This window comes from Brevibacillus parabrevis, from assembly GCF_022701015.1.
Lineage (GTDB): Bacteria > Bacillota > Bacilli > Brevibacillales > Brevibacillaceae > Brevibacillus > Brevibacillus parabrevis.
This window is the reverse complement of record NZ_CP064090.1, coordinates 115343-173013: the sequence shown is the minus strand read 5'-3', so window position 1 is coordinate 173013 and position 57671 is coordinate 115343. Positions and strand designations below refer to the sequence as shown.

At 50.5% G+C, this 57671-nt stretch carries 31 protein-coding genes and 4 CRISPR repeat arrays (2 of these 35 running past the window's edge); of the genes, 26 read left to right on the top strand and 5 right to left on the bottom strand.

The genetic code is table 11. The features are described from left to right. Positions 1-572: a CRISPR direct-repeat array (repeat unit 37 nt); it reaches 283 nt to the left of the window's first position. Positions 573-1291: 719 nt separating this feature from the next. Further along, a CRISPR array of direct repeats spans positions 1292-2286; the repeat unit is 37 nt; unit sequence GTTACATTACAGACCCGAAAAGCAAGGGGACTGAAAC. A gap of 468 nt (positions 2287-2754) precedes the next feature. From cas1 to IRJ17_RS00605, 11 genes are all read left to right on the top strand, one after another. Next, a complete protein-coding gene (cas1, locus tag IRJ17_RS00655) occupies positions 2755-3765 on the top strand; it encodes a CRISPR-associated endonuclease Cas1 (protein ID WP_208715229.1) in 1011 nt (336 codons plus the stop codon). A gap of 2 nt (positions 3766-3767) precedes the next feature. Continuing rightward, positions 3768-4022, top strand: coding sequence for a CRISPR-associated endonuclease Cas2 (gene cas2, locus IRJ17_RS00650; RefSeq protein ID WP_122965509.1), 255 nt, complete (start codon positions 3768-3770; stop codon positions 4020-4022). Continuing rightward, positions 4000-4626, top strand: a complete 627-nt coding sequence (cas4, locus tag IRJ17_RS00645) for a CRISPR-associated protein Cas4 (RefSeq protein ID WP_242772731.1) — start codon at positions 4000-4002, stop codon at positions 4624-4626. The genes cas2 and cas4 overlap by 23 nt, the downstream gene beginning before the upstream one ends. After that, positions 4613-7369 carry a PD-(D/E)XK nuclease family protein gene (locus IRJ17_RS00640; RefSeq protein ID WP_242772729.1) on the top strand — a complete coding sequence of 919 codons (2757 nt, stop codon included), beginning with the start codon at positions 4613-4615 and terminating at the stop codon, positions 7367-7369. Before cas4 ends, IRJ17_RS00640 begins: the two co-directional genes overlap by 14 nt. After that, positions 7357-10641, top strand: a complete 3285-nt coding sequence (locus IRJ17_RS00635; RefSeq protein WP_242772728.1) for a UvrD-helicase domain-containing protein — start codon at positions 7357-7359, stop codon at positions 10639-10641. Before IRJ17_RS00640 ends, IRJ17_RS00635 begins: the two co-directional genes overlap by 13 nt. A gap of 100 nt (positions 10642-10741) precedes the next feature. Then, positions 10742-11716 (top strand): CRISPR system precrRNA processing endoribonuclease RAMP protein Cas6, encoded by a 975-nt coding sequence (gene cas6, locus IRJ17_RS00630; protein WP_242772726.1) that lies wholly within the window; start codon positions 10742-10744, stop codon positions 11714-11716. A 284-nt stretch (positions 11717-12000) separates the two neighbouring features. After that, positions 12001-14433, top strand: coding sequence for a CRISPR-associated helicase Cas3' (gene cas3, locus IRJ17_RS00625; RefSeq protein WP_242772724.1), 2433 nt, complete (start codon positions 12001-12003; stop codon positions 14431-14433). After that, on the top strand, positions 14417-16159 hold the full coding sequence (locus IRJ17_RS00620) for a hypothetical protein (protein ID WP_242772722.1): 1743 nt from the start codon (positions 14417-14419) through the stop codon (positions 16157-16159). Before cas3 ends, IRJ17_RS00620 begins: the two co-directional genes overlap by 17 nt. Beyond that, on the top strand, positions 16156-17100 hold the full coding sequence (locus tag IRJ17_RS00615; RefSeq protein ID WP_122965502.1) for a DevR family CRISPR-associated autoregulator: 945 nt from the start codon (positions 16156-16158) through the stop codon (positions 17098-17100). Before IRJ17_RS00620 ends, IRJ17_RS00615 begins: the two co-directional genes overlap by 4 nt. A 184-nt stretch (positions 17101-17284) precedes the next feature. Beyond that, positions 17285-17794 carry a type I-A CRISPR-associated protein Cas5 gene (locus IRJ17_RS00610; protein WP_141254171.1) on the top strand — a complete coding sequence of 170 codons (510 nt, stop codon included), beginning with the start codon at positions 17285-17287 and terminating at the stop codon, positions 17792-17794. Between the two features lie 345 nt (positions 17795-18139). Continuing rightward, a CRISPR array of direct repeats spans positions 18140-18839; the repeat unit is 37 nt. An 871-nt stretch (positions 18840-19710) separates the two neighbouring features. Continuing rightward, a CRISPR array of direct repeats spans positions 19711-20558; the repeat unit is 37 nt; unit sequence GTTACATCGAAGACCCGAAAAGTTAGGGGACTGAAAC. Positions 20559-21117: 559 nt separating this feature from the next. Continuing rightward, the gene (locus IRJ17_RS00605; protein ID WP_242772720.1) at positions 21118-25590 is read left to right on the top strand and encodes an anthrax toxin-like adenylyl cyclase domain-containing protein; all 4473 of its coding nucleotides are present in this window, start codon (positions 21118-21120) and stop codon (positions 25588-25590) included. 85 nt (positions 25591-25675) lie between these two features. Here the strand turns inward: IRJ17_RS00605 and IRJ17_RS00600 are convergent, their stop codons facing one another. The 4 genes from IRJ17_RS00600 to IRJ17_RS00585 are packed head-to-tail and all read right to left on the bottom strand — an operon-like array spanning position 25676 to position 27787. Further along, a complete protein-coding gene (locus IRJ17_RS00600) occupies positions 25676-26212 on the bottom strand; it encodes a phage tail protein (protein WP_122965903.1) in 537 nt (178 codons plus the stop codon). A 15-nt stretch (positions 26213-26227) separates the two neighbouring features. Next, positions 26228-26725, bottom strand: a complete 498-nt coding sequence (locus tag IRJ17_RS00595; protein WP_122965904.1) for a phage tail protein — start codon at positions 26723-26725, stop codon at positions 26228-26230. A gap of 42 nt (positions 26726-26767) precedes the next feature. Further along, the gene (locus tag IRJ17_RS00590) at positions 26768-27274 is read right to left on the bottom strand and encodes a phage tail protein (RefSeq protein WP_122965905.1); all 507 of its coding nucleotides are present in this window, start codon (positions 27272-27274) and stop codon (positions 26768-26770) included. A gap of 24 nt (positions 27275-27298) precedes the next feature. Next, entirely contained in the window at positions 27299-27787 is a 489-nt protein-coding gene (locus tag IRJ17_RS00585; RefSeq protein ID WP_122965906.1) for a GNAT family N-acetyltransferase, read from the bottom strand. Between the two features lie 1267 nt (positions 27788-29054). On the opposite strand from IRJ17_RS00585, the gene IRJ17_RS00580 reads away from it, so the two are divergent. After that, a complete protein-coding gene (locus tag IRJ17_RS00580) occupies positions 29055-35465 on the top strand; it encodes a chitobiase/beta-hexosaminidase C-terminal domain-containing protein (RefSeq protein WP_242772718.1) in 6411 nt (2136 codons plus the stop codon). Positions 35466-35772: 307 nt separating this feature from the next. Continuing rightward, positions 35773-36645: a class I SAM-dependent methyltransferase gene (locus IRJ17_RS00575; protein WP_242772716.1), complete on the top strand. Its 873-nt coding sequence runs from the start codon at positions 35773-35775 to the stop codon at positions 36643-36645. A gap of 88 nt (positions 36646-36733) precedes the next feature. On the opposite strand, the gene IRJ17_RS00570 is transcribed toward IRJ17_RS00575, so the two are convergent. Beyond that, positions 36734-37249 (bottom strand): DoxX family membrane protein, encoded by a 516-nt coding sequence (locus IRJ17_RS00570; protein ID WP_229049817.1) that lies wholly within the window; start codon positions 37247-37249, stop codon positions 36734-36736. A 323-nt stretch (positions 37250-37572) separates the two neighbouring features. On the opposite strand from IRJ17_RS00570, the gene IRJ17_RS00565 reads away from it, so the two are divergent. The 13 genes from IRJ17_RS00565 to IRJ17_RS00505 all read left to right on the top strand — a co-directional run. Next, entirely contained in the window at positions 37573-42942 is a 5370-nt protein-coding gene (locus IRJ17_RS00565; protein WP_242772713.1) for an Ig-like domain-containing protein, read from the top strand. A gap of 353 nt (positions 42943-43295) precedes the next feature. Further along, on the top strand, positions 43296-44234 hold the full coding sequence (gene nikB / locus IRJ17_RS00560) for a nickel ABC transporter permease (protein WP_122966356.1): 939 nt from the start codon (positions 43296-43298) through the stop codon (positions 44232-44234). A gap of 1 nt (position 44235) precedes the next feature. After that, entirely contained in the window at positions 44236-45123 is an 888-nt protein-coding gene (locus IRJ17_RS00555) for an ABC transporter permease (protein ID WP_173598718.1), read from the top strand. Between the two features lie 52 nt (positions 45124-45175). Further along, positions 45176-46165, top strand: coding sequence for an ABC transporter ATP-binding protein (locus tag IRJ17_RS00550; RefSeq protein ID WP_173598717.1), 990 nt, complete (start codon positions 45176-45178; stop codon positions 46163-46165). Continuing rightward, positions 46162-47130, top strand: a complete 969-nt coding sequence (locus tag IRJ17_RS00545) for an ABC transporter ATP-binding protein (RefSeq protein WP_173598716.1) — start codon at positions 46162-46164, stop codon at positions 47128-47130. The genes IRJ17_RS00550 and IRJ17_RS00545 overlap by 4 nt, the downstream gene beginning before the upstream one ends. A gap of 52 nt (positions 47131-47182) precedes the next feature. After that, entirely contained in the window at positions 47183-48289 is a 1107-nt protein-coding gene (locus tag IRJ17_RS00540; protein ID WP_173598715.1) for an aminopeptidase, read from the top strand. A gap of 45 nt (positions 48290-48334) precedes the next feature. After that, the gene (locus IRJ17_RS00535; RefSeq protein WP_173598714.1) at positions 48335-49336 is read left to right on the top strand and encodes a dipeptidase; all 1002 of its coding nucleotides are present in this window, start codon (positions 48335-48337) and stop codon (positions 49334-49336) included. 21 nt (positions 49337-49357) lie between these two features. Beyond that, on the top strand, positions 49358-50677 hold the full coding sequence (locus IRJ17_RS00530) for a helix-turn-helix domain-containing protein (RefSeq protein ID WP_173598713.1): 1320 nt from the start codon (positions 49358-49360) through the stop codon (positions 50675-50677). A 167-nt stretch (positions 50678-50844) separates the two neighbouring features. Then, on the top strand, positions 50845-52488 hold the full coding sequence (locus IRJ17_RS00525; RefSeq protein WP_173598712.1) for an ABC transporter substrate-binding protein: 1644 nt from the start codon (positions 50845-50847) through the stop codon (positions 52486-52488). Positions 52489-52514: 26 nt separating this feature from the next. Further along, positions 52515-54155 (top strand): ABC transporter substrate-binding protein, encoded by a 1641-nt coding sequence (locus tag IRJ17_RS00520; RefSeq protein ID WP_229049819.1) that lies wholly within the window; start codon positions 52515-52517, stop codon positions 54153-54155. 24 nt (positions 54156-54179) lie between these two features. After that, entirely contained in the window at positions 54180-55595 is a 1416-nt protein-coding gene (locus IRJ17_RS00515; RefSeq protein WP_122966373.1) for a serine hydrolase, read from the top strand. A 3-nt stretch (positions 55596-55598) separates the two neighbouring features. Continuing rightward, the gene (locus IRJ17_RS00510; RefSeq protein ID WP_242772710.1) at positions 55599-57062 is read left to right on the top strand and encodes a serine hydrolase domain-containing protein; all 1464 of its coding nucleotides are present in this window, start codon (positions 55599-55601) and stop codon (positions 57060-57062) included. Positions 57063-57069: 7 nt separating this feature from the next. Further along, on the top strand, positions 57070-57671 hold the 5' portion of the coding sequence (locus IRJ17_RS00505; RefSeq protein ID WP_242772707.1) for a mandelate racemase/muconate lactonizing enzyme family protein. The gene runs 508 nt beyond the window's last position; 602 of the gene's 1110 nt are visible here — the first part of the coding sequence; it begins with the start codon at positions 57070-57072; the stop codon falls past the right edge of the window.

Genomic DNA, 57671 nt, shown 5'->3' with positions numbered 1-57671 from the left:
GTTCCGATTGCTGCAAGTTACATTGAAGACCCGAGAAGTTAGGGGACTGAAACTTCGTTATATCAATGGCACATGCGCCCATTAGCTTGCGTTACATTGAAGACCCGAGAAGTTAGGGGACTGAAACAAAGGTATACTGGTGGTTCACGACTGTATAACAGCGTTACATTGAAGACCCGAGAAGTTAGGGGACTGAAACTAGAGCCACTGGTGTGGGCAAAGACGAAAGTGAAGGCTGTTACATTGAAGACCCGAGAAGTTAGGGGACTGAAACGCTGGGTCGACAGATGTATATTTCAGTGTAGTTTTGAAAGTTACATTGAAGACCCGAGAAGTTAGGGGACTGAAACTTGGGTACTTGGATTATCGTGGAAATGTCACGAATAGTTACATTGAAGACCCGAGAAGTTAGGGGACTGAAACATAGGATTCTTACCGAATGCGAGATACTCGTCCCGATGTTACATTGAAGACCCGAGAAGTTAGGGGACTGAAACTTTGGAAGGGTGCGCCCGTAATGCTCCTGGTTGATGGAGTTACATTGAAGACCCGAGAAGCTAGGGGACTGAAACAGCGCGATCATCAAACCCGCTACGATGACGGTTTCAAGTTAGATCCAAGCTCCGAAGAACAGGAGATAGATGGATTGCAAAGAAGGGAATATCAAATCAGTTCGAGGGGAAACAGGTATCCATTACAATGAGCTGACTTCATGGAACGAAAGATACTGAGCATCTCTAGAATTTTAAATTTTTTGATCTTTCATCAGATAAACAAAATAACGAATTGCTTCTAAACGGCGTGGAATTTCGGTTTTGGATACAAGCTTCACGTTGTACTTGTCCGAAGGTTTTGTGAGCTGATTTTTTATGTATAAATCATTTCGAAAATTGGAAAGAGGGTAATCCCGCACATCGTGGAGAAGCAATATTAGGGAAATGCGAATGTATCTTGTATCTAAAGGTAATATAGAGAAACTGTAACTGGCTTTGCTCCAGAGTTACTTTACAAACTAAACTATCGTTTACTACTGGACAGACGACAATTCGACTTAGCGAACCTCATAAACCTATAGCTGAAAGTAGAGCAATGTTTTATTATAGACAGGAGAGAGAATGGTTATCCTCTGGCGGGAGAAAATAGACGATATGGGGTACTCAAATATAGACTTTCGAGGATAGGCTGGATTTTTTAACAGGAAATCAATCCTCGAAAAAAGAACGATCTCTTGTTAGTGTTGAGATTAAGACAACCCTTGGTAGAAGTGGATTCGTTTGCGTTAACCGAGGTCGGTTACATTACAGACCCGAAAAGCAAGGGGACTGAAACTGCCGTGGCTGCTCACGTTACCGCATACGCTCGCATGTTACATTACAGACCCGAAAAGCAAGGGGACTGAAACTCCGTTTAATTAGATCTTGAACTCGTCGAGAATATCGTTACATTACAGACCCGAAAAGCAAGGGGACTGAAACTTGTGGATTTTCCAATGCTGTATTCCTGCATCTCTTTCGTTACATTACAGACCCGAAAAGCAAGGGGACTGAAACAAATAAGATAGACCCCAACTTCGTTTCATCATCAGCGTTACATTACAGACCCGAAAAGCAAGGGGACTGAAACGAAAGGATTGTTCATGCTCGACCTGACCGCGTTCCAAGGAGTTACATTACAGACCCGAAAAGCAAGGGGACTGAAACTTTCTCATGGTCACGAGGCCGCCACCGTCCCAACCTGTTACATTACAGACCCGAAAAGCAAGGGGACTGAAACTGGCGAGTGCCTCCGCCCAACCTTCTCGCGAGTCCGGGTTACATTACAGACCCGAAAAGCAAGGGGACTGAAACATGATGAGTAAAGTCTCAGACTGGATTGCTGGAATTGTTACATTACAGACCCGAAAAGCAAGGGGACTGAAACTGGGATGCGGATACGCGGTTTACAGCACGCGGAAGCGTTACATTACAGACCCGAAAAGCAAGGGGACTGAAACGTGAACAAATCGACGCCGCCCGTCTACTCGCGATCAAGTTACATTACAGACCCGAAAAGCAAGGGGACTGAAACAGTACGGATGCAGGCATTCGTCTCCCGCAGCACGGCGTTACATTACAGACCCGAAAAGCAAGGGGACTGAAACATGTAGTAGCATAGGCTTGTACGCTTCACCGGGACGGTTACATTACAGACCCGAAAAGCAAGGGGACTGAAACCGTGTTCCTCGATCCGCCGCAGCAGTGGGCAGTATCGTTACATTACAGACCCAAAAAACAAGAAAACTAAAACCGATAGACTGATAAGCGTAGAAGCAGCCGAGTGCCAAGTGCCGAGGAGACTGAAGCACTGCTCGATCATATGTCCAACCAGTTCTTTTTTCCGATTGCATGAAAAACCCGAAACCCTAGAGACCCCGACTCGAAGTCGAGCGTTTGCCTCAAGTACATTTAGTTTTTGCCCGACCTTTACGCTGATCAACGAGGGAATTGTATGAATTGCACGACAATAAACGGTGGAACCACTCCCTTATCTTTTGATCGCGCCTTTCCCAATACCTGAGCAATCTGTATAAACCGATATGCATGAATCGCTTCTCAAAAAATCAGCATCTCATAACTATCAGCACTCTCCCAACATTAACCTCTCTGCCTTTACTCATGCAGAGAGTTTTTTGTTTTTCTCAAATACCGTTTACTCCATCAATTTTCGGACGAGACTGAATCTATCCTACTAAATGCTAAATGGGAGTGGATGTTTGTGCAGGTAGTAATTGATGAGTACGGATACGCCTTGCGTAAGACCAGTGAACGGCTAGTGATTCGGGACAGGGAAAAGAAAGTTGTGCAGGAGATTCCCTTTTTTCAAGTGGATGATGTTGTGATTTCTTCCAAAGGCGTTTCGATTTCGTCGGATGTGGTTGAGAAGTGCATTGAAAACGGTATACATATACATTTTTTGTCCAACAGAGGGGAACCTTTTGCCAAAGTAGTCTCTCCTTTCTTGCAAGCGACGGTGGCTACAAGAAGGGCACAAATACAGGCGTACAATGATGAGCGTGGTGTGAAAGTCAGCAAGCATTTTGTTCGGGCAAAAATACGGGCTCAAGCCAGTCTCGTTAAATATTGGGCGAAAAATCGGAGAGACAAAAATGAGAATTTGCAAGCGATGTTTCAAACAGCCATCTCCAATTTGGAGCACAAGCTGGATGAATTGGAGGAAATAAAGGGAGCAAGTGTTGATGAGGTTCGCGGAACGCTAATGTCCGTAGAGGGACGTGCTGCATTTGCTTATTGGGAAGTTGTGAAGTGCTTAGTACATCCTGATCTTGGCTTTCAGGGGAGGGAACATCGGGGAGCGAGTGATCCCGTGAATCTTGCCTTGAACTATGGATATGGTTGTTTGAAAAACGAAATCTCGAAGGCTGTTCTCTTGGCAGGACTGGAGGAGTGTGCAGGTTTTCTTCATGTTGATCGGTCTGGCAGACCTTCCTTTGTTCTTGACTTTATGGAGGAATTTCGCCAACCCGTCGTTGATAGAACGGTGCTCTCCATGTTTACCAAAGGATTTGCGCCCAAAATGGAGGAAGAGGCTCTGCATGTGGAAAGCCGACGGGTAATTGCGCAAGAAATTCGGGAGCGTTTGGAGAGCAAGGACAGGTATGAAGGGAAGAAATATCAACTAAAGACGATCATTCAGAGGCAAGCTTACCATCTGGCTACTTATTTCAGAGGCGAGCGAGAGTACAGGCCGTTTGTCTGGAGTTGGTAGCGATGCATCTACTTGTGATCTACGACGTGCAAGATGATAAAGTCCGGAACAGAGTAGCCAATGCCTGCAAAGACTATGGCTTATACCGCGTGCAGTACAGTGCTTTCAAGGGGGAGCTTTCGCTCAACCGGATGCAAGAATTGTTTTTACTTTTGAAAAAGATTCTTGGCGTTGACGTGGGAAACATTCAGATGTATCCGATGTGCGAAAAAGATATAAAGCAGGTGAAAGAAATTGAAAACGTCCACTTTCTCTGAGAACCGCACTTTCCATGACGGGTTGGAGTTGAATGTCACTGATTTGAAGCAACACTTGTATTGCGCGCGCATTCCTTATTATTTTTATGTGATGCCAGTTCCCCGACCAGTGTCCTACAAAATGAATCACGGTGTAGCCGAGCACATTGAGTTGGATCGTCTCGAAAAGCGAAGAGGGTATCGCTCGTATGGGCTGACAGAAGGAGAGCGATTGTTTCACCTGCAATTGAAGAGTGAATCTCTCGGCTTGTATGGCAAGCTCGATTTGACGATTGCTTATCAGAAAAAAGGGACGACCCACTATATTCCTGTGGAATTTAAATACACGGAAAATCGTATTTTTACAAATGCCAAGTATCAGGCAACCGCGTATGCCATGTTGCTGGAGGAGCATTTTCAAGTCCCTGTTCAGGAAGCGATCATTTATCAAATTCCTACGAAAACGGTACATCCTGTGAAAATAAATGATGCTATGCGCAAACATGTCCAGGACAGCCTGACCGTCATTCGCCGCATGCTGGAGAGTGAGGCGTTCCCCGAACCAACCTCGCGGGCACGCTGTCATGATTGTGAGTACCGGAGATATTGCAATGACATTTACTGAGCAAAATAGCATTGCTGTACTGGAAAAAGCTGTGCGGGAACGGAAAAGCGTCGTTTTTATCGGAAGCCACTCTGTATTCATCCAGCAAAGAAAACAAGAACTGCTACAGGCGACAGGCGGATATATCGGAATCCAGTGGCTGACGCTGCATCAGCTGGTGGATCGTATTATGCAACAAAATGGGCATTCGTACGTTCGAATCGACCAGCCAATGCGGGAGGATTTGGTAGAAACAGTCATGCTTCGTCTTGAAGAAGAGGGGAAAATTCCTCTGCTAAAGAATAGCTTGCGTCATGCAGGAATGGTTAAGTCTGTTGCCTTGTGGATGGAGGATTTGGAAAAACGTCCCCAAGAGAACTGGCGCTCTATCTTGAGAAGCGTCGCCCTGCCTGTTCTGGCAGAACTCGGTCTTGTCTATGAAGCTTACGTTACACTCGTGGAAAATCGTTCCGTGTCTTACAAGGAAGCCGGACAACTGATGGACATGGCAAGTGAATACTTGAAAGAGCCATATACAGTAGCTGATTTGTCGACGGAGCTTGTCATTGTAGAAGGGGATTTTCCCGAGTTGCTTGAAATTGCAGGCATGTTGGAATCCATCTCCAGACTGCCCACGGAAGTCATTTTCACCTCACCACATATAGCAAGCAACACGAGCAAGTCTTTTAGGTGTTTAGTGGGAATGAATGTCTATGATGAAATGCAAAAAATAAGCGAAGATATTATTCAGCGGCTTAACGAAGGCTTTTTGGCAGAGGAAATCGCTGTTGTTTGCCCAAATGATGGTTACCTTACAGTGGCGAAGCGCGAACTGCGAGCGAAAGGTGTGCAGGTAAAAGAAGCGGGAAGCAGCTCTTTGTTGAATTTGTCAGTGACGAAGCGGCTTTTGGCAGTAATGGAGTTGAAGAGAACCGACTGGAAACGCACGCACCTGCTGATTTGTGCCAGTTTATGTTCCAAGATGGCTGGCATGTCGGATGCAGAAGTCGCCTGGGGACGGGCTGTCATCAAAGAATCGGGCGTTGCTGCGGAGTTTTCCCGATGGCTTGCTTTGTTCAAGGGGCAAGCAGCACGAAGTCGGCTCCGCAATCACTATTTGACAGAAGCCGGAGAGAGCCAGCTTGTTCAAGCGTCTGAAAGCTATGCTCAAAAGTGGGTCAAATTTCTTTTCTGGTTAAGACGGCGTCTTCGAGCTTTAGCAGATGATGAAACGTGGGAGAATCATCTCACTAGCATGTTAGAGTGGATCGATCAAGACGAAAAGTGGATGAGAAAAGGAAAACGAAGCGCCATCCAGAGTATGGAGTACGAAACAATTCGGAGTATTTTCCGAACACGTCGGGAAATTGCCCTGAGTGTTCCCGGTGAGGAACAGGGAAGATTGATCAGTCTGGAACGAGTGATGAAATGGCTGCGTCAACGAATGGCCTTTCATCAGCTGCTTTGTGATACGAAGGGGGAAGGAGTTCATGTCCTTCTGGCGGATCAAATCTCTGGGGCAAAATTTGCTTGTACATATATTGCAGGGTTGGCTGATGGCATTTGGCCACAGTCATATACTCCACACTGGATTTGGCAATTAGTTGAGCAGGACCGATCAATCACGAATGTGAAGCTACCCTCCGCTAGTGAGCAACGTCAAGAAAATGATCGGCTGTATGACCTAGCGGTGATGTCTGGTCAACGGGAGGTCATCCTGTCCATGCCTTTGCGAGGAGAGCGTGGGCGTCCGACAGTTCCAGCCGATTATTTGAAAGAACGTTTTGGAGAAGCAGATTGGCAGTACGTCGAGGGCAAAAGTGATAAGCCAAAATTCAACAAGATTACGAAGAAAAACAGTTTCAAAACAAAAAGCACGGTCGCCCCACGCTTTTTTGACGAGCGTGTACCGATCAGTGTGACAGGAATAGATGATTACGCCAAATGTCCATTTGCTTACTTTGCCAGTCGTGTGTTAGCAGTAAGAGAAGAAGTAGTACGTCATGAAAGATTGCTGCCAACAGATATCGGGAGCATCATCCATCATGTTCTTAGACTGCTGGTTGGGGAACAGCTTAATGCTGTCGATGAGCTTATCCAACAGGCGGCTGTTTATTTGGACGAGGAACTGCAAAGGTATGAACGAAAGTATTGTCTCCATGGTCCAAAATGGGAAGGGCAGTGCAGCAGCCTCAAAAAAGAATTGGAATCGTTCCTTTTGAAAGAAGGCGATCAACTGTTAAGCAGAGAGGGAATCGTTCAACTTGCCGAGTGGGGATTTGGACGAGTGCATTTGGAAAAAATGGATCCCCGTTCAACAGGAGAACCTTTGCTGATTCGCAAAAAACAAAAAGAATTGCGCCTTTCGGGGATTATTGACAGGATTGAACTTGCTTGCGATAGATTCAAAATTATTGATTACAAGCTATCGAAAAGTCCAACCAGCCGGGAGATGGAGTGCGGCTCTGATCTGCAAATGGCATTGTACTTGATTGCCTTTGAGAGCATTGATCCTGAAAAGGCTCAATCAGTGGAGGGAAGATTTTCTGTTTTAAAAGATCAGGGGAGCGGTGGGCACATGGTCTTTTCATCGAAAGCGGAATTTGAAGCTTATAAAACAAGTATCGTGGAGCAGCTTTTCCAGTTGAGGGAAGCGATGGCTTCGGGAGATGTCTTGCCGCGCCCGCGTTCTATTTTGCAGTGCAAGCAATGTTCATTTCAAAGCGTTTGTCGAAGGGATGAAGGGAAGACATGGAGAAGCTGACGGAGTCACAGCGACTGGCGGTTGAAGCAAAAGGTTCCCGGATTCTTGTTTCGGCGGGCGCGGGGGCTGGAAAGACGCGGGTATTGACTGCACGCGTACAACACCTGATTGACCACATTGGTATCGCGCCGGAACGGATACTGGCCCTGACGTTTTCAGATCAAGCGGCTAACGAGATGAAAGAGCGAATAGATCGCAAGCTGGGAAAGACAGACGTAACGGTCCTTACTTTTCATCGCTTTTGCGGCAGGATTGTCAGGGATAACCCGCTGCTGGCAGATGTAGACCCGGCGTTTGCCATGCTGGATGAGTCTACATCCCATTCATTTTTGCGTGAAACGATCGAACGGGAATTATACAGCGGCAATTCCGATGAGCTGATCCATTGGGTGGAACAATGTGGCCCCAAAACGGCACTGGATCTGTTTCTCGCTTTTTATGAACATTGGCGGGAGACTTCGTATAGCCTGGATGCGCTTCAGGCAAAAACAGAAGCGCGATTGGCCGATGAGGTAAGAAAGTGTCAGGAGGAAATACAAGCGATCATGAGTCAACTCCATACCATTTCCGAGGGAAGTGCAGTTAAAGCATCCGGAACGCTGGCACGAATGGAAAAAATCTTGGCGGCCTGGCAGGTCTATACCCGATTAGGCTGGCAGCGCCCTCATTCAAGAGCGTCAAAAGAGGAAACGGTGTACTTGCAGGCGGAAAAATGCCTGCACAGTTTGTTCGGTGAAGTGACAAGAAATGTTTCTAAGGAAGTCAAAGATTGTTTTGGGAAACTGTCTGTATGGAAAAAGGATCAGCTTTGGAGAGAGCTTTTGACGGATCAAACGGCACGCTTCCGTGAAAGCTTGTTTGCCTGGATGGAGAGGACAGATCAAGCTTATCGCATGCTGAAAGAAATTTATGGCTGGTGCGACTTTGCCGATTTGCAGAGAAAAGCGTATATGTTGCTTCACGATCATAAAGAACTGCGCGAAAAATATGGCATGATGTATACGCATGTCTTGGTTGATGAATACCAGGATACCAGCCCGATTCAACAGCAGATTCTGGAGCAGCTTGAAGCAGGAAGCGACAGTACAGCATCTTTGTTCATGGTCGGAGATGCAAGGCAATCCATTTACCGATTTCGCGGGGCAGATGTAAGCGGATTTGAACAGATGCGCAAACAGCTGGGAGACAGTGATGCGTACATTTCCATGCGGGAGAATTTTCGTTCTGCTCCTTCCTTGGTGGCGTTTTTTGCAGAAATGACCAGACAATTGTTCGGGGACGGGGAGATCGTCTCAGGGTTGTCTGAGTCCCGTTCATCCAATCAACCAGTTGTGGAAGTATTGATCTCTGCATTGGAGGAGGACTGTGATCCTCGGGAAGCAGAAGCACGGTTAGTGGCTCAGCGTATCAATGAATTAGGTCCTGCATTATGGGGAGATGTTGCCATCCTGTTACAGACGCGGACTCATCTAGCCAAATATCAGCAAGCTTTGGAGGAACTGGAGATCCCATATGTCGTGCATGCAGGAAATGGGTACTGGAAGCGACAGGCTGTCCACGATCTTTATCACCTGGTTCGCTTGGTGGAAAATGTGGAGGATGACATTGCATTGCTCGGTTTTCTGCGCGGGCCGCTTGTTGGCTTGTCTGAGCATGGCTTGTGGAGGGTGGCAGAGCAAGCTGGACTGAGGCAAGGCTTTTTGAACTTCATGGAAAATGAAGACATCAGTTGTTCAGCAGAAGACCGAAAGTGTTTGCGGGAGGCAAAAAGAATATTGCTGAGAGCAAGAAGCCTTCATAAAGTAGCAGGACTGGCTGATTGGCTCCATATGCTCTTGTATGAGGAAGGGCTGGCGGAGCAATTGGGCTTTCCGGATTTTGCCCCAGTAATCGCTTTGGCAGATGAGCTGGAGAAGCGAGGGGAGTTTCATCTCTCGGATTTGCTACTCTGGTGGCAGCGGCTTCGTGAAGGGGACGATAAGGAGGATACCCAACAAAAAGAGAATGCGCACGGCAAAGTCAAAATCATGACCATTCATGCAGCGAAAGGGTTAGAGTTTCCGATTGTGTTTGTCCCTGACCTTTCCCATCGGTACACAAAAGGAATCGGGAGGCTGCATTTCAGTCGCGATTGGGGCTTGGCCAATCAGCATTATCATCAGGACGTCAAAGAGTGGCTCCCTACACTCGGCTATATTCGTGCTTGCGAAGACGAGCGCAAAGCCGTGATTGACGAACAAAAGAGATTGCTGTACGTTGCCATGACACGTGCGCAGGAACAGCTGATTTTCTCTGGGGCTGCCGCCTCTTTTACGGATAAGCCTTCCATTGAAGAGTGCTCCAATTGGTTTGATTGGCTCCCGTTTCTTGTTCCCGAGTTGCGGAAAGGGGCAAGCGATCAGGTGATACGAAGACCAGACTGGAGTTTGCAAGTAAGGGTGGGGATGTCGCATGGGCCATTCTTGCGTGCGACGCAGAAAGTCACTGCGATGGAAAAGCTCGATTCTCCAACAAGTGAGAAGCATGTAACCGCACGGAAAAACCGCTTTTCGCAACGAATATGGAGCGTGTCAGAATGGGTCGAGCTGTTGGCAGATGAACAGAAAAAGCAGAAGAGGAACGAGTCTGTCTCCTATTGGCGTCACGAAAGCAACCGTTTGCAGGCATACGAATGGGGCCATGTCTTGCATCGGATATTGGAGCATTTGCAAGGGGACCATGACCTGGATTATGCTTGCGAGCATCTTTTGAAAATGGCACTGGCTTCGATAGGACTGACGAGTCGGGAGGCGCATGAAACCGCCTGGGAGCACGTGAAAAATGATGTAGCGACCTACATGAAGAGTGAACTGCATAAGGAGTGTCGTCGGGCGAAGACTCTTCACAGTGAAATGCCGTTTGCAATCCGATTGTTCGGAGACGATCAGGACAAAGGCCCCTTGTTGCTGAATGGAGTCATGGACAAGGTATGGGTAAGGCCAGACGGCAAGGCTACCATCGTGGATTTCAAAACGCACAAGTACAAAAATGCGGCACAGGCCAAACGAATTGTCGAAACATACACGCCTCAGCTTCAACTGTATGCGCATGCGGTAGAACAGTTGCTGGGGTGGCGAGTGGACCGTGCGGGTCTGTACATGACTGCTACTGGCAGTTACATGGAAGTCCCTTGCGATTTGCGAGCAAGAGGAGTGTTATTCGAAAAAATGCACGAAATCTGGACGAAAGCAGCCATTGTCCCTGAAAGCGAGAAGCGCCTTTTTTCCTTGTGAGGAGGCGTTTTTTGCCGTTGATGCATGGAGGAAAGTTAGAAGCAATCCCGAATTTATCCAGATAAGACCCGATCAAGGGGACTGGCAAGGAGGCTAACCGTTGTTTGAAGAACTGAGAATTGCGCAATATCGTTTTACTTTGGAGGCAGGGGAGCAGGGGCTGGAGCTGCCGGCCTGGAAGGCGTCGACTTTTCGCGGAGCTTTTGGTCACGTGTTCAAACGCTTGTCCTGTATGCATCCTGAGCAAGCTTGCAGCTCCTGTACAGCCTTATCTTACTGCGCCTATCCGTACATTTTCGAAACCAGACCGGACCAAGAGGACGGGTTTATGGGGAAATACGATCAAGTCCCTCGTCCATATTTGTTCGAGGTGCCGCAGGATAAGCAGACGCACTATGAAGCAGGCGACTTGCTCACGTTTGATTTGCGGCTGTTTGGCAAGGCGATTGATTACGCTCCTTTGTTCGTGACGGCTTTTAAAGAGCTGGGGCGGGAAGGGATCGGCAAAGGCAGAAAACCGTTTCGGCTCATTCATGTGGAAAACAGGGACGAGTACAACGGGAAGCATCGAAGCATGTACATGAATCTTGAGAGCGGGATTGTGCACCAACCAGTTGTCCTGACAGGTAAAGAGATTATAGAGCGGGAGCGTGCTCGGATAGACGGAGCTGGTGGCGTGGAGAAAGTGATGATTTTTTTTGAAACGCCTTTGCGGTTGAAGTGGAAAGGCCAATATACGACTGATGTGCAGTTCTCTGTGTTGTTTCGCACTTTTTTACGCCGTATGACAGGTTTGCTGCAATTTCATCATGATGTTCAGCCAGAGTGGCCGATTCGTGAACTGGTGGAGCGTGCGGAGAGAGTGAGACTTGTGGAAAAGCGGGTCAAGTGGCTTGATTATGATCGGTATTCTGTGAGACAGGATGTCAAGATGAGGATGGGCGGAGTAGTGGGATGGGCTGTGTATGAAGGGGAAATTGCGGAGTTTCTACCGTGGTTGAAGGCAGCCGAGCATACCCATGTTGGGAAGAATACTGCGTTTGATTTGGGGCGGGTGAGGGTGACTCACCTATAGATTAACTAATAGATGGACAGGGAAAGGAAATTAAAGAGTTTTCTTTAGTGGGGGTTGAGTTATATATGGGCCTGTGCAATCAGGCTTCTATATGACCACCTCCATTTTTTGATTATCATAAAATTTAAGAATAAGGGATGGTTGAATTTAGTGGTAAAACATGGTATTTTTGGTACATACCCGATTTTTACTAAGGGAACTGAAACTTATTGCTAAAATTTCTTAGCATAGAAAATGACCTGTTATGGGGACTAAAAGCTTGTAAACGAAAATGGGGGTGTCACATGCGGGACCTCTTTTCAAAGTTGTTCAACTCTGGATCAGCAAACACCACGATTGAGCCGTACCCTTACCAGATAAAAGTCGCTGAACTGCTGCTGCAAAGCCGCAATCTGGTATTGACCGCTCCAACTGGCGCAGGCAAAACGTGGGCAGCTCTTTTTCCTTTCTTGTATGCCCGTAAGCAAAAAAGGGATTTTGCAGACCGTGTCATCTATTGTTTACCTCTCCGTACATTAGCTTCTTCCCTCTATGAATCCACAAAAGAAACGCTAAAACAACAAGGCATTACACCAACACTCCAAATGGGCAACCAACCAAACGATCCGCTGTTCCAAGGCGATGTCATTTTCACGACCATTGATCAATTGCTGAGCGCCTACATCGGCTTGCCTTTCGGAACGTCAAAGGCAGCGGCCAACATTCCTGCCGGAGCTTTGATCGGTGCGTATGTGGTCATTGATGAATTTCATTTGCTGTCCTACACGGAAGCGCTGCCGACATTCCTGGATATGATGAAACGGCTGCACCCGTATACGCGCTTTTTGCTGATGACAGCTACTTCTCCAGAGCCGGTGGTGTCGGCGCTGGTGACACATCTCGATGGCATGAGCGTGGAATTGCAATCAGCAGAGTTGAACAAGCTGTCCACGAGAAAGCGCAGCCTGTACTGGCGCGACAAGCGAATGAGCGGCCAGGATATTGCAGACAGACACCAGGGCGGACGAACATTGGTCATTGTCAATGAAGTCAAACGGGCGCAGAGCTTGTACTTCGAGCTGGCGGACATCCTGGAAAATCAGGGGCGGTCAATCGAGGTCCGCGTATTGCATTCGCGCATGTTCCCCAAACACCGGGAAGAGGTGGAGTCTTGGGTGACGCAAGCTTTTTCCCGGGATTCGGAAAAGGAAGCGATCCTGATCGCGACCCAAGTCGTAGAAGCCGGGCTAGATATTTCTGCCAAACTTTTGCTGACAGATTTGTGTCCAGCCAATGCGCTTTTGCAGCGGGTGGGGAGATGTGCACGTTTTGCCAATCAGGAAGGGACTGTGGAGGTGTACTCGCTAAGGGAAGGAGGCGTAGAACATTTTCTGCCATATGTCTCCTCGCAGCGTAAAAAGGAAGAAAACGACGATTACCAAATCATGCTTGGAACGGAGCGGGCGCTGAAGGAGCTTGAAGCGGGAACAATCATCACGCATGAATTGGAAAAGCAGCTGATCGAAACGGTGCACGGCGCAATTGACCAGAAACGAATCGCGTTGGTCATGCATGATCTGTTTTTGCGGGAAGATCAAGTTACCAGGGCTTTGATACGCGGAGATGCAGAGATGGGCGAGCTGATCCGGGCCATCGATAATGTTTCGATCATTATTCATCACTCGCCTGAAGAGGTGGATTTGCATCGGAAGCCGGAAATGGTCTCCATCGGGCGCAGAGGGCTTTACTTTTTTCTGAGCGGCCTGGAGTGGACAGTGGAAAAATGGGAAAACAACCAACTGATTTTTGTTCCCCAGTTTCCAGACGATCAGGATATTTCAGCGCGTGTTGCATGGAAGCCGATTCGATCTCCCAAAGAAGTCCTCGCTCATATGACGGTGCTTTTATCGCCCAAGCTCGCGAAGTACGATCCGGTTGTGGGATTGCAGCTTCAAAAAGAGCCGTTGAACTGCGAAGAAGCAGGGGAGCGGGTGTCGGAATTTTTGGAGAATGAACAAAAGGTATCTTCCCAGCGTTTTAGCTACCAGCGAGAAACGTATTTGGAGCACGTACAAGACGTTCGCAAAATCAACAGAGAGGAGAGAGCGAAATATTTACAGGCAACGAACTTTCTTTCCAAAAGGTTTCGGATGAATCCAGTCCAAGTGGAGGAAATAGCTGATCTGGTGACAGCCTTGCACGATGTGGGGAAGCTGGGAGTGGAAGTCCAGCGAAAAATGCGTCGCTGGCAGACGGAGTACAAACAAAAAGCAGAGCTGGAATTGCTCGCTCACACCGATTTTGATGCCACGAATCCGGAAGAGCTGGCTGCTTATCGGATAGGGAAATACAGGCCGCCACATCATGCTGTGGAAGGGGCGGTTGCTTTGCAGGAATGGTGTGGAAAGACATTTGACAGGAAAGTTGCGGTTCCGCTCCTGCTTGCGATCATGCGCCATCACAACGCCTACAGCAAGGAGTCTGACACGATTGTCTTTTGCAAGGGAGCCAGAGAGCATGTGCTGAAAAGCCTGCAAGGTTTGCCTTATGAGCCGTTTTTAAAGCCGCAAACGATTCAGCATCGCATGGACGAGCTTGTGAGTTGGCTGCGCAACAACGACGTGCTGGCGATGTACTGGTATTTGTCACGCAGATTGCGGCTCGCGGATCGGGCATCGCAACAGCTAAAAAACCGGAAGAATGACGGGAAGGAGGAAACAGATGACTGGTTATCGTGAGTTTTTCGTGGGAAAGCGAACAGGGACCTATGCAGACACGCTTGCTGCTGTCGGTTTGACGAAAATGCTTCGGGCCTTGCAAGGAGGAGATGGCTCGCTGGTAACCGTTACGGAGCAGAGCAGCCGATTTTGTGTCGAGTTGGCAGAGCCGATCGAGCTGAATGCAGAAAGAGTCTCCATCCTGCAACGGGAGCCGCTCTACTCTTTTATCGTGACAAAGCCTGGGGAAAATGCTCCTGATGGTATCGTTCCCTATGATTATGTGGCGAACAAGGCGATCGCAGATGCTTACCGGGAGGAGCGCAAACGGAAAAAGGGAGGGGAAGAGCGGGAGGAGCTTCCGAATGTGTCGCCCCGTTTTTATGTCTACCAAAAAGTCAATGTGCTGCAAGGCATCAGTGCCCGGAACAAATTGCTGGAGGAGATTGTCTACGCGAAACCGGAAGAACTGGCACAGGCGGTAATTGCGAAATTGGAAGCTCTTGCAAACGGGCAACTCACCAGTGAGGCTGCAACTAAATTCAATCCTAAAGTCGCTGCTGTGCAAGTGTTTAATCCGAGCGTAGGGAAAGGAATCAATCGCCTAAAAGCAGATGGTGCAACACGTGGTCCGTTGCCGTCTTCGTTTGTCGACTGGTTCGAAGAATGGCTGCGTTTTATTGGCTCAGATATCGTCATGTCCGGAAACTCGATTGGTGACGACATCAAAATGAACGTGGTGGTTCCGGCAAAAGCGAGCTACCGTCACCTAAATGAGTTGGAAGAGCATAAGTTCAGCTATGTGCGCACATCGCGGAAGGCAGACATATTGGCTGTTTTTGACTTGGTTTTGTTCCTCGTGAGTAAAGTAGATGTTTCAACAGATGCATTTTGGAGTTTTCGGATGCAAGTCGGCGAGACGCCCAGGGATATCTTTTCCGCTGTTCAGACCGCTTATTTCAAATCATTAGGTTCAGCCAAACCCATTTCCAATATTGCGAGCATCGGCTTGCCGCATTGGTTTAAAGTGCGGGATGAAGCGGATATCGCACGGTGGGAAACGCTCATCAAGGAGCATCGCGACGTGTTGTTTTTACTGGATGAGGATAAGACGGAAGAAGCCGAGTTGCTCCATTTGTACCGCGATTTTCTTTCCGGCGATGATTGGCTGTCGTTTCTCCGATTTCTGGGCAGCTATGGTTGCTGGAGCATGAAGCGCAGGGAAGCTAAAAAACCGATGAGGTCTTTTGTGAAAAATCATTTAGAGGAGTTGTTTACATTGAGCCAACCTCGGCTGCCTGTAGTAGATATTATCAATAACTCCGGCTTTCAAAACATCGCCAAGGCGATCAGACAAGCGACGGTCAGCGAGCAGTATGCAAAAGCGAAGGGCAGACAAATTTTTGAAGTCAGATACGGGCTGTTTCAGGAAATCAAAAGAAAAGCCAAATTTCGCGAGGAGCTGCTGACGGTCATTAGCGATTTTATTTCCCAATTCAACTATGAAAACGCGAGACGTGAGGAGCAGTTAAGGGAAGCGCCAGGACGTCGGCGCAAACGGGTCTCTATGCAAGATTTACAAGAGTTTGCCGAGCTGATGGACCGTTTTCCGAGTCAAAAGGAAACGGAAGCGATAGCGATGCTGTTGATCGCCTTTGCCTCGTGCAAGGATGGCAAGGGAACAGATGCAGATACAGAAGATCAAGAAGTAGACTTGGCATATACAAGTGAGGAGGAAGAAATATGAGCGTACCGTTTCAGTCTCTGTCAATCTCGGGATTGCTGACTCTCGATATGCATGCTTTGAACAATGAGGGAGCCGAGGGCAATCAGCTTCAGACACGCATGGTTCATATCGTGGATGGAGAGGGAGAGCCAACCGTTGTCAATGCGATTTCCGGCGATATGTTGAAACACATGCAAGCCGAGCATTTGCACGGGATTGCGGTGGAAAAAGGCTTGCCGTTATGTGCAGGCTGCCAGAAGTTTAATGCAAACCGGATCAACGCAGATAGTGACTTTATTCAAACTCTTGGAGACAAAAATGCCATCGGAGAAACGGTAAAAAAAGTTCTCCAGCATTGCGCCGTGGATGATCTCGAAGGCGTATTGATTACCCAGGGCGGGCGTTCTACTCCACGGAAATCTACGGTGGAGTTTGGCTGGATGATCGGCCTCCCGGACAAAACAAGGACCGAATCTTATTTTCATGTAAAATTCGATCCGAATCGTGGGCAGGGATCGGGGGGAGAATCTGGCGCCAATCTCGGACAAAACATTTTCTACAGACCAGCCAGCTCCGGCGAGTATGCCGTTGTCATGAATGCGGAACTATCCCGGGTCGGGTTTAACGATGTGGAGCGCGAGCATCAAATTCCGGTCGAAGCGCGCAAGGAGAGAGTAAAGGCGTTGCTGGAAAGCGTTTTGCTCACTTTTATCAAGCCGCTTGGCGCACATAGAAATACGCAATTTCCGCACATTTTGAACTTTACAGGTGTTGTCTCTGTCTCTGCATCTACTGTGCCAGCCCCGACGGTCAGCCCTCTGAAGAAAAACTTTTCCGAGGAACTGTTGAGCATACAGGAACAGTTGAACCGACTGTACCCAGAGGCGATTACCACCTATGAGTATTCGTCTCAAGCTGAATTTACAAAAATCATGGTCGATTTGATCGAACAGGTAGGGTAAATGTATGTGGCTTGTGACTACGTACTCGCCCAACGCTCTGTTTTCCTTGAGGACGTCATCTTCGACAAGCTCGGGTGGAAAAACGAATCTCGTACCAACCATGTACAGTGTAAAAATGGCATTGCTTGATGCCGCTTTTCGCAAAGGAATCGAGGGGAGAGAAATCTTTTCCTGGATTCGCGATTTGGATATCCGGTTTGAGCCACCCAAACAGGCCATTGTGAATAACAGTTTCGTCAAAATTCAAACGGAGCCAAAAGACAAAAAGGCAGGACCTGCGTTCATCTCTTCCGTAGGGTTTCGCGAGTATGTTTTCTTTGAGGGAGAGCTTGCCATCGCGATCCAAACAAGGGAGCTTGCCGAACAGCAAGTGTCTTTGTTGAAGGAGTTGCTGCTCCATTTGCATTATTTGGGGAAACGAGGAAGCTTTCTGCAAGCGGTGGGTCAAGAAGTATGCGAGAAATTGGGGCAAACTTTCAGTGCCTTGCTTGGAGAACCAACCGCATTCAGTGAATGCGTGGTGATGCAATACCTCGATGACATGGGACCCAAGGCAACCTTTGAAAGCATCAGTTCTTTTGATGGTACGAGTGCAAAGATGGGACGAGACCGAGTTATGAAAACGGTGTTTATTCCGTATCACCAAAAGCGGGCAAGCAGGGATTTTACTTGGTATACGCGTGAAGAGAGTTAGGTGGTTTGGTTGGAGCAGGGGCAGAAGACAGAAGGCTGCCCCTCCCCTTTTAGGTGAAGAGATTGGTTGTGGTGTTGTTGTCAGGAAAAGATGGAAGGGTCTTATAAAAATGGGGAAAATGATTTATTATTGACATGAGAGTACATTGTTATGCAGAAGAAAGTGAATACTAAGGCTAGGTATTAGGGGTAGCGGAAAAGCAATACAGACGAAAAAAGGGATTTTCGAGGATCGAGCGTGTTTTTTGGCAGAAATGCAATCCTCGAAAAAAGTGAGGAATGCTTAGGGCTGTGAACGCGTGTAAAGCCTTGGTATTACTGAGTTTAGTTGTGCCGATCGAGGTCGGTTACATTGAGGACCCGAGGAACGAGGGGACTGAAACATGCGGCTGCGATACTTCTCGATCACGTCCATGAGCGTTACATTGAGGACCCGAGGAACGAGGGGACTGAAACTGTAGACTCGGCACCGCCAGCACAGAATATAAATTTGTTACATTGAGGACCCGAGGAACGAGGGGACTGAAACTGGCCACGGTCTCTGATCTTATACGCTCCTAGCCACGTTACATTGAGGACCCGAGGAACGAGGGGACTGAAACAATGCCAAAGACGGACGCGCAAAAGAAAAAGTTTTGGGTTACATTGAGGACCCGAGGAACGAGGGGACTGAAACCTCGCAGACAGCATGCGAAAGGCTAAAATATTCGTCAAGTTACATTGAGGACCCGAGGAACGAGGGGACTGAAACGAGATTAGAGTTAACGATAGTATAGTCTATAAGAGAGTTACATTGAGGACCCGAGGAACGAGGGGACTGAAACTCAAATCGCGTGCGAGAGGATGGGATTTCAACTTATTGTTACATTGAGGACCCGAGGAACGAGGGGACTGAAACCTCTCGTTAGCATTCTGCTATTCCAATTTAAAGGATGTTACATTGAGGACCCGAGGAACGAGGGGACTGAAACGTACGGCAGGGATAGCTGCAACTCACCGTTCTTTACCTGTTACATTGAGGACCCGAGAAGTAAGCAGACTGAAATGGCTGGCGCTTATCGTCGCGTCCGCCCTCTTGTGTGGTTGCATTAAAGACCGAATAGTGCTGTTCCGACATGTAGATCATGAAAGCCACCGTTAAGTTGAGCTATGCTCATTAGAAGTCCTGAATGGAACGGCGGAGGAAAGGAATGCAGGGGAAAAGCCACTGCTTGATAACGGGCTGGCACTGATTGATGTTCACATGTGCTAAAGCAGGGCAGGGCTTCCAGCGTTGATGGAAGGCAGTTCTAAGAGTAAGGCAAGTTGATTTCCAACAGTGGTGTTGAGAAGATAGACACTAAAAAAGGCACGGAATTGATCACCCGTGCTTTCCAAAAGATGCGATTTGATGAATAAAGTAACGCTCAATGCTAACTCCTATGCTTATTCTTTGGCACAGAGGTACTTCCTCTTCCGCCTAAACGAAATATTTGAAGTGAAGATCACTGTATAATAGGCAAAAGTAAATGCCGTCTGGGTGAAAATAAAAAACGAAAGCAGCATGAAATCGATTTGGGATTCATGTTATGTTCTGAAAGCTTAAACAGTAAGTTGGATTGCTCCCCATGAAGAAATTTGGAGCGTTCAAGTGGCGGTTGAAGTTATTTTATGTAGTGGATGAAAAAGGCTTTTTGGATGCTAGACCGTTTAAAGAAATGTATAGATGAGATGGAGGATAATGTTTTATTATAAACATGAGAGCGAATGGTTACTCTTTAGCGGGGAAAAATAAACAAGATGAGCACAACGTGATTTTCGAGGATCGGACGTGATTTTTGACAGAAAATGAATCCTCGAAAAAAGAGTGGTTTCTTGTTGGCATTGAGTATGAGGAAAGCCTTGTCACGACTGGGGTTCAGCATGCCAGTCGAAGTCGGTTACATCGAAGACCCGAAAAGTTAGGGGACTGAAACCGCGATAAAGCTGCGGAAGCGGAAGCCGACATTGATAGTTACATCGAAGACCCGAAAAGTTAGGGGACTGAAACCGGTAGAAATCGGACAGGACGGTAAGCCCGTCGGTGGTTACATCGAAGACCCGAAAAGTTAGGGGACTGAAACGCCTTTTTAATGTTGACGCTTGAAAATGTCTCAATAGTTACATCGAAGACCCGAAAAGTTAGGGGACTGAAACTCCACTTTGCCGTTGGTTTCGTTGTTGTTGTGGACAGGTTACATCGAAGACCCGAAAAGTTAGGGGACTGAAACTTAATGTAACGGTGTACCGTCGACACTCCTACACGGGTTACATCGAAGACCCGAAAAGTTAGGGGACTGAAACACGGAATCCGCGCCGATGGTAACCGTTGACCCGCCAGGTTACATCGAAGACCCGAAAAGTTAGGGGACTGAAACTCGGCGATCACCATGTCATAGTCGCGATACGGACTGCGTTACATCGAAGACCCGAAAAGTTAGGGGACTGAAACAGGCAACCATGTCCATCTGCACTTCGTCATCGAGATAGTTACATCGAAGACCCGAAAAGTTAGGGGACTGAAACTTGATGGCCTCTTCCATGCTCGTGTAAGCGCGGAAAGTTACATCGAAGACCCGAAAAGTTAGGGGACTGAAACACGGGAAGTCTGGAAAGATACTCACGGGCTCACCACCGTTACATCGAAGACCCGAAAAGTTAGGGGACTGAAACGAGACGATGAAAGCCGTTGCAATCGTTTTAAAGTGTCGTTACATCGAAGACCCGAAAAGCTAGGAGACTGAAGCTTCCAGCAAGCCAGTCATGATGCTTGTCCTTGACGGCGTTACATCGAAAACTCAAATACAAGTAAACTAACCCCAATCCCCCTATGAGGCCCTCCCGCAAGAAAATCTTGTAAAATGCTTCTGCACAATTGCAAATGGCACCCCAACTTGACACAGCCCCCTTCCCAGCTCTCGTTGTATTGCTGAAAATAATCGAATTTCAATCCCCTAACTTTCCAGCTCTGTCATACAAAAGTAATCAGGTAAGGTTATCCCTCGACTGCGAGATTAGTTTCAATCCCCTACCCACCCAACCTCCCTCCCCAAAAATCCCCCCTATATATTCCTTTTCCACCCCACTCATGCTATATTATTAGGAAATAAGTCCCATTTCCCCATCTTTCGACAAAATGCCTCGCAATGTTTCACAAAACACCCAATACCCAAACACCTTTTTACCCAAACCAAACCCAATCTAAAAACCCAAAGACACAAGGCTCTCTTTCAGTAAAAGTGGCAGCGGGACTTCTATTTTTTACGGATCGGCAAGCCGAGTGTCTTTTTCATGGAGGTGGAAAGCATGTCGAAACTCGTTGAAGTACAAGCGGAGGAGCTGCGCAAGGACGGGATTCCTCTCGCCTACGTTCAGGCGTTTTTGCAGGCAGCGAAGAAAAACGACTCGATTGTCATTACACGCGCGCCTGGTCTGGCAAGCGAAGGGTTGCTTGCAGAAGGGTACGATGCAAAAGGAAAACAGATTCAAGCCATGCCGAGCAAATCGGGACCGATGGCTGGTTTTGTGTGCCTCGATCCTTTGCTGAATCCGGATGGCTTGCCAGAATGGCTGGCGACACAAAAGCGCAACAAGCAGTCCATAAGCAAAAAAGAGGGAGAGCAGGCTTGCTCGGCAAGTCCGTTGGTCATATCGGACAAGCGTTTGGACTGGCTGATAAACGAGCAGAAATGGAAGGCGAACAAAGAGAGCGAGAAGCTTTACAGCGGAACCGTCACATTGCCTGCCAAGGAAGGGGGAGCCGGGGAGGCGACTGCTTTTTCGGTTGTTCTCGTCAAACAAAAAGAGGATCGCTGGGCGCTCTACTATGACGTGTTTGCGGCATATGGCTTGAAATACGAGGCGGACTTCGAGCAAGATGCGGTTTCGACCCTCGCAAATGCTTGCACGAAAATGCTGGGCGAAGCGATTAAGGAAGAAGGCAAGCAGGAAGTTGCCGCGTTTTTCAAAGAGATCAAGAAGTATCTCGAAGCGGACAAAGCTTTGGAAAACCCGTATGCCCATTACCGCCCTGTGTATGGCCTGACAAATCCTGCGGCGCCGTATGCTGAGGACGAGAAATATCGGAATTGTGTGACCAACGATATTGGTTTGTTTTCCATCTGGCCGAAAAAGGCAGAGCGAGTCAAAGAGCAAGTAACGGCCATTACCAAGGAGCTTACCACCGCCATTTTTCCCGCACCAAAAGAAGGGCAGGGCGCCAAAGTGCCGGCATCCCTGACCCGTTTCGCTCTGACTCCGGCAGTCGGGCGGCCTGTCATCGATTCGACAGACAGCCTAATTGCGTTTTCCCCCAACGGTCATGTATATCGCCTCACAGATACCAAACAGCTTGCGGAATGGATCAACGAGTGTCACGGATCGGGCTATACCATTTTGCTTGAAGAGAAGTGGAAAAATGATTGGCTGCCGCATGTAAAAGAGGTCCAGGACAAAGTAACCTGGTCGAGTTTTTCGGGCGAAGGAAAAGAAGCGCCAGCAAAGGACGGCAAAGCCGAAGAGAGCAAAGAGAAGGAAGCGCAAGAGAAAACAACAAGCAAAGACATCAAGACGCAAGCGTTGAAAGAAAAGGAAGAACAGCTCGCCATTCGCGCAAAAGAAATAGAGCTGTTGAAAAAAGAAAAAGCGTTGGACGACGAAGCGGCCAAGCTGCACGACAGCAATGATCTGCGGCAAAACTTGATCAATAAAGTAAAGGTAGCGATCCCTAAGCTGATGGGCAAGGAAGAGCTGGGGCCGACATTGAAAGACATCAAGTCGGATGACTTCGCGAAAAAAGAAGACACGAGTCTCATTCAACTGAGCGTCATCAAAGAGAAGAAAGACCCGCAATTGAGTGACTTTTTCATGCTTCATAAAAATTTGCGCGACGATTTGCTGGATCGCACCGGGTTTTTCCGCGGCATTGTGATCGACTACAGCTACCCGGAGATCATGCAGCAAAGTTTTCGCAACGTATTGGCGAGCACTACGGAGCAAGTCAAGCAGCAGGAGATTGTCCCAACGGAAGTGTACTACCGCAAACCGAGATATTCGGGGTATTTCGATAATCAGTACACGTTTTCGGAGTTGGTTCACCAGCTTCAGAAAAATGGCGTCTCCAACTTCGGCGCATCGCTCACGATCGCTGCGGCTGTTCCTTCTTTCGGTGCCGGCGTCGGGGTGGGCTACTCGCAATCCGATGAAAAGAGCACCAGTTCTTCCAAGCAAGCGAAAACGGTGTACATTACCAGCAGCTATTTGCTGCCAAAGGTAGAGCTGTCGTTTAACTACTTGGTGCCATGCGCCAGCGAAGAGTTTGTCAGCGAGATCAAAAAACTGCTGGCTTCCGCCAAGAAAGATTCGTCTAAGGCGAGAAGCTTCCAAAGCCCGCTTGACCGTTTGTTGCTTGTGTTGAAATCGTTTGGGCATTTTGTGCCGACTACCAGCACGCTCGGCGGCAAACTGATTGCCAGTGACGCCAAAGAGCTGCAACAAACGAGCGATGTCAAAGATGTCGTCAGCAAATATGCGGCAGAAGCAAAAATATCTTTGAAAAAGATGGGCGTGGGAGTGGAGGCGGAAACGAACTATTCTTCCGGAGAGCGCGAGCAGCAGCAGGACAAAGCCAAGAACGAGAGCCAGTCGATGACGTTTACCGCGATTGGCGGAGAAGGCACGTTTATTAGCAATGCCAATGAATGGGCCAACTCTGTAGCTCCTTATACCGAGTGGAGCCTGATCAGCTCTGACGGCTTGCTGCCGAGCATCGATTTGCTCCCGGCTTCTTTGTATGAAGCTTGCGTCAACTTGTTGAAATCGGAAGTAGAGACGTTGACAGCCCAGCAGCTCATGCAAAAAAACGCCCATTTCCTGTTCTACGGAAAGTATTACGATTTGATCGGCAAGTACGCGAAAAAAGAGTATTTCTACATCGCCAGCAAAAACAAGCAAGTGCTTTCCTTGGAGGATGCCAATCCTGTGGATGGTACAAAAGTCGAGCTGGCTGTGGGGAAAAACGGCGATCACCAGCTGTGGCATATGTCTCCGCTCGGACATATCGTCAGCAAAGCATCTACGGACGAGACGGAATATGTGCTGACAATGCCGGAAGTTGTTTCGGAAGAGGCATTTTTGCCTTTGATTGTCTCAGTAAAAGGGCGCTCGCAAAATCAGGTATGGGATGCGAAAGGCGGCCGCATTTTGCTGAACAATCCTGCCGTCAAAGGCGAGTACACGGTGTCCTTGCGCGATGACGACAAAGTAGGCGTCGCTGCCAAGAGCGCGAACGCGAACAACAGCACTTACGCCCAAACGTGGACGATGATCCAGGCGGCTGAACAGGAATTTGCCCAAGAGGCTGGACAAGAAGAGGTGTACTTTGTCATTTCGAGCCGATATAAAAAAGGCTATGTCATGACAGTGCGCGACGGAGAAGGCGGAACGGCGAAAGAGCAGGCTGAGATCGTGTTTGCTCCGCATGTGAGCAGCCGCAATCAACTGTGGTATACGAAGGAAAACAGCGATGAAATCTACAGTGCGCTTACCAGCTCGAATGGGAATCCGTTTGTGTTGGCAAATGTCAACAACAAGCTGGTGCTTAAAGAAAAATTTGCTCTGAAGACGAAGACGGATCACATGTGGGAGTTTACCAGCGATGGACTGAAGCACACCAGATCAGGGCAATACGCGATTGTCGAAAAGGACAAGGATACGCAAGGTTCTCCGATCGTTTTGGCAGAAAAAGGGGATTGGCGAACATTGAGCTGGGTGAAGCAGATCGTCGCCCAAAATCCGGCAGATGCTTATGCGAAAGTGTGCAAGACGACTTCCTCTCAGGATGGACTCGATCTTGGATTGAAACGGTTGCTCGTGTCCACAGCTCCGCTCGCCATCAACGGGAAAATAAGAGGGATCGGATTTGTTTGCCGGACAGGCGGAAGTACGCAATGGGACATGCTGGTTCCGCGAGTGTTTGTCGAGCGTGACGGTCGGAGGACGTGGGTGGAAGAAACGCGTTCGTATGACGAGTTGCGCAACAGCGGCCAGTATTTTGATTTCGAATATTCCCAGTATATCGATGAAAATCCGCTGTTGCTTCCGGCTAATCAGAACATAAAGGCGTTTTCGTTCTACCAAAAAGGCGGCAACCGGCTTGCGATCAGGGTACAGGCAGACAATGGCGAATGGCTCGAAAATACGAACACGAGCAACGATCATTATTTCCACGTTGGAGATACCAAGGTTACGTATCAGTCATTCGTCAATGACACCGCAGCAGAGACAATCGGCTTGGCTTTTGCCAGAGTCGACAACAGGCTTTACATCGAGACGATGACTCGGGAAGCAACGAGCGCCGAGGGATATTTCCGCTTGCAGAGTCAGGTAGGGGACAAGCTTTTCCTGACGTTGAACAGCGACCGGAGAACGGTTAACTTGCAAAAACTGGCTCCAGGCAATGAGCAACTATGGCGCATGACAGCGGATGGATATATCGAGTGCCGCACTGCGAATCGCTCCGGGGAGAGGCTCGTATTGGATCATCCGAACTCTCCCAATCCGGTGTACGCTTTTACAATCAACGACGGGAAGACGCCCAATCAGCTCTGGGAATGGAAGGACGGCAAGCTGATCTGCAAGAAGGAGCCTGAGAAAGTGTTGAGGGCGAACCACTCAAGCGGAAGAGAAGGCACCCAGGTAATACTTTTGGAAGACGACGGAAAAATGTCTTCTCTGTGGGTACAGAAGATGGATGGGGTGTCGGCAGGTTTGGATAGTTAAGCTGGTCTAGGAAAAAAATATCCCGTCCCACTTGGCAAGAGTAGGACGGGATTTTTGCGTATGCGTAAAAATTTTTGATAAGTGCTTAGCCTCTGGACGGAAATTCGCCGCTCAAGCAGATGATGAAGTTTTGGGCGATAAACGGTTGCATGTTGTTGTGAGGTTGCGAACCGCCTGTTACGTTCAAAGCCATAGGAGACATTGGGACATTGGGAGTTGGATCGTAGTAGAGCGGTGCTCCGGAGAATGGATCTGGCTCAGGAGTTGGAGCCCAATAGCCATTTGTCGGAACAGTGGAATTGCCGGGATCTACAGTTGCCTGCGGGATGTGAGTGTGGGCAGGGATTTCGCTTGTCAACAGTGTTTCGTTTGCATTGCCAACTTTTTGTCCTACTGTACGATTGGTTAAACCGTATCCCTGACCTTGATTCATTACAGCGCTCCCCATCAAGTTTGGGAGAGCAAAGGTGGTTTTTCCATCTCCACCGTACTGAACTCCAAGAATGGAAAAAAGGGCAGTGTTTTGTTGAACGCTCATAAGCTGGCCATTACACAGCGCCCAGCCTTTAGGGGCGAAGTTTCCTGCAAAGATACGAATTTCTCCAATATAAGCATCTGCCATATGTACCGCCTCCTCTTAGTTTCTGCTTGGAAATATTCCTTGAATGGCAATGGCGTAGTTCATTACCAAATAAGGCTGCATGTTGTTATGGGGTTGACTTCCACCGGCTGTGGACAGTGTATTGGCATTCATTTGCTGGAGGTTTGCTGCCGGACCGTATGCGTTGGTTGCTGCTGCCCACACGTTGTTAGCCGCAGTAGAGAGTGTTGGTTCGACAGATGAACCGGCTACTTGATGGGTGTGTTGAGGCATTTCATTGATCGTTAAGGTATGATTGGCTTCACCTTGCGCGGTACCGAGCGGAATAGTAGAACTTACATGAATCGGTGTGCGCCCGCGGTAATCCGGGAGGGCAAACGTAGTTACTCCATCTCCGCCATACACAGCTCCGAGCAAAGAATAGAGTGCCTGATTTTGATTGATATTCAAAATCTGACCTTCGCAAAACATCCACCCGCGCGGGGCGTAATTATTGGCAAACAAACGAACTTCACCCAAAAACGGCTCAGACATGGTAGAATACCTCCTTTTATTCTCTAACATTGCTGCTGGATACTATGGCTGCGGCGGGAAGACTCCGTATAAAGAAATAATGAAGCTGATTGCGGTCGTAGGCATCATGTTGTTATGAGGTTGTCCCCCTCCGACGGGAGAGACTGACTGGGGATTCATGTTGCTAAGTGCGCTGGAAGACTCTACAGAAAAGGATAAATAAGGATTTTTGCTCCAGACATTATTGGCAGGAGTATCATCGTCCTGGTATTCAGGAATTGCATTGACCGTATGCGTGTGAACTGGCAGTTGATTGCTGACCAATGTGACGGTCTCTGTGCCGCTCTTGCTGCCTCGGGCGTAAGTGGTGTTAGGGTGGACCGGAACTCTTCCTTGCAAATCGGGCAGGGCAAAGGTTGTCTGACCATCGCCGCCGTAAGTCGTGCCAAGCAGGGCAAAAAGTGCTTCGTTCTCCGCTATGCTCACTAATTGACCGTTGCACAATGCCCAGCCTTGTGGGGCAAAGTTACCTGCAAACATGCGGACTTCTCCAAGATAGGATTCACTCATACGGGTCACCTCTTGATTGTTTAATTATATAGAAGGCCCTTCATCAGATGATGTCGGAGTCCATTCCATGCCGATATGAAATCCTGAGCTGTCAATCGTTTGAAAACCTAGACGCTCATACAGATGTATCGCTCGATTCGTAGGTAATACGCTCAGGTGCAAGGGCCGTGAAGTGTCAGCAGCTTCCTGCTGTAGTTCACGAATCAGCGTGCAGCCAATTCCTTTATTACGATGATGGGGAAGCAGAGAGATGTCGACGAGGGTAATCTTTGTTTCGGTTCGTGCAATCATGATTCTGCCAGCCGGGATGTTCTCGGAGAAAATCAGCAGATGCTCCGCGTCAGGGTACTGGGTCGAGTAGGAATTTTTCTGGGCAAGAAACTGTAGCTGCAAAAACTGTTCCTGCATCTGCTTGTCCCACCCCCATGCTGCAAGTTCATCTGCACGGGTGCTTATGTACAGCTGAAGCAAAAAAGCTTCATCCGTTTTCTCAACCGCTCGTTTTTGAATCATCGTTCGTTCCTTTCAAAAGATCGAAATGTTTAGAGTTCTCGTCTCGCTAAGGGAATACGCTTTTTGTGAGGCATTTGCACGAGGGGAAACTGTTAACTAATGAAGCAATGAAGTTGTAGGGAACATGAGATGAAGAAATAGTTTGTGAAGAAACTAAGTGTGAGTATTTAGGTCTAAAGTAACCATAATCTACCTTTCAAAAGTAGCATAACTTTGAAGGGATAGGGAAGAGAGAAATGAAAAAAATGATGAATTTTGTAATATTAGGGTTCTGCGTTTTTTGAACGGAGTATGAACTTTATACTGAATTTATCGGATTTTCTGTCGAAAAGTGGCTCGGACAAAGATATAATGGTTGTACATCTGTTCAAGGCACTTATGGAAGTGTGTTTGAAATGCCCAGGCAAAGCATCATGAATGAAGGCGAGGAAAAAAGTCCTGCCTTTCATCGGTCACGATGTTGCCTTTATTTTTTGATAGGGAGGTTTTTGGTGAAAAAAAGCAATGCTAGTGCATGGGTAGTAAAAATCTCGTAGAATGAAATGTTTCCATTGCAATCAGGTCTTTTTCTAGTGGAATTATAGGATTGAGCAAGTTTCAAGTTTAGTAGGGAAGGGGAGGGAGTATGAGAGACAACTATCGTAAAATACGGACTTTATCCAAAATGATACTGGCTATCCTGTTAATTTTTACCTCTATGCAATTCGGTTCCCTGGTTTCCACGGCGTCTGCCGGGTCATGGACAGAGGTTAGCACAACTAACACAGGGTTGGGGGGGAGTTCGAGTTTGAAGCTTGGTTACCACGATGGCACATGGTTGGCATTTGCTTTAACGAGGGACTACTCTTCATCCACAAACGGAACGACATGGTCGAAGGCAGCAGATCCATTTGGTTGCGCTGTCTATGCTACCTATCATTTTAAAACGAAATGGATAGCGGCATGTTCGGACGGAAAAATTTTCACCCTTAATGACGGGTTGGACCCGGGAGTAGCTGGAAATTGGGTGTCGAATAATACGGGAGTGGGAGCTGGAGTCGCTTTTTCTGAAATAGCCAGTGATGGAAGTAAAGTAGTGGTTACTTCAAGTACCTCCACAACGGTTCTTGTCTCAACGGACGGGCAGACATGGACGCAACGTACAGTATCTGGGATCACCGGATTCAACTCGGTTACATATGGAGAGGGTCAATACATTGCTGTAGGTAAAGGAACGGGTGGTACCTTTGTTGTTTATTCTTCTGGCGACGGAGAAACATGGCAAAAGGTGAACACTGCGGCCCCGACGAAGCAGCTCTATGGCGTAGCATATGGAAATGGAGTATTTGTAGCCGTTGGTTTAACGGGCTACCTGTATGTTTCTGATGATGGAGTCAACTGGACAGTACAGACACCGCCAACAGGCTTAGGAGCGATTTCCTATGCAACCGTGATTTTTGATGAAGGACATTTTTTTGCAGGCGGAACGAATCAGACCATAATCAGCTCGCCAGATGGCTCCACTTGGTCAGGAGAAAATACAGGCGGAAGCAAATCAGTATCGGCTGTAAGGATTGGAAATGGCAAGGTAGTGGCTTCAGGAACTTCAGGATTAGTTTTGGTAGGAAATGCTCCGATTAGCCAAGCGCAAAAGCCGACAGCGAATCCGGCAGGCGGAGCAGTAGCGGCAGGAACGACAGTTACGTTGAGTACGAATACAGCAGGAGCCACGATTCACTACACCACAGATGGAAATGCCCCGACAGGAAGCAGCCCCGTGTACAGCACACCGATTCCCATCAACAGTGCGATGACGATAAAGGCGATTGCCGTGAAGGCAGGCATAACAGACAGTGCAGTCATGAGTGAGAGCTATACCATCATGCCGCAGGTAGAAAAACCAACAGCGAACCCGACAAGCGGAGCAGTAGCAGCAGGAACGACGGTTGCGTTGAGTACGAATACAGCAGGAGCCACCATTCACTACACCACGGACGGAAATGCCCCAACAGGAAGTAGCCCCGTGTACAGCACACCGATTCCGGTCAACAGTGCGATGACAATTAAGGCGATTGCCATGAAGGCAGGAATGACAGACAGTACAGTAATGAGCGAGAGTTATACCATCATGCTGCAGGCAGAACAGCCAACGGCGAATCCGACAGGTGGAGCAGTAGCAGCAGGAACGACGGTTGCGTTGAGTACGAATACAGCAGGAGCCACCATTCACTACACTACAGATGGAAATGCCCCAACAGGAAGTAGCCCCGTGTACAGCACACCGATTCCGGTCAACAGCGCGATGACGATTAAGGCCATTGCGGTGAAAGCGGGCATGACCGACAGCTTAGTGATGAGCGAGAGTTATACCATCATGCCGCAGGCAGAACAGCCAACGGCGAATCCGACAGGCGGAGCTGTAGCAGCAGGAACGACGGTTGCGTTGAGTACGAATACAGCAGGAGCCACGATTCACTACACTACAGATGGAAATGCCCCAACAGGAAGTAGCCCCGTGTACAGCACACCGATTCCTATCAACAGTGCGATGACGATAAAGGCGATTGCCGTGAAGGCAGGCATGACGGACAGTACAGTAATGAGCGAGAGTTATACCATCATGCCGCAGGCAGAACAGCCAACGGCGAACCCGACAGGTGGAGCTGTAGCAGCAGGAACGACGGTTGCGTTGAGTACGAATACAGCAGGAGCCACGATTCACTACACTACAGATGGAAATGCCCCAACAGGAAGTAGCCCCGTGTACAGCACACCGATTCCTATCAACAGTGCGATGACGATAAAGGCGATTGCCGTGAAGGCAGGCATGACGGACAGTGCAGTCACGAGCGAGAGTTATACCATCATGCCGCAGGCAGAACAGCCAACGGCGAACCCGACAGGTGGAGCAGTAGCAGCAGGAACGACGGTTGCGTTGAATACGAATACAGCAGGAGCCACGATTCACTACACTACAGATGGAAATGCCCCAACAGGAAGTAGCCCCGTGTACAGCACACCGATTCCGGTCAACAGTGCGATGACGATAAAGGCGATTGTCGTCTTGGCAGGCATGACGGACAGCTTAGTGATGAGCGAGAGTTATACCATCATGCCGCAGGTAGAACAGCCAACGGCGAATCCGACAGGTGGAGCAGTAGCAGCAGGAACGACGGTTGCGTTGAGTACGAATACAGCAGGAGCCACGATTCACTACACCACAGATGGAAATGCCCCGACAGGAAGTAGCCCCGTGTACAGCACACCGATTCCTATCAACAGTGCGATGACGATAAAGGCGATTGCCGTGAAGGCAGGCATGACGGACAGTACAGTAATGAGCGAGAGTTATACCATCATGCCGCAGGCAGAACAGCCAACGGCGAACCCGACAAGCGGAGCTGTAGCAGCAGGAACGACGGTTGCGTTGAGTACGAATACAGCAGGAGCCACGATTCACTACACTACAGATGGAAATGCCCCAACAGGAAGTAGCCCCGTGTACAGCACACCGATTCCGGTCAACAGCGCGATGACGATTAAGGCCATTGCGGTGAAAGCGGGCATGACCGACAGCTTAGTGATGAGCGAGAGTTATACCATCATGCCGCAGGCAGAACAGCCAACGGCGAATCCGACAGGCGGAGCAGTAGCAGCAGGAACGACGGTTGCGTTGAGTACGAATACAGCAGGAGCCACGATTCACTACACTACAGATGGAAATGCCCCAACAGGAAGTAGCCCCGTGTACAGCACACCGATTCCGGTCAACAGTGCGATGACGATTAAGGCGATTGCCGTCTTGGCAGGCACGACCGACAGTACGGTTATGAGTGAGAGCTACACGATATTGCCACCGCCGCAAGTAGCGACTCCGACCGCAACACCAAGCAGTGGAGCCGTCCTAGTGGGAACCCCTGTCACATTGCAAACGACCACACCAGGAGCGACGATCTACTACACGACAGATGGCAACACGCCGACAACAAGCAGCAACGTATATAGCACACCTATTCCGATTAACAGTGCAGTCACGATCAAAGCAATAGCGGTTCTCGGAGGCATGACGGACAGTACAGTGATGAGTGAGAGCTACACGATATTGCCACTGCCGCAAGTAGCGACTCCGACCGCAACACCAAGCAGTGGAGCGGTCCTAGTGGGAACCCCTGTCACACTGCAAACGACCACACCAGGAGCGACGATCTACTACACAACAGATGGCAACACGCCGACAACAAGCAGCAACGTGTACAGCACACCTATTCCGATTAACAGTGCAGTAACGATTAAAGCCATTGCCGTGAAAGCAGGCATGACGGACAGCGCGGTGATGAGTGAAAGCTACACCATAACACCGTTGCCGCAACCGCAAGTAGCGACACCAACGGCAACACCAAGCAGTGGAGCTGTCCTAGTGGGAACTCCTGTCACGTTGCAAACAACCACACCAGGAGCGACAATCTACTACACAACAGACGGCAACACGCCGACAACAAGCAGCAACGTATATAGCACACCTATTCCGATTAACAGTGCAGTAACGATCAAAGCAATAGCGGTTCTCGGAGGCATGACGGACAGTACAGTGATGAGTGAGAGCTACACGATATTGCCACTGCCGCAAGTAGCGACTCCGACCGCAACACCAAGCAGTGGAGCTATCCTAGTGGGAACTCCTGTCACACTGCAGACGACCACACCAGGAGCGACGATCTACTACACGACAGACGGCAACACGCCAACAACAAGCAGCAACGTATACAGTACGCCTATCCCGATTACCGGAGCGGTTACAATCAAAGCCATTGCCGTCTTGGCAGGCATGACGGACAGCACGGTAATGAGCGAAAGCTACACCATAACCCCGTTGCCGCAACCGCAAGTAGCGACACCAACGGCAACACCAAGCAGTGGAGCGGTCCTAGTGGGAACTCCTGTCACGTTGCAAACAACCACACCAGGAGCGACGATCTACTACACGACAGACGGCAACACGCCAACAACAAGCAGCAACGTATACAGTACGCCTATCCCGATTACCGGAGCGGTTACAATCAAAGCAATTGCCGTGAAAGCAGGCATGACGGACAGCACAGTAATGAGCGAAAGCTATACCATAACCCCGTTGCCGCAACCGCAAGTAGCGACGCCAACGGCAGCACCAGGCAGTGGAATGGTCACACCGGGAACCCCTGTCACTCTGAAAACTACCACGCCGGGAGCGACCATCTACTACACAACAGACGGAAGCACACCGACAGCAAGCAGCGACGTTTACAGCACACCAATCCCTGTAAACAGCGCACTCACGATCAAAGCCATGGCAACAAAGCCAGGCATGACAGACAGCTCGGTCATGACAGAATCTTACTCCATCTACGTACCAAGCATCGTGGTGACCAATGTCAAACCGGCTCCGGCGATAACTGGCTTGCCAAACGGCACGGCGAAAACAGCCTCCGCGCTAGGCTTGCCTTCGCAGGTAGAAGTGACGTTGAATAGCGGTGCAACGATCGAAGTAGATGCGGACTGGCTGGTAGCGGATGCCTCATACGATCCTGACAGCAAAGAAAAGCAGACGTTTACCGTTCACGGCAACCTGGTTCATCTGCCAGGCGGCATTACCAACCCGCAAAACTTGACAGCCAGCATTCAGGTGACCGTTTTAGCAGACTCGGCAAAAGAAACTGACATTGTCCGCGTGGCTGAACTGGCGCCAATCACGGGCCTTTCCAATGGAACGCCGAAAACGGCAGAAGCGTTGGGACTGCCTGAGCGGGTCGAAGTGACGCTCGATGACGACAGCAAGCTTTCTGTCAGCGTCGATTGGGCTGTCTCTGAAGCTGATTACGATCCCGAAAGCAAGGAAAGTCAAAGCTTTACCGTAACAGGAGAATTGGTGAAGCTGCCAAAAGGGGTAACCAACAGCAAAGATCTCACAGCCAGCATTCAGGTGCGAGTCCGTGCTGAAAATGAGCAGGTCCGCAAAATCGTCAAAGTCCGAAACCCGGAAGCGATCGATGATGTAAAAAACGGCACAAGAAAAACAGCCTCTGCTTTGGGACTCCCCGAAGAGGTCAGGGTAACGTTGGATGACGATAGCACACTTGAAGTCGAAGTCCGCTGGGATGTCGACAGCGCCGACTATGATCCTGACAGCGAGGAAAAGCAGCGTTTCACCGTGGAAGGGATTTTGGTCAACCTGCCGGATGATGTAGAAAATCCGGAGCGTTTGGGGGCCAGCGTCAAAGTGACTGTCAGGGCAGCGACGCGGGACAGAGAGCGTGACGATGACAAAAAAGATAAAGAGGAGCGGCGCAAGCAACCGGAAACAACTCCACAGGACCAGACGCGAACTGTCAAAGTCGAGGCAGGTAACGAAGGAATTGTGTTCGAGCCGCTTGAAATCGTACGCACTACCACCTCCAAAAACAAAAAAGCAGACGAAGTCGTCCTGCATCAGGAAACAGCCAAAGCCATTTTGCAAAGAGCAGAGCAAAACAAAAAAGACATCATTCGAATTGCGATTGATGATCTCCCGGGCAGTCCGGCTGATGAAATCTTGGTAACAGTGCCGACAAATGCCCTTGAGCTGATCAAGCAGCAGCGGGTTGCGCTTGAGATTCGCACCAAAGATGTCGTCATTACCATTCCAAGAGAAACTTTGGCGATGTTGTCAGACAAGCTGTATTTCCGAATTGTACCGATTACCAATTCACAAGACAAAAAAGAGATAGCACAGCAAACGATCGACGACGAGATCGTGCAACGAGCAACGGGTGGACAGCAAGTACAAGTCGTGGGCAAGCCGATGACTATTGAAACCAACTACAGCAACCACCGAACGCGTGTCACTTTCCCGTTGGAGGATGTCGAGCTGCCGAAAAATCCGGATGATTTGCAGGCTTTCCTCTCTACACTTGCCGTTTTTGTAGAGCATGCGGACGATGAGAAGGAGCTGAAGACAGGAACCATTCGTTACGACGAAAACGGAAAGCCTGTCGGTATCGAGATTGAAATCAGCAAGTTCAGCACGTTCACGATTCTCTCCTTGAAAGGCAAACAGTTGTATGTAGAACATCCGGCGTATATGGTCGGCTACCCGAACGGGACATTCCAGCCAAACCGAATCTTGACTCGTGCGGAAATGGCTGCGATGTTAGCGTCTTTCCTGCAAGAGACAGGTCAATCTGTTCCACAAGAGAGCGGCGTATTTGCAGATGTAAAAGCTGGTCACTGGGCTGCAGCATCGATTCAAAAGGTGCGCGATGCCGGATTGATGAGTGGAGACGCCAATGGTTTGTTCCATCCGGAGGCAATTGTGACACGCGCGCAAATGGCAAGTATTATCGCCAAGTGGAAAAACTTGTATACGGCCAAAAAGAATCTGCCTTTTGCAGATGTACAAGGTCATTGGGCCGTATGGCAGGTTGCCGCTGTTGTCGAGCAAGGCATCATGAAAGGATATGTCGATGGATTATTCCATCCAGATCAGGGACTGACTCGTGCGGAAGCAACGGCTCTGTTCAATCGCGTAACGGGCAGGGGACCGCTTGAAGGCATGACGAAGATGATCTGGAAAGACGTTCCACAGACGCATTGGGCTTTTGCTGAGATTGCGGAGGCCACCATGCCACATGCCGCATACCAGACCGCAGACGGCACGGAGCAACTCGCAGATACAAGCGAGAAGTAAACGGGACGTTTGGACAATGTAACGAGAAACGAGAAATGGGGCTGCCCTTAGTGGGAAGCCCCGTTTTTTTGGAGAGGACGGATGATTCAGCAAAGCTGTTTCATGAACGTAGCCCTAACGCCCAGCACGATCACCTGCTTTTTACAGCGACAAAACGAAAAAATGTCAACAAACGGACAAATAAGTCACTTGACACAAAAATAAATTTATGATATAATTAAATGTTTAAAATATTTATTATATCCCCGTCCCTGCTATACTCCTCCTTGAAGCATACAAACCTGATTGGCAAAAGGGAGGATGTCTGATGAAAGAAAACCAGGTAAGCCTGACTGCAATCATCTCTGCCTACATTCGCGGTTACCACGCCATGAACGAGACTCCTAAAATTTTTGACGATTTTCTGGCTCTGGCTCTGATCCCGGAGGAACGCCGTACACTTATCGAGCAAGGCTTTGCGAGCGGTCCCACATCAGGAGCGGGCGCCGGGGAAATGACTACGCTGCCTGCCCTGCTGCAAGCGATGGGCTTGCCTCAGGTGGTCAGCCGGGCACGGTATACAGAGGAGATTTTGGAGCAGGCTGTAGAGCAAGGAGCAGAGCAGTACGTGATCCTGGGTGCAGGGCTGGACACGTTTGCTTTCCGGCGTCCAGAACTGCTGGAGAAGCTTCACTTGTTCGAAGTCGATCATCCGGCGACGCAAGCTTTCAAACAGGAACGGCTGGCTGAACTGGGGTGGGAGATGTCTCCTCAGCTGCATTTCGTTCCGGTGAATTTTGCCAAAGAAAGCCTGGCAGAAGCGCTTCGCCGTACAGCATATGATCCGCAAAAGAAGACGGTTGTTAGCTGGCTTGGGGTCACGATGTACCTGTCACGAGACGAAGTGCTTGCGACACTGGGCTCTATAGCCGAGACGACACCTGCGGGCAGCTCGGTCATTTTTGATTACTTCACTCCCACCAATACAGAGCTGATTATGCAGGCTGAATTGCGAAAAATCGGCGAGCCGTTCCAGACGAGCTTCGACCCGGAGGAGCTTGCACGCGATCTTTCCCGCCTCGGTTTTTCCCTCCACGAGCATGCCAGTCCAGCAGTGATCCAGCAGCGCTATTTCCAGGGACAGACCGATTATTACGCCAGTGAGCACGTGCATTTTGGCTGGTTCACGACGACGAGATAGCATATCAAGCATGACTGAATAGCCCCGTTCTTGCCTAGAGCAGATGCCTAGGACAGAGCGGGGCTTTTTTGTGCCTTAAGCTTCGAGATTATGGATGATGAGACAGGAAAAGCGCGGGGTCTTTTTCGCGTTCAGATGGTGCCCGGCCAAAAGCCCGATCGAGGCTGTACGCATACGTGTAGCTTCGGCACAGCAACAAACCGAAGGCGCTGGTGTAGAGCACGAGACTGGTCAGATTCATATTTCCTGACAAAATAAAGTTGATATGCATGAACAGACAAAAGAGAATATCTTGTTTGATAAACAAACCGACCATTAACAAGATGCCGATGGCAATCTGAACGACCGGAATGACGTAGTTGAGAAACATGACGTGATTCAGGGCAATTTCATTGATAAAAACTTTGTAAAAATCGGGCGTTTGCGGTTTTTGTGCGGCCTGAACCAGATAGTCGTGAAGAAATATGCCTGGCTTGGAGTACCAGGACTTTTCCGTAATTTTGGTCAACCCGGCCAAAAACCAGCCTACTCCGAATAAAATACGCATCAATAGAACGAGATACGGAAACGCGTACAGCTTGAACAGCGCTGCTGACTGCTTCAAAAAAATCACCCCGGCATGAATTTGAAAAAATTGCCGTAGTTGAAAAGTATTATCATTCACGCGGGACATCCAAATTTTTATACAAGGTCAATATATTTGTCAAGAAAGATTTTTCGAAAGCAAAAAATTTACATGTAAAATATTTCTTGACGGATGTTGAGGACAGGAGCATAATGATTCATGCCTGTAGTTGAGAAGGATTATCATTTTCAGTAAATGACAGGGATACGCGCTGCGAGCCCTGTTTTTTTGCGGCATTATTGATAATGATTATCGTTATATGTTCACTCTTGATCATTATTTATGAAAAAGGAGCAGTAGAAATGAAAAAGAAAACGATTTGTCACGTGGCGATCTCGACCGGCTTCCTCCTGTCGGCAGTTGCGCCACTGTCACCAGTAACTGCGTTTGGCATGTCGAAGAGTGCCCAGACGTATGCAAGTGCTGTAGAGTCTCACGTTGCGCCCAGTTCCAGTGAGAAGCCGTTCGCGATTGCTTCTGTGTCAGCGGTAAACGGTCTGATCAAGGTTGCATTCACGGGCAAACAGGAGAAAAAACCTGTGCAAGGCGATTTCAGTCTGGCACTGGACGTGAACGGCAAACGGCAAAAAACAGTGAAGGTAACCAAATTTGCCTGGGATGAGCAGACATCCACTGCGCTGATCTCCTTCAGTCCGCTTGCTTTTTCCACGAAGGAACAAAAAGTAGATATCGCTATTTCCTACAAAGGCAATGAACCCGTGACAACCAGCTATGAGCTGGCCCGCAGGCAAGAGCGCATGGAGAGTTTGTCCGTCGAGTACATCGGGGCAGACGCCGAACTGGCACTTGGAACCGAAGATGACCGCATGTCTTTGGTGGCTGTTGCCAGAGATAAAGCTGGCCGACAAGTGAAAGATCCGTCTGTTGTCTGGAAATCGGGCAACGAGAAGATCGCTGTCGTTGACAGAAAAGGAAATGTGCGCGCGGTAGGTGTGGGAACGGTAAATATTACAGCGACATCCGGCAAGAAAACCGCTTCGCTCAAGCTGGAGGTAACGCCGGGGGATGCATTGGTAACGAATCTGGAAGCGGCCAATGGATTTGTCTCCATGAAAGTGCATGATGCTGCTGACAGCATGCCATCTGCTGATGATTTTACGCTTGCGACCACCATTAACAAGAAACAGAAAAATGTGTCCGTCTCCCGTGTAGACTGGAACGAGGAAACACAGACCGCTACGCTAGTATTCGAGCCGATTGAACCTGCCAAAAGAGATCAGGAAGTAGGTATGGCTGTAACCTATAAAGATTACGAGGCCAGCGCCAAGCTATTTACGGTGGCAAGAACAGGCACGAAGCCGCAAAAAGTAGAAATCATGCACTTTGGCCACGACGCGATTTTGCATGACAGTGATGCCGAGGATCGCTCCCTTGCGTTGTGGGCTGTGGCAACCGATCGTTCGGGTCGGGTTGTGAGCGGAAACGACGTGAACTGGAAAATCGCGGACGACGCGGTAGCGACGATTAGCGAAAACGGTGTCGTTACAGCGAAGGCAGCCGGAACAACGGAAGTCACGGCGACGATCGCGGGAGTCTCTGCTGCGTTCGCGATTGAAGTGAGCGCAGGAAAAAGACCGCAGCTGGTGCTGGGCCAATCTCGCGTGACAGAGTCCGCGTCCAATGACGGGCAAATTGCTGAACAGTTGGAAGTAACATTGACAGCTGGAACGTTTGCACAAGATATTGCAAACGAAGATGTGACGGTAGCGAAGCTCCCTGCTGGCTTGAAAGCGAATGTTGTCCGCGTAGATGACCAGAAGCTGCGCATCAGCTTCACGGGAAAAGCAGAGCGACACACAGCTGGCGATAGCGTTTCCCAGCTCAAAGTAACCGTAGCGAAAGAAAAAGTGAGCGGCGCGTCCCGTGATTTGACTACCGATTCGTTTGCAGTTCAATTTTTGGATGCGGTCATTTCGCCAACGACTCCGACTACGCCAACCATCCCGGTTGATCCGAACAGCGAGCTTGCGCCAAACAAAGCCGCAGGCACATTCAACAAATCGTTCCAGCTTTCCAGCCTCGGTTCATATGGGCCTAACAGCGGTTTGACTACAGTGAACGGAAACATTGGCATCAGCACGAACGCAGCAGGCACCATTACTCTGCAAAATCTCGATATTCGCGGAACGGGCGGAAGCAACGGCAGTCTGGTTGTTGATGCGAAGAATGCTACGGTCATTTTGCAAAACGTCAAAGTAAACGGCGTGCAAGTGCAAAACGTTGCGGTGGGAACGCTCGATGTACGAGGAGCCGGAAGCGCGATCCAGCAAATCACGATTACGGACCCGGATGGCGGCAGCGTGAAAGTGGACCCGAACTCTTCCGTTCAGCGACTGGAAATCATGTCCGGTTCCACGCAGCAACCGATCAAGCTGCAAGGAACGATCGCAGGGGATGTTGTGGTCAACGGCAACTCGTTTGTCCAGCTCGATACTGGGGCGAAAGTCGGCAAGCTGGAAGTTGGAAGCACGGTAACAGATGCCAAGCTGGACATTCGCGGCGCATTGGGAGAGCTGAGTCTGGGTACAAGCAGCCTGACATTTGCAAACCAAGACGCAAATGAACTGCTGGCACTCATCGAGAAGCTGACGGCAACGCCGAATGTCGATCTGGGAAGCATCCAAATGGGAGCGCACTCCCTGAACGATCTGAAAACAGCTTTGGACAAGCTCGCTCTGGTGAAAACGGCAGTCGAAGCATACGAATCGCTCGCACTCGCTACCGCGGAAGACATTCAGAAGGCGGTTCAGGATGGCGGACAGGCAGCGCAAGCGGCACTGGATGCAGCGAAGCAAACAATGGCGCAAGCCACAACCATTGCCGAGTGGCAAGCTCGCATTGATGCGCAAACAGCAAAAATTGATGCAGCTTCCAAAGGACAGCCAGTACCGAACACGGATAAAACGATCGTTAGCGTACCAGAGGTTGCGGAAAAATCGTACGAAAACCACACCCCTGCCTATAACTTCGAGCTTCCGAGCTGGGTAGAAGTGACCTTGAGCGATGGAACAAAAGCAGAATTGTATGTGCGTTGGGACTTTAGCGCGTACGATCCTGATTTGTCCAGCAAACAGACCTTTACAGCCGTAGGTACTCTGCGAGGAAGTTCTTGGAGCGCAGAGCTGCCAACAGGTGTGAAAAACGCGCAAAACCTCAAAGCACAGGCGAAAATCACGGTTGAGGGTGCGATGCAAGTCATGAGCGTAGCTTCCGTGCCGATGAAGACGAACGTTGAAAACGGAACTAACTTCTATCAGCTTGGTCTTCCGAATGAAGTAACGGTTACGCTCAGTGATAACAGTACCCAAAACGTGGGTGTTACATGGCAGCAAGGCGATTATGATCCACAAAACCTGGCAGCCCATGTTGTCACGATCAAAGGCCGTCTGGGAGATCGCTACGGATTGCCGCGCGGGATCAAGAACGACCAAAATGTCGAGGCGGAAATCCAAATTTCTGTCAATGCCGCACGGGAAATCGAAAGCATTACGCCAGTCCAACTCACAGGTGTACTGAGCGGAACGGCGAAAACGGCAAAAGCATTGGGCTTGCCGGAAACCGTTGAAGTCGTGTTGTCCGGGGGCAAAAAAGTAGCAGTGCCTGTTCAGTGGGACGTAGCAAGCACAACCTATGATCCTGCCAAAGCAACAGCGCAGATGTTCGAGGTCGAAGGCAACCTGACGAACATTCCGGATGGAATTGTTCCAGGCAGCACACTGAAAGCGAAGGCTACCGTTGCGACTGGAGATGCCGTGCCGATTACCAATGTAGCGACTGTAACTGTTGCGAATGTACCGGGCGGAATCAGCAAAACGTATTTGGCCGCTTACTTGCCGAAACAGGTGGATGTAACTTTGCAGGACGGCAAAAACGCGAAAGTAGACGTAACATGGGATGTAGCGGGATCGACCTACAATGATTCAGATGAGCAAGAGCAATCGGTAGTCGTGACAGGTACGCTGGTAAACCTTCCGCCAGGAGTAGCGGAGAACAATCAGACTGCGACGGCAAATGTTACGGTTCAAGCAGTTCGTTATGTAGAGAGTGTCGATTCGGTTTCCATCAGCGGCATTGCCAACGGGACGAACGCAACAGAAAAAGGCTTCAATCTGCCGACACATGTAACGGTAAACCTGACGGACAACAGCACGATTCAGGCTGACGTGAAGTGGGATTTGCAATCGGTCAATTACCAAAAACAAGATAAAAATGCACAAAATGTAACCGTGACAGGCAGCCTTTTGAACTTGCCGACAGGGGTTAAGGCAAATCAGTCTGTGCATGTTGAAGCAACGGTTCATGTAGACGCAGAGGTTGCACTTGCGGACAGCACAGGGGTGGTTCTGTCAGATGTGGTGACCAGACAGGAAGGAGAGGCGACAACGGAAGTTCTCGGAGAATACTTCCTGCCGCTTTCCGGCACGGTTACAGGAGCAAACGGACAGCCGATCAACGGCCCGGGAACCGCACTGCTCGTACTGAACATGTCGATCAACGGAACGGATGTAAACACGATTGATTACTTGAATCGTAAACTACCTTTGAACATGAAGCTGTATGTCGGATGGGACACAGAGCAAATGCTTTCGGAAGTGGCATCCGTGTTGACAGCAGCGCTTAAACATCACCCGGAAGGAAACAACTACCAAGTAATCATGTCTTCTGATCCGGCGGGAATCATCATCAAGCAAATGCCAGGCGCTGGCGATGAAGCGACTGTGCTGATGAGCGTGGTGGAAAATGGCTCCGGCTCGGCTGTAGAAGGCTTGACGTGGGGTTCGTTCACCACAGTAAGAGAAGGGCACTACGGGCATAAGGGCGAAAATGCGATCTTCCGGGTTAGAGTGACCACAGGAGCTGCCGTTACAGGGAAGGTCATCCTGCACATTGCGGACGGCCAAGTTGATAAAAAACTTGCCGTTGCCGTACAGGCAAACGACAGCGCTGAGCAGGTTGCGGAAAAAATCAGACAGGCAGTCGCTGACGATTTCGAATTGAACAGCATCTATCACGTCGCGATTTCCGCAAATTCGCTGATGTTCGAAGCGAGAGAAGCGGGCGAGAAGCATCTGGCCGTAACGGTGGAAAACGCCGGAACGCCGACCGATCCAGGCACGCCGACTGACCCAGGCACGCCGACTGACCCAGGCACGCCAACCGATCCGGGAACCCCGACTGATCCAGGCACCCCGACTGATCCGGGAACGCCGACTGATCCGGGCACGCCGACTGATCCGGGAACGCCGACTGATCCAGGTACGCCGACTGATCCGGGAACGCCGACTGATCCGGGCACGCCGACTGATCCAGGCACGCCGACCGACCCAGGCACACCAACCCCTTTGCCAGAGCTTGGTGCCCATTTGGAAGCTTCGTCAGATGAGTACTTCTCCAAAGTTGTTCTGCCTTCCGCAATTGATTTTAACAACGTGCGCTACTTGAACACGATGTCGGACAGACAGCCAACTGATAAGTACAAAGCTGGCGATGCCGTTCCAGATGATGCGAAACAACTGCACGAGTCAGGGGAGTTCCGCGGAGTGCCCGGCATGTGGTTCATTTTGTTCGAGGTCGACGCGAACAATAAGATCGTGAAATACCAAGAAATTTTGATAAAAGACGAAGACGTGAACTTGCCGAATTGGGACTAATCACGCATAAAAACCCGCTTTCTGCCATGCAGGAGAAAGCGGGTTTTCTCTTTTTTGCCTGAAGATGAAAAAGCTGATTGGCAATACTTGTCCGCCCACAGGCTGCCCGCCTAGTTCCCACCACTATCAGAAAAAATCAAAATCACATATTGAACTTTCTATCAATTTCGAATAGACTGATACTCAAATGAATAGCGACTATATAACGACAAATGTCGCTGAAAAACAAACAGGGAGGGGCGGAACGTGTCGATCACCAGAATGCATGGCAAAAAAGTCGGGCTTGGCTCACTGCTTGCCGGCAAGCAAAACGGCAGTTATCTCATCTATCTTTGCAACCAGGTGCCTGCCTCATGACGCAATTTATTCTCAAACGATTGATGTCTGGCGTCGTCGTTCTTTTTGGACTTTCGGTGTTTACCTTCATGCTCATCCATTTCATCCCGGGCGATCCGGTGCGAATTATGCTTGGACAGCGGGCGACAGTGGAGCAAATCGAAGCCTTGCGCGAAGAGCTTGGGCTGAACAAGCCGCTCGTCTCCCAGTATGTCAGCTACGCATCCGGCTTGATTCAAGGAGACTTGGGCACTTCGCTCAAAACGGGCAGGCCGGTCAGTACCGAGATCGCCGAACGCTTTCCGGCAACGGCGAAAATGGCAGTGGCAAGCCTGGGCGTTGCCGTGATCGTCGGAGTGGGGCTGGGTGTGATTGCCGCGAGATTCAAGGACACGTTTATCGACGGGATGATCATGATGTTTTCCACCTTGGGCATGGCGTTGCCCGGTTTTTGGCTGGGGTTGCTCGTCATCCTCGTCTTCTCGGTGCATTTAGGCTGGTTTCCGATTGCGGGCGGAACCGGATTGCTGGATATCGTGCTGCCTGCCCTCACGCTCGGCACCTTGATGGCGACAGCACTCAGCAGGCTTACTCGCGCGGGGATGGTAGAAATTTTGTCCAACGACTACATCCGAACCGCCCGGGCAAAAGGCATGGGGGAACGAATCATTTTGCTCCGCCACGCTTTTCGCAATGTGATGATCCCGATTGTCGCCGTCATTGGCCTGGAGTTTGCGGGCCTGTTGGGTGGAGCCGTCATCGTGGAGCAAGTTTTCAATTGGCCGGGAATCGGCACTCTGGCCATCCAGGCGATCAGCTCCCGGGACTTTCCGATGATCCAGGGAACGACATTGTTCATCGGAGCGATTTACGTCGTTGTCGTGATTGTAATTGACGTCTTGTACGCTCTGCTCGATCCCCGGATCAATTTTTCCGCCAAAAGGGAGGGTGCATGACATGAGCGAGATCAACAAGGCCGTAACCGTTCGCTCCATGTGGCGCAAAGAACGCCAGCTTCCCCGCTTCGAATTGCTCGGCAAAATCATGCAAAGAAAAAAGGCGAAATACAGCTTTTTGATGATGCTCGGCATTATCGTGATCGGGATTATCGGCCCGTGGATTGCCCCGCACGATCCGACCAAAACGTATTACGAAGCTTTCATGCAAGGCCCGTCGAAACAGTTTTGGCTTGGGACGGATGCGATCGGCAGAGACATTTTATCGCGGCTTTTGTACGGCACGCGGGTGACGCTGACGGCAGCAGTCATGGCGTCGGCGATGACCTTTGTGGTCGGGACGCTCCTCGGAGTGACCAGCGCCTACATCGGAGGATTTTTTGACAATCTGATCATGCGAATCATGGACGTGCTGCTGGCTTTGCCGGGGATTGTGCTCGCTCTGGCAATCGTCGCAGCCTTGGGGCCAAGCCAGGAAAATGCCATGATTGCGATCGGAATCGCCTCCATTCCCGGGTTTTCGATTTTGGTCCGCGGAGCAGCGCTGTCCATCAAAGAGTCCGGGTACGTGGAAGCGAGCAGATCCATCGGCAGCTCAAACTGGTGGATCATCATCAACCAATTGATTCCGAATATCGCCAACGTGCTGATTGTGTATACGACCATGTTCATCGGCGGAGCGATTCTGTCCACATCTGCGCTCGGGTTTATCGGACTTGGGGCACAGCCGCCTACCCCGGAGTGGGGAACGATGCTGAACGAAGGCAAAGATTACTTGCGGGAAGCCTGGTGGCTGGCGACTTTTCCGGGGATCGCGATTACCGTCGTTGTTTTTACCGTCTACATGCTCGGAGATGCTTTGCGCGACATTTTTGACCCGAAAGCATGAGTCGGAGCAATCAAGGCAGCGAGTGCTGTAGCTGGAAAGGAGTGCAGACAAAATGACCCATGTGCTGGAGGTATCCGGCCTGACAACTACTTTTGCGAAAAATGAAAAGGCTTTCAAAGTGGTAGACGATCTTTCGCTGTACGTCAGAAAAGGCGAGGCTTTGGGCATCGTCGGAGAATCGGGGTGCGGCAAAAGCGTAGCGTCCCTGTCCCTGATGCGCCTTTTGGACAAGAACGGCAAGACGGAAGGAAGCATTTTGCTGAACGGGCAAAAAATATTGTCGTGCAGCGAACACGAGATGCAAAACATTCGCGGCAAAGAAATGGCGATGATTTTTCAGGAGCCGATGACATCGCTGAACCCTGTCCTGACCATCGGCAGACAAATGAGCGAGGGGCTGGAAAAGCACGAGGGGATGAAGCGTGCCCAGTCCAAGGAAAAAGTGATCGAGCTGCTGACACAGGTAGGCATTGCGCGCGCCAATGAAATTTACCACGAATACCCGCATCGCTTGTCCGGCGGAATGCGGCAGCGCGTCATGATCGCGATGGCGATTGCCTGTAACCCCAAGCTGCTGATCGCGGATGAGCCGACGACAGCGTTGGATGTGACGATTCAGGCGCAAATTTTGCAGCTGATCCAAAACGTCCGTACGGAGCGGGGCACGTCCTTGATCATGATCACGCACGACTTGGGAGTGGTGGCAGAGACGTGTGACCGGGTGATGGTCATGTACGCGGGACAAGTCATCGAATCAGCTGACGTCCGTACGTTGCTGCGCAACCCGAAGCATCCGTACACGATCGGGCTGATCCAGTCGACCCCGCATCGGTCCAAAGGGCAAAAGCGCCTGTACAGCATCGCGGGCAGCGTGCCGACCCCGGAGGAGTACCCGCAAGGCTGCCGCTTCGCTCCCAGGTGCGACAAAGCCATGCCAGTTTGCCTGGAGCAAAATCCGCAACTTTTGGCTGTCGACCAAGCATCCGATTGTCGCTGCTGGCTGTATCAGGAGCACACCAAGGGAACGGCGGTGAATGCATGAAAACACCGCTGTTGGAAGTGAGAAATTTGCAAAAGCGGTTTCTCACCGGAAAAGGGTGGCTGCAACAGCCGACCTGCGTACACGCCGTAAACGGTGTGAACTTGACGGTGACGGAAGGGGAGACGCTGGGAATCGTCGGGGAATCGGGCTGCGGCAAATCGACGCTGGGCAGATGCATTTTGCGCTTGATTGAACCAACCGAAGGCGAAATCGTGTTTCAAGGCAGAGACATTCGCCCCTTCAAAAAAGCGGACATGCACCAGGTCAGACGCAATATGCAGATGGTGTTTCAAAATCCGTTTGATACGCTCAATCCCAAGCTGACGATCAAGAGCATCCTGACCGAGCCGCTGATCGCCCACGGCATTCCGAAAGAACTACGCCAAGCATTGATCGAAGACACGATGGAACTCGTCGGTTTGAGCAAAAAGCAGCTGGCGCGGTATGCGCATGAATTTTCCGGCGGACAGCGCCAGCGGATCGGAATTGCCCGCGCACTGATGCTCAGACCGAAGCTGATCATCGCCGACGAGCCGGTTTCCGCCCTCGATGTGTCGATTCAATCCCAGATTCTCAATTTGCTGCAAGACTTGCAGGAGCAGCTTTCGCTCACTTATTTGTTCATCTCGCACGATTTGAGCGTAGTCGAGCATATCGCGGACAGAGTGGCCGTCATGTATTTGGGCGAAGTGATCGAGTTGGCGAAAAAGGAAGACCTGTTTGCCAAACCGTTGCATCCGTATGCGCAATCGCTGCTGTCGGCCGTTCCGGTATCTGATCCCGATGAAAAAAGGGAACGGATTCTCCTAAAGGGAGATTTGCCTTCGCCGTCCAACCCGCCGAGCGGCTGCAAGTTTCATCCGCGTTGCTGGGCGTGCATGGATATATGCAAGACGACCGCCCCTGCTTTACAAGAGGTAGAGGGGCGACTGGTTGCTTGTCATCTTTATGAAAGGAACGGGTGATGAGGCAGGCAAAAGAAAAAAATTTTACAGATGACGGAGGTGTCAGGAAACGATGCTGGACTCACGACTGACCAGACTGGCGAATGTGCTGGTCAACTACTCTACCCGCGTACAGCCGGAAGACCGCGTACTGATTGAAGCGATTGAAGTGGATATGTCCATGGTCAAGGAACTGGTGAAAGCGGTACAGCAAGCGGGCGGGCATCCTTTTGTAAACTTGCGGGATCGCACGGTGCAACGCCAACTTTTGCTAGGCGGGACTGCCGAGCAGTTCAGGGACGAGGCGGAAATTGATCGGTATCAGATGGAAAAGATGGACGCGGTGATCATCATCGAAGGCGGTCACAACATCAACGAGCTGGCGGATGTGCCTGAGAAACAGATGAAGCTGGCGGCGACTTTTGCCAGCCAAGTACGGCAAGTGCGGCTCCATAAAAAATGGGTGTATCTCCGCTATCCGCATCCTGCCATGGCGCAGTTGGCGAATACGAGCACGGAAGCTTTTGAACAGTTTTACTTCGACGTTTGCACGATGGATTACGCCCGGATGGCGAAGGCGATGCAGCCGCTAAAGGAATTGATGGAACAAACAGACCGTGTCAAAATAATAGGACCAGGCACGGAGCTTGCCTTTTCTATCAAAGGCATACCTGCTGTCCTGTGTGCTGGCGACAAAAACGTTCCGGACGGGGAAGTGTTCACAGCCCCGGTTCGAGATTCGGTGAACGGCGTCATTACTTTCAATGCGCCTTCTCCTTATCAAGGCTTTACGTTTGAGCATGTTCGCCTGGAGTTTGCGCAAGGCAAGATCGTGCAAGCGACAGCCAATGAGACGAAGCGGCTGACAGACATTTTGAATACGGATGAAGGCGCGAGATACATCGGAGAATTTGCGCTAGGGGTCAATCCTTACATCCGGGAGCCGATGCGCGACATCTTGTTTGATGAAAAAATAGACGGAAGCTTTCACTTTACCCCGGGCCAATGCTACGGCGCTGCCTCCAACGGGAACAACTCGACGATTCATTGGGATATGGTTTCGATTCAGCGTCCCGAGTACGGTGGCGGCGAGATTTGGTTCGACGATCGGCTGATTCGCAAAGATGGACGGTTTGTCTTGGCTGAGCTGGAAGCGCTCAATCCTGAGGCATTGAAATAGTAGAGACACGAGAGAGCCTTTGGGAAAAGGAGAGAGACACGGCGTATGACACATGTGATCGATGCTCATTTTGATCTGCTGATGGATGTGGCGATTCAGCGTGAGCTAGGCAGAAAACAAGTCATTGCAGCGGATTATTGGCCGGATTTTATCGCAGGCGGGGTACAGACGGTTGTTTCCGCGATTTATATCGACAGCAAGTTTTTGCCTGAGCTGGGCTTGCGCAAAGCGCTTCAGCAAATCAGCGCCCTGCATGCAGAAGCGGACGAGTCTGCGGACAAAGTGATGGTATGCAAAAGCGTGGCGGATATCGAGACGGCAAAAAAAGCGGGGAAAGTCGGCTTCGTCCTCTCGCTGGAAGGGGCAGAGCCGCTGTACAATGATTTGAGTATGCTGCGCGTCTTTTACGAGCTGGGGGTCCGGTTTCTGGGACTCGTCTGGAGCAGGCGCAATTTCGTGGGCGACGGCAGTCATTTTACACCTGTGCGTGAAGGGCGAAAAGGCGGGATTACCGAGTTCGGCGTGCGGCTGATTGAAGCAGCGGAAGCGATGGGGATGATTATAGATGTGAGCCATCTGAACGACGAAGGCTTTTGGGATGTCGTGGAAATCGCGAAAAAGCCGATCATCGCTTCCCATTCCAACTGTCGGGCACTCGCCAGCTCCATGCGCAATCTGACCGACGAGCAAATCAAGGCGATTGCTGCCACGAACGGAGTCATCGGGATGAATGGGGTCAACATTTTTGTCGCGGATCGGGATGAACAGTCTGATCTCGAACATTTGCTGAACCACGTGGACCACATTACCAAGCTTGTCGGGGTCGAGCACGTCGGAATCGGCCTTGATATTATCGAGCCTTTTATGAAATACGAGTCGCCGGATGCACTCACTTCGCTGACGCGCAAAGATTTTGACGTCGTGAAAGGACATATCCAGGTGCCGGAAATCTTGCGCGGTCTTGCCAGCAGAGGGTATACGGACGAGGCAATCGAGCTGATCATGGCGAAAAACTTCCTCAGAGTCTATCGGGAAGTCTGGAAATAAGACAGAAAAGGGAATGGACTTATGCTCATTAAAATAGCGGCAATCTCTTCGGAAGAATTTCTGCCAAGAATCTTGAAAAACGTCAACGCAGACGCGAATATCCAGATGAAATCGTATACGTACCAGAATCCAAAAGAGAGTGCAGCTATACTCGATCTTGTTGACGATTGCGATGTGCTGCTGTTTGCCGGGCCGCTGCCGTATTTTTTCGCCAGAGACAAGATCGAGCAAAAAAAATGGCCAGCGGTGTACATTCCTTTTGATGAATACACGATCTCACTGTCGTTGTTTCATACCATGCTCAATGTCGAGGGGGGATTGGAGCATATTTCCATCGACATGCCAAAAGCTGCGTATATCGCAAAAGTGGCAGAAGAACTGGACTTGCAGCCGACTTCCTGGCATGTGACGGATTACAGCGAGATTGTGGAAGACGGAGGCACGAGGTTCGACGTCGAGGAAGTGATCCGGTTTCATCGGGAGCATTGGGAGAAACAAGAGAGCAAGTTCGCGTTGACTGGCGTTGACTATGTGCACGTTCGGCTGCGCGAGCTGGGCATACCGTGTGCGCCGCTGATCGTTCCGGACAAGAACATCCGGGACGCGATCAATCAGGCCGTCGCATTCGGTCAGCTGAAAATCAGCAAAAACTCGCAAATTGCCGTCGGGATCGCGACTTTTCATCAGCAGGAACGGGCAAGCTACGAGACGGAAAGCCAGATGCAGGACGCAGCGATCATTTTGCTGCAAGAGCTGCTCGAACTGGTCAAGGAGACAGATGCTTCGATCCAAAAGCTGGGGATGGATCAGTTCATCATATACGGCACGCGCGGCAGCATCGAGCAAATGATCGAGTACGGCAAGATCGTGCAAGTGTTGGAAAACGTCGAACAACTGAGCAAAGTAACAGTGACGATGGGCTTCGGGTTTGGCCTGACGGCGAAGGAAGCGGAGGCGAATGCGCGAATTGCGATTTACCACGCCCGGAAGCAGAATGAGAACAGCGCCTATTTGGTCACGGATGAAAAAGAAGTGATCGGCCCGGTCAACGCCCAGGCGAAGACGTTCCAGCTCAAAAGCGAGAACAAGACCATTTTGGAAATCGCCGAGAAAACAGGGTCGAGCGTGGCGACGATCAACAAGCTCGTCCAGTATGTCAGGCTGCGCCGCGACAATCGCTTTACAGCTACCGACCTGGCGGATTATTTGCAGATCAGCCGCCGCAGCTCGGAGCGCACCTTGAAAAAGCTGATCGACCACCAGGTAGTGGAAGTCATCGGCGAAGAACAGCCGTATCAACAAGGACGTCCTCGCGCTGTCTATCGGTTGAATTACCAGTAAGCGTACACCCGACAGGCTCCGGTTTTCCTATGCGAAATGTGCGAAAGCCGGAGCGATTGTCAGGCTGCTAGTTTCCTGTCCGCCAGCTCAACAGGGAAATCTCAGCGGCAATTAGCGACTATATAGCGACAATGAAAATTTGGCCAAGGCCATAAAAGGGGGCACCCATGCTACAGAAGCTTTTGGATCGCCGCATGTCGTATTTGTTGCTTGTCTGTTTACTCGCTTTGTCGGCAGTCGGATGCAGTTCTGCCACAGCTCCAGTTGAACAAGGCAGTGCGGAACAGCCAAAACCGACCGCCAGCCTAACTCCGAAAACGGGCGGCACCATCACGATCGGTTATCAGGTGGAGCCAGACACGCTCGACCCTCAAAAGACCGCGCTCTCCGCAGGCAATTTTGTCGGCGGTTTGCTCGGCGGAGCCTTGATGGTGCTCGATCCGTACACGTTTGAACTGAAGCCGCATTTGGCCGAGTCGTATGCGATCTCGGAGGACGGGAAAACGTGGACGTTCAAGCTGCGAAAAGGCGTGAAGTTTCACGACGGGACGCCGCTGACCGCTGCCATTTTCAAAGAAAGCATGGAACGGGCCATCGACCCGAAAACAGCGTCTCCGGTAACCGGACAGGAGCTGACCACGATTCGCTCGATTTCTGCTCCCGACGAGTCAACTTTGGTTCTGCAATTGGATCAGCCGACCGCGCCACTGCTTGGTTCCTTGTCGTACGCAGGCTATCAGCAGCCGATTTTGCCTGCGGCGCTGCAAAAATTCGGCAGCGACTTCGGACGAAATCCTGTAGGGGTTGGGCCGTGGAAGTTTGAGAGCTGGAAGACAGGAGAATCGATCACGCTTGTCCGCAACGATGACTACCAATGGGCAGCCCCGTTCGTCAAAAACCAGGGGCCAGTCCGTCCTGACAAGCTCGTCATCAAATTTATCAAGGACAACCAGACGCTGATCGCTGCACTGGACAGCGGCACGATTGATATTGCCGGCGTTCCTGCCAAAGACGTGAAGAAGTACAAGGACGACAAAGACTTCACCGTGCTGGAAGGAATGCAGCCAGTGGAGAGCTTCATCGGCATGAACATGGAGAATGAGATTTTACGGGAATTGGAGGTGCGCAAAGCACTCAATCTGGCGATCAACAAGGAAGCGCTCGTCATTGCCGATTTGCAGGGAGAAGGCGTGCCTGTTTACGGGCCGATTCCGCCCACGATGTTTGGCTACGATCAGGCAGTGGAGCAGTACGGCTACAAGTACAACAAGGAAGAGGCGATCCGGCTTTTGGAGGAAGCGGGCTGGAAGCCGAACGGACAAGGTATCCGCGAAAAGAATGGCAAAACACTCAGCCTCACGATGATCGTCGATGATCCCAAGCCTGGTCATCAGCTCATCCAGAGCATGTTCAAAGAGATCGGAATAGAACTGAATATTCAAAATTACGAATCCGCGACAGCGCATGCCCAAGCGGTGAAAGGCTCTTTTGACTTGATGGCAACTGATCACGGCAGCATCGATCCGAACATTTTGGACTTGTTCATGAACTCGAACCAGATCGGCGGATTGAACTTTTTCCGCATCAAAAACAAGGAGCTGGACTATTTCCTGGAAAAAGGCTCCACGGCAACGGACGCGGGTGAGCGAAAGAAAGCGTACGCCGCCATTCAAAAACTGGTCGTTGATCAGGCGTACTGGATTCCGCTGTATTCGGCAAAAACGTTCCAGGTCGTAAGCAACCGCATTCAAGGCGTGGAAGCCAATCCGCTGGGAACGTTGACGATCCAGGATATGTGGGTAAACGAATAGCCATTGTTCATGAGGGAGGGATCATTGTGGGGAAAAGAAAAGCAGTTGCCAGGTGCATCGGGTGCCTGTTCACCTTTTGCATGCTAATCAGCTTTGTCATCGGTTGCAGCCAGTCAGCGACTCCGTCGAAGCCGCCGGAAGCAACCGGACCAAAGGCGGAGGGCGCGCCGCAGGCAGGGGGAACGATTACGCTGGGGCTTTCGGCAGAGCCGGATACGCTCGACGTGCACAAAACAAACATGGACGTGAGCGGAGTCGTGTCGAGGTTAATTGGCGGTTCCCTGCTGTCGCTCGATCCGCAAACAAACGAAATCAAGCCGTATTTGGCGGAGTCGTACAACATCTCCGCCGATCAAAAAACTTGGACCTTCAAAATTCGTCCGGGGGTGAAATTCCACGATGGCACGGCGCTGACGGCTGCTTCTTTCAAAGAGACGTTCGAGCGGGCGATGGCGCCAGAGACCGCATCGCCAGGAGTGGGACCACTGCTCAGTGTGATTGCCTCCATCACTACCCCGGATGAGCTGACACTCGTCATCCAGCTCAAAGAACCGTCTGCTCCGCTGCTGTCCTACTTCGTGCAAGCGAACGTGACGCAGCCGCTGTCCATGGAGGCGGTGCAAAAATACGGCAACGAATATGGACGGCACCCGGTCGGGGTAGGGCCGTGGAAATTCGAGAGCTGGAAGACCGGAGAGTCGATCACGCTCGTGCGCAATGAAGCGTACCAGTGGGCAGAGCCTTTTGTCCAAACACAAGGGCCGCCGATGCCGGACAAAATCGTGTTCAAATTCATCAAAGACGCCCAGACGACGATTGCCGCGCTGGAAAGCGGCTCGATCGACATCGCTTCCATCTCGCCGCGGGAAGCAGCCGGGTACAAGCAAAGCGACAAATTCGCAGTGCTGGAAGCGACGAAGCTGGGGGTGAATTTTATTCAAATGAACCTGGAAAACCCGATTCTCGGCGACCTGCGTGTGCGTCAGGCGCTGAACATGGCCTTGAACAAAAAAGCGATCATCCAGGCTGACCTGCAAGGCGAGGGAGAGAGTGCTTTCGGGCCATTGCCGCGGAAAATGTTCGGCTACGATCCCGCTGTGGAAACATACGGCTACCCGTTCAATATCGAGGAAGCCAAAAAGCTGCTGGAAGAGGCCGGATGGAAGGAAAGCGGACAAGGCATCCGGGAAAAGGACGGGCAGCCTTTGAGCCTGCAATTGCTCACAGCAATGAGCTCGCAAAGCATTCCGCTGATGCAAAGCATGTTCAAGGAAATCGGCGTCGAGATCAAGGTGCAAAACGCGGAGCTGGGCAGCGTACTGGATTTGTCGGCAAAAGGGCAGTTTGACTTGAATGTGCTCGGCTACACCGACTTTGATCCCGACATTTTGTATTTGTTCATGCATTCCAGCCAGATCGGCGGATTGAATCACGCCCAGATCAAAAACGAGCAACTGGATACGCTGCTCGAACAGAGCCGCACTGTCGGCGATCAGGAGAAGCGGAAGCAAATTTTTGCCGAGATCCAAAAAATCGCGGTGGAACAAGCCTACTGGATTCCTTACTCGGAAGAAAAGACATTCCTTGCCGTAAACAAGCGGGTGCATGGCGTCAAGCTCGATTCGCTATACGGAATCATGCTGGGAGACAGTTGGGTGCAGCCGTAAACAGAAGGGAACGGGGTGGGGAAAATGGATTGGCAAGAGCAATTTGAACAGGCAGCGCAGCCGATTATCGACCAGTGCCAGGTACCGGGCGTGTGCGTGGGCTTGAACCAGGACGGGAAGAGCATGTATCGCCGCGGATTCGGTTATCGGGACAAAGAGCGCCACTGGGAGATTACGCCTGACACGGTAATGGGTGTCGCCTCGATTACCAAGTCGTTTACATGCGTGGCGATCATGCAGTTGCAAGAGGCTGGGAAACTGGAGGTGCACGATCCGGTTTTGGCCTACTTGCCGGAGCTTGTTACACCGGATCAGGCGTGCACCGAGCGGATGACGATTCATCATTTCATGACCCATACAGCCGGATTCCCGCTGCTGCCCACCGATTATTTGGCAATCAAGGGGCTGCCGGACGGCGACATTGCAGACGAGAATCATCCGATCCACAAGCAAATCAAAAAAGAACAGCAAAAATGGGTGAATACCCCCGAAGACTTCATGGAGGTCATGAGCCACATCGACTACCAGCTGTTGGGGCCGCCCGGAGCGCAATTCAGTTACTCCAACGACGCTTATACCCTTTTGGGCGCGATCATTGAGCGAGTCAGCGGGAAAACGTACGAGCAGTACATCATCGACCACATTTTGCTGCCTGCGGGCATGGCGAATAGCTCCTTTGCCTTGCAGGAGCTGTCCAAGTACAAAGAAGTGACGACGATTTACCGTTTGGCGGAAAAAGAGGGAGGGCCGGAAGTGTACCCTGATCCGCAGTGGGAGGAAGGGCCAGTCGTGCTCGCATCCGGCCATTTGAATACGACGGTCAACGACATGCTGCGCTACATGGACATATACCGGACTGGTGGATTGGTCGGCGAGGAGCGGATTCTGTCCAAAGCGAGCGTGGAGCAGATGACTTATCCGCATGTTCGCATGGGATACGGTCAGTATTACGGCTACGGCTTGTTCGTCACGCCGGACTACTACGGAACGACCAAGCTGGAGCACAGCGGCGGGTTGAAAGGAGTCGCATCGCAGATGGTCATCTTGCCAGAGCGCGGCATTACAGCGATTGCGATCGCCAATTTGGCGGAGACACCGATTGTCGAGCTGCTGAATTTTGCCATCAACACGCAGGAAGGTCGCCCTGCTGACGCACCGTCTGTTCCTTTTGGCGCGGAGCAACCAGTCGCTGCGGCTGATTTGCAGGCGTACACCGGGACGTATCGAGTCACAGTCGACCGCAAGCTGCCAGTGACGGTTGACAGCGATGTGCTGACGCTCGGTCTGGGTGGCAAGCAGCTTGCCTTGCGCCCAATCGGGGACGATTATTTCGTCATGAAACAAGATATCGAGGAGCAGGCGATCCGGTTCCACCGCGATCAGAGCGGCCAGGTAACGAGTCTGTCCGTAGGCGTCGTCCGCTTGCCGAAGGAGGTGTGAACCATGCATCAACCAGATTGGGTAAGCGCATACGAGACGCTCGCCGAACAGACGGTCCAAGAGAGCCAGGCTCCAGGGGTGATCATCGGCATCAATCAACATGGCGACAGTCTGTACCGAAAAGCATACGGCTATCGGGATGCGGAGCGCAAATGGGCGATAACGCCAGACACGGTCATGGGGCTGGCTTCGGTCACCAAATCGTTTACGTGCATGGCGATCATGCAGCTGCAAGAAGCGGGCAAGCTGTCCGTTCACGACCCGGTTGTCGCTTATTTGCCCGAGTTTCGGACACCGGATCAGGCGTGTACCGAACGGATGACGATTCATCATTTCATGACGCATTCAGCGGGAATCCCGCCGCTGCCTGTCGATATGCTTGCCGTCAAAAACTCTTTGTTTGATACGATCCCGGAGGAAGACAACCCGATTCACCGTTTTATCAAAAAGGAGCAGCAAAAGCCGATCCGCACGCATGCCGATTTGCTGGAGGTGTTAGCCCACGTGCAATATGAGCTTTTGGGCGAGCCGGGCCAGCATTTCAGCTACTCGAACGAGTGCTATGCCCTGCTCGGGGCGATTGTCGAGCGAGTGAGCGGACAACCGTATGACGTCTACGTCAAGGAGCACATCCTCGAACCTGCCGATATGCGAAGCAGTACCTTTTTGCTCGGCGATCTGCCGCGGTTCCCGGAGGTCACCACGATCTATCACAAAAGGGACAATCACGGGAAGCTGGAAGTGTACCCTGACTTTGATTGGGAAGAAGGGCCAGCGGTGATGGCTGCGGGACATTTGAACTCGACCGTCCGCGACATGTTGAATTACGCGGAAATTTTCCGCACGGGAGGATGCGTGGGCAAGGAACGGATTTTGTCGGCCGAAAGCGTAAGGCAAATGACGCTTCCGCATGTGATCTGCAACTATAAAAAGCATTACGGCTACGGCTTGATGGTGGAGTCGAATTATTACGGGGGCACGCTGTTGAAGCACGGCGGGGCGATCAAAGGAGTGGCGGCGCATCTGGCGATTGTCCCGGAAAGAGGGCTGACAGCAGTCGTCTTGGCTAATCTAATCGGCACGCCTGTCGAAAAGCTGACATTGACTGCGCTGAACCTGATCGAGGGAAGAGCAGCCGCAGAGCCTTTGACCAAGTACGAGGATTATCGCGTTTCCCCGGACCGTTTCCAGGCGTATGTCGGCGACTATGCTTCCGGCGAAGGGATGAACGTGAGTGTGACCGTCGAGGAAGGCGCGCTTGTGCTGACGAATCATACCGCTCTTTTCCCGAATGAAAAAGGCTTAAAGTACCCGCTGCTGCCGATTGCCGAGAATTATTTCCTGGCACAGATGGATGGCAGCGAGCTGACCGTTGGATTTGCGAACCAGGCAGATGGACAGGCAAAAGCCGTCTCCGTCGGTTACCGGCAAATCCCGAGAGTTTCCTTAACCAAGCCGGAGGTGTAAGAAGAACATGAAAATTACGTCTGTCCATATACATGCCATTACGTTGCCGCTGGTGCGCCCGTTTATTGTGGCGTACGCTTCTTACAACGAGATGCCTTCCATTATTGTAAAAGTAGAGACTGATCAAGGCTTGGTCGGCTATGGCGAATCGGTGCCGGATCAGCACGTGACGGGGGAGACATGGGAAAGCACGTACGCCATGCTCGTTCACAGCCTGGCTCCGGCGATCATCGGAGAAAATCCGTTTGCTCTGGAACGCATTCACCATTTGCTCGATCAATGCGTGTACAAAGCGCCAGCAGCGAAAGCAGCGATTGACCTGGCGTGCTATGACTTGATGGGAAAAGCGACAGGTCAGCCTGTTTATCAGTTGCTCGGGGGCAAGTACCACAGCGTGCTCACTCTTCCGTACGTGCTCAGCATTTTGCAGCCTGAAACGATGGCGGCAGAAGCGAAGCAGGCTGTGGCGGATGGCTTTGATTCGATCAAAATAAAAGTAGGCTCCGACTTGGCGACGGACATCGAGCGCATTCGTGCCGTTCGTGAAGCCGTCGGTCCTGATATAAGGCTGCGGGTAGACGCCAATCAGGGATGGGAAAATCGGACGAA

Bases quoted from the DNA above. Each gene is read 5' to 3' on its own strand.
- IRJ17_RS00565 (WP_242772713.1), top strand. From the start codon at position 37,573: ATGAAAAAGAAAACGATTTGTCACGTGGCGATCTCGACCGGCTTCCTC.
- IRJ17_RS00525 (WP_173598712.1), top strand. From the start codon at position 50,845: ATGCTACAGAAGCTTTTGGATCGCCGCATGTCGTATTTGTTGCTTGTC.
- IRJ17_RS00555 (WP_173598718.1), top strand. From the start codon at position 44,236: ATGAGCGAGATCAACAAGGCCGTAACCGTTCGCTCCATGTGGCGCAAA.
- IRJ17_RS00545 (WP_173598716.1), top strand. From the start codon at position 46,162: ATGAAAACACCGCTGTTGGAAGTGAGAAATTTGCAAAAGCGGTTTCTC.
- IRJ17_RS00585 (WP_122965906.1), bottom strand. From the start codon at position 27,787: ATGATTCAAAAACGAGCGGTTGAGAAAACGGATGAAGCTTTTTTGCTT.
- IRJ17_RS00510 (WP_242772710.1), top strand. From the start codon at position 55,599: ATGCATCAACCAGATTGGGTAAGCGCATACGAGACGCTCGCCGAACAG.
- cas3 (WP_242772724.1), top strand. From the start codon at position 12,001: ATGCGGGACCTCTTTTCAAAGTTGTTCAACTCTGGATCAGCAAACACC.
- IRJ17_RS00615 (WP_122965502.1), top strand. From the start codon at position 16,156: ATGAGCGTACCGTTTCAGTCTCTGTCAATCTCGGGATTGCTGACTCTC.
- IRJ17_RS00515 (WP_122966373.1), top strand. From the start codon at position 54,180: ATGGATTGGCAAGAGCAATTTGAACAGGCAGCGCAGCCGATTATCGAC.
- IRJ17_RS00550 (WP_173598717.1), top strand. From the start codon at position 45,176: ATGACCCATGTGCTGGAGGTATCCGGCCTGACAACTACTTTTGCGAAA.
- IRJ17_RS00595 (WP_122965904.1), bottom strand. From the start codon at position 26,725: ATGTCTGAGCCGTTTTTGGGTGAAGTTCGTTTGTTTGCCAATAATTAC.
- IRJ17_RS00635 (WP_242772728.1), top strand. From the start codon at position 7,357: ATGGAGAAGCTGACGGAGTCACAGCGACTGGCGGTTGAAGCAAAAGGT.
- IRJ17_RS00575 (WP_242772716.1), top strand. From the start codon at position 35,773: ATGAAAGAAAACCAGGTAAGCCTGACTGCAATCATCTCTGCCTACATT.
- cas2 (WP_122965509.1), top strand. From the start codon at position 3,768: ATGCATCTACTTGTGATCTACGACGTGCAAGATGATAAAGTCCGGAAC.
- nikB (WP_122966356.1), top strand. From the start codon at position 43,296: ATGACGCAATTTATTCTCAAACGATTGATGTCTGGCGTCGTCGTTCTT.
- IRJ17_RS00600 (WP_122965903.1), bottom strand. From the start codon at position 26,212: ATGGCAGATGCTTATATTGGAGAAATTCGTATCTTTGCAGGAAACTTC.
- IRJ17_RS00640 (WP_242772729.1), top strand. From the start codon at position 4,613: ATGACATTTACTGAGCAAAATAGCATTGCTGTACTGGAAAAAGCTGTG.
- IRJ17_RS00540 (WP_173598715.1), top strand. From the start codon at position 47,183: ATGCTGGACTCACGACTGACCAGACTGGCGAATGTGCTGGTCAACTAC.
- IRJ17_RS00605 (WP_242772720.1), top strand. From the start codon at position 21,118: ATGTCGAAACTCGTTGAAGTACAAGCGGAGGAGCTGCGCAAGGACGGG.
- IRJ17_RS00590 (WP_122965905.1), bottom strand. From the start codon at position 27,274: ATGAGTGAATCCTATCTTGGAGAAGTCCGCATGTTTGCAGGTAACTTT.
- IRJ17_RS00620 (WP_242772722.1), top strand. From the start codon at position 14,417: ATGACTGGTTATCGTGAGTTTTTCGTGGGAAAGCGAACAGGGACCTAT.
- IRJ17_RS00535 (WP_173598714.1), top strand. From the start codon at position 48,335: ATGACACATGTGATCGATGCTCATTTTGATCTGCTGATGGATGTGGCG.
- IRJ17_RS00530 (WP_173598713.1), top strand. From the start codon at position 49,358: ATGCTCATTAAAATAGCGGCAATCTCTTCGGAAGAATTTCTGCCAAGA.